This window comes from Gordonia sp. 11cp, assembly GCF_057767225.1.
The window spans coordinates 4,598,721-4,656,391 of record NZ_CM173437.1 but is presented as its reverse complement, the minus strand read 5'-3'; the positions used below and the strand labels follow the sequence as shown (position 1 = coordinate 4,656,391).

The following is a 57,671-nucleotide window of genomic DNA, read 5'->3' as shown; positions in this document are numbered from 1 at the left end:
GTGACTCGGATCGGCGTGCCGTCGGGGGTGACCAGGTCGAACGAGAGCACGTGGTCGGACGCCAGGCCGAAGCGCCGACCGAGCCAGCCGAAGCCGCCGCCCAGGGTGTAGCCGATCGCGCCGACACCACTCGCCGAGCCCATCAGCGGCGCCAGTCCGTATGGCGTGGCGGCGTCGACAACCGTCCGCCAGGTGGCGCCCGCACCCACGCGCGCGGTCCGGGTGACCGGGTCGACGCTGACCGACGCGAGGCGGGAGGTGTTGATCAGCAACCCGCCGTCGGCCGGCCTGCCGGTGCCGTGCCCGGTCGCCTGCACGGCGACGCGCAGGTCCTCCTCGACGGCGAAGCGGACCGCCTCCACGACATCGAAGTGGTTGGCGGGAACGGCGATCACGGCGGGACGATGCACGTCGAGCCGGCTGAAACCCGACCGTGCGTCGACGTAGCCCGCGTCGCCGGGACCGTAGACGTCACCCGCGATCCGGTCGCGGAGTTGCGCGAGCACCGAGGTGCGGGTTCGGACGGTGAGGCGTTCGGTGTTCTCGGGCGGGGAGGAGGCGGGTGTTGCGGTCATCGGCAGGTCCTCGGTTGCGGCCGGAGCGGTCCGGCAGGATTCGTCGGTCTCCGGTCGGCGCCGGATTCCCGACAAGGGTCGCCGAAGGTCCTTGGATGCGACTTGAGACGGACTTGGTGCGCTCAGGCGGGAGAGGTGAGTCCCCAGGTCGTCGCCAGTGCGTCGATCCTCCGGACCAGCCCGTCCGCCTCCTGTGCGAGTGCGGTGTCGCGCGCGGCGGACAGGGTCGCGCCCACCACCGAGGCCGGGCGACCGTTGGCGTATTCGTACCGGGCGCGGACGACCAGACGGTGTGCGTCGGCATAGCGTTCGCCCGTGCGGTCGGCGAAGTCCGCGGCCCGGTCGAGGCGCGTCGCGGCGTCGGTGAGTTTGCCCGCGACCACCAGGACCTCGGCGTGCAGGCCCAGCCAGTAGCCCTCACCCGTGCGCGGGTGGTCCTCCATGCCGATGTCGTCGGCCCCGAGCCGGTCGATGTGCTCGAGTGCTTCGTCGAGGTCGCCGGTCATCGCCCGCGCCCACCAGTACATCCGTTCGCCGCCACGACGGAGGTAGGCGAGCGCGGCGGCGCCGTCGGACATGATGGCCGGACCGGCATCCAGAACCCACTCTGCGTCGCCGAGCATGGACGCCGCGCCGACCGCGAAGATGGCCATGCCGAACTGCGACCGGGGATCGGGATGGGCGTCGGCCATCGTCGCGAACAGCGCCCGGCCGGCATCGGAGCCGAGGTGCACCGTCGCCGCCCAGCCACGGAAACCGCGGGCCATCGCGAGCTGATCGTCGCGCAGGCCTTCGACATCGACGTCGATCGGCGCGTAGGTCTCCAGGATGCGATGCGCCGCACCGAAGTTCCCGCGGTGGAAGTCGTCGATACCGGCGGCGTGCATGCCCAGGTGGGTGACGACCGGGTCGTCGGATCGTTCGGCGCGCCGACGCAGGTCCTGCGCGAGGCGGTGACCGGTCTCGGTGTCCGCGATCTGGATGTGGGCCGCGCAGCGTGCGTAGTCGAGGGTCGCGAGCAGGCGGGTGTCGCCCAGTGTCGATGCCAGCGTCCGGGCGCGCTCCTGCAGGACGGGGTCGGCGGCGAAGTAGCCGTGCGCCGCGACCTCGCCGGCCAGCTGGGTGGTGATCGCGACGAGTTCCGCCTGCTGGTCGCCGGTCGAGCGGGCGAGCGTCGCCGCATCTCCGAGATGTCTGCGTGCGCCGTCGAAGTCGTAGGTGCGCAAGGCGATGTCACCCGCGGTGAGCAGTGCGGTGGTGGTGCGTTCCCGATCGGCCAGCGGTCCGGCGGACCACAGGTGCCGGGCGACTCTCGTCACCGCATGCGGCGAGGAGTTGCCGGCGAGGGCGTCGGCGATCGCGAGGTGCAGCCGTCGCGCGCGCATCGCGGCGATGCCGTCCGCGATCGCCTCCCGGATGATGTCGTGGCTGAACCCGAAACCGAACGGATCATCCGGTCCGAGGTCGATGACCCCCGCACCGCCCGCGGGCTCGAGCAGGTCGAGTGCCTCGTCCACCGGGCGGTTCGCGGCGGTCGCCAGGAGGACGAGGTCCACGCGGGTTCCGATGAGCGACGCCAGCTCGAGGAGTTCGGTCGTCTCCGGCGACAATCCGACCAGTCGCTGGCGGACCACATCGCGGACACCGGACGGGACCGCGGTGCCGGCGATGGACCCGCGATCGGCCAGGATCCGGGCCAGCTCCCTGACGAAGAAGGCGTTGCCGCCGGTTCGTCGCTCGATCGACGACACGGTGGCGACCTCCGGCCACTGCCGGGTCTCGCGCCGGATGAGTTCGGAGATGTCGTCGCCGCTGAGCGGTCCGACGTGCAGGCGCCGGTGTTCCGGGAGACGGGCCAGCGTCGCCAGCGTGGTGGCGACGACGGGTCGTGCCGACGGCGAACGCAGCGAGGCGAAGAACGTCACGCCGGTGGTCCGTCGTGCGGCCATGTGCGCGAACAGTTCCAGCGACGCACCGTCGGCCCACTGGAGGTCGTCGAGCACGATGATCAGCTTCGCCGTCGCGGCCACTCCGTCGAGGAGATCGGCGGCCTGGTCGTAGAACTGGAATCGGGCGGCCGCATCGGGCATCTGCCGGGGCGGCGGGATCACGTTGACGCCCTCTGTCACCATCCGGCCGAGCGAGCTGTCGAGGAGACGTTCCCGATCGGCGGGATCGAGCCGGGGCAGCACCGCACCGAGGATCTGCACCCATGGCCACATCGACGGCGCGGCCGGGTCGTCGACGCAGCGTCCCCACAGGACCAGCAGATCGGCGGCACCCGCGGCTCGGCGGCCGGCTTCGTCGATCAGCGCGGTCTTTCCCGCGCCCGGCTCACCCTCGACCACGACGACGCCCCCGTGCCCCGACATCGAAGCGAGCACTGCGCGATGCAGGGCGGCGAGTTCCTCGGTCCGGCCCACGACCGACGGCGTCTCGTCGGGTTCGAGGGTGTCGACTCCGTGGCCGGGAACGGTGTCCGCCGGGGTCGTCGGGCCGGGGTCGGCGACGGTCGACGCGATGGTCGCGGTGTCCGGGCGGGGCGCCGTCGGCACGTCGAGATGCGGAGCGTGATCGAGGATGTCGCTCTCGAGCGTCCGGAGCCGCGGTCCCGGGTCGACGCCGATCTCGTCGGCCAGGATTCGACGGGCGGTGGCGATCGCACCGAGGGCGTCGGACTGGCGACCGAGACGGTAGAGCGCCGTGGCGAACAGCACCCACAGTCCCTCGTCGAGAGGCGAACGCGCGACCTCGCTCTCCAGTTCGGTGACGAGCAGACGGTGGTCGCCGTCGGCCATCCGGGCCTCGAAGGACATCTCCCGAGCGGCCTGCACCATGCGGTCGAGGTGTCCGGCGGCCTCGTCCCGGAACGCCAGGCCCTCGAACTCCGGCAGCAGGGGGCGATAGTCGTCGAGCACCTGTGCCAGGAGTGGTGCGGCCCCCGCCGCGTCGCCCCGCTGCATCAGGGTGCGTGCGGAGCCGAGCCGCGCGGTCAGCCGACGCGCGTCGACCTGCTCGGCGGTCGTGGGGAGGCTGTATCCGGTTCCGTGGGTGAGCAGGACCGTGGAGGGAGTCCGTGGCTTCCGGTGTGGTTCGAGGGCCTTGCGTAGACCCGAGATGTAGGACTGGAGTGACACTTCCGCCCGCTCGGGGGGTGAATCGCCCCAGATGCCCTCGATCAGACTGTCGGCGCGCACCGGCGCGCCCTCGGCGAGGATCAGCTGGGCGAGCGTCGCCCGCTGCTTGCGCGTGCCGAGTTCGACGGGGTCGGAACCGATCTGAGCCCCGAGGCCGCCCAGGATCGTGTAGGAGAGTTCGGGCATCAGCGTGAGTCTAGGTGGTGACCGCAGCCGTGGGGCGGTAGTGGCGAACGCGCCCGGCGACCCCCAGTGCGACCGAGCCCGGATGTCGGTGACCGGGAGTAGCTTGGCTGCCATGACTCTCGCACTGGGCATGATCACCGTCGACGCGCTCGCGCCGGCACCACTGGCGACGTGGTGGGCCGACCACCTCGGCGGTCGGATCGTCGAGGAGAACGACGGGTACTTCGTCGTCGTCGCAGTCGGGGAGGGCACCCCGCTGTTCGCGTTCCAGCAGGTCGAGGACCCCACACCGGGGAAGAACCGCATCCATCTCGACCTGACGACCGACGATCTCGAGTCGGAGGTCGAGCGACTCGTGGCCGCGGGCGCCACCAAGATCGCCGATCGCGAGATGCCCGGCTTCGCGTGGGTGACCCTGGCCGACCCCGACGGCAATCAGTTCTGTGTGTCGGCCAGGCACGAGGCGGAGGCGACGTCCTGACACGCAGGCATGTCGTCCGGCCGACCGACGGGTGCCCTTGATGGGATTCACTCGTGCCGAACTCCTCGGCTATCAGGACCGCACCGTCGACGATCTGGTCGGCGAAGGGTGCAAGCTGCTGTTCGTCGGGATCAATCCGGGTCTCTGGACGGCGGCCACGGGAGCGCATTTCGCGCGTCCGGGCAATCGGTTCTACCCGGCGCTCGCCAAGGCCGGCATCGTCGACCACGTCATCGACGCCTCACGCGGTATGTCCGACGCCGACCGCGCGCTGCTGCTCGACCGCGGTGTGGGAATCACGAATGTCGTGCCGCGTGCCACCGCGACCGCCGCCGAACTGACCGTCGACGAACTCCGTGAAGGCGGACGCCGGCTGCGCGAGCGGGTTCGGATGATCGGCCCGCGGGTCGTCGCCATCGCCGGTATCACCGCCTACCGCAGCGCGTTCGGGCGCCGCGACGCCGTGCCGGGACGGCAGGACGAGACGTGGGATGTGGGCACAGGGGACGGTGCCGAACTGTGGGTGGTTCCGAACCCCAGCGGGCTGAACGCCCACGAGACCGTGGACTCCCTCGCCGCCGCCTACCGTCGGGCCGCGGTCGCCGCCGGGGTGGTGGAGGACCTCAGAAGTCCTCGGAGCTGACGACGCGGCGCCGCACCGACAACAGCTCGACCTCGGGGTGGCCCGCAGCTGAACGTTCGACGGCGTCGAGCACGTCGACGACGTGCCCGCGATCGGCGGCCACCGCACTGACACCGATGACGGTCCGACGATGCACGTCCAGGTGACCCACCTCGGCCGCCGAGACCGTGTACCGCTTGCGGAGGTCGGCGACGATCGGCCGCACCACCGACCGCTTCTGCTTCAGCGAGTGAACATCACCGAGCAGATAGTCGAACTCGCAGAACCCGATCCACATCAGTGGTCGGTGCGGATCAGCGTCGCCACGTGGTCGGGTACGTACTTGGACAGCGAGCGCGGCGGCCGGTGATAGTTGCCCGACTCGATCGGATGCTTGGGCAGGGACACGCGGGGACGCGGGACCTCTTCATAGTCGATGGTCGACAACAGGTGGGAGATCATGTTGAGCCGCGCGTGCTTCTTCACATCGGACTCGACGACATACCAGGGGCTCAGGGCGGTGTCGGTGTGGACCATCATCTCGTCCTTGGCGCGCGAATAGTCCTCCCACCGATACACCGACTCGAGGTCCATCGGGCTCAGCTTCCACTGCCGGACAGGGTCGTTCATACGTGACCGGAATCGTTTGAGCTGTTCGTCGTCGGACACCGAGAACCAGTACTTGCGCAGCAGGATGCCGTCGTCGATGAGCATCTGCTCGAAGATCGGGGTCTGCCGCAGGAACCGCGAGTGCTCCTCGGGCGTACAGAAACCCATGACCTTCTCGACGCCGGCCCGGTTGTACCAGGACCGGTCGAACAACACGATCTCACCGGGCGCGGGCAGGTGTGCGACGTAGCGCTGGTAATACCACTGGCCGCGTTCACGATCCGTCGGTGCGGGCAACGCGGCGACCCGCGCGATGCGCGGGCTGAGGTACTCGCTGATGCGTTTGATCGTTCCGCCCTTGCCGGCGGCATCGCGTCCCTCGAAGACGACCACCACGCGGGCGCCGGTCTCGCGGACCCACTCCTGGAGTTTGACGAGCTCGGTCTGCAACCGGAACAGTTCCGCCTCGTAGACCTTGTTCGCGATCTTGGCCTGCTTCGGTTTGTCCTTCTTCGACATGAGCAGAAAGACTACGGGGTGCGGACGGCCTCGCGCTCGGATTGCAGTTCGGCGACCGACGCGTCGATGCGCGCCCGGGAGAACTCGTTGATGTCCAGACCCTCCACGATCTGCCACCGCCCGTCGACCGATCGCACCGGGAACGAGCAGACGAGTCCGTCGGGGACGCCGTACACACCCGGCGACGGCAACGCCACCGACGTCCAGTCGTCCGGCCGTGTGCCGAGAACCCAGTCGTGGACGTGGTCGATCGTGGCGTTGGCCGCCGACGCCGCCGACGACGATCCGCGGGCTTCGATGATCGCGGTGCCGCGTCGGGCGACGGTCGGGATGAAGTCGTCGACGAGCCAGTCGCGGTCCGCGGCGATGTCCGCGCCGCTCCGGCGGCCGACCCGCGCATGGAAGATGTCGGGATACTGCGTCGCGGAGTGATTGCCCCACACGGTGACCCGGCTGATCTCGTCGACACTCGCGCCGGTGCGCCGGGCGAGCTGCGCGATCGCGCGATTGTGGTCCAGACGGGTCAGCGCCGTGAACCGTTCGGCCGGCACCTCGGGCGCATGCGCGGCGGCGACCGCGGCGTTCGTGTTGGCGGGGTTGCCGACGACGATCACCCGGATGTCTTCCGCGGCAACGTCGTTGATCACCGAACCCTGTGCCGCGAAGATGTCGGAGTTGGCCGCGAGCAGGTCGGCCCGTTCCATGCCCTTGGTCCGCGGCCGGGCCCCGATGAGCAGACCGAAACTCGCCCCGTCGAACGCCTTGCGCGGATCGTCGAGGACGTCCACCGACGTCAGGAGCGGAAAGGCGCCGTCGTCGAGTTCCATGGCGGTCCCGACCGCGCCGGAGATCGCCTGTGGCAGCTCGAGAAGCCGCAGGGCGACGGGCTGGTCGTGACCGAGCATCGCGCCGGCGGCGATGCGGAACACGCTGGCGTACCCGATGCTGCCCGCCGCTCCGGTCACGGTCACGGTGACGGGCATCCGACGGTTCACGACGCCTTCTCCGTGAGCAGGACCTGAGCCGCCGGTCCGACGAGGACCAGGGCGTGGCCGACGGAATACCAGGTCAGCGGTTCCTTCGTGAACTCGGTGACCCAGGTGTCGGCGCCGGCGCGCGGCCCGGGGCAGGCCATCATCGTCGAGGCGAGGGAGCCCAGGCGCAGCAGTGAGTTGTCGACGCGGAGGTCGCCGATGTGTCGGTTGCATCCGGCCGACAGGGCGATCCGGTTGGCGGCGGGAAAACTGACCTCCAGCGGTCCGCCGCCGGGGATCTGCTCTCCGGTCACCGCAGTCGAGGTGTAGGTCTTGCCGACGAAGCCGGGGGCCGGGGGAGCCGAGGACGCGGAACCGGGTCCGACGATCGTCGTACCGAGCGCTACGATCACCGCGCTGAGCAGCAACGCCATGCGTAAGCTGATGCGGTGTTCGCGGGCTGGGTGACGGTCGTGCGCGGATCGACGTCCCGGTACGGGTTGACGTCTCTGCGCCGGATGACGGCGTTCGCCGGAGCTCACGTGCACAACGGTAGCCGACCGGACAGGGGTATGGATATGACGAATGTGGGCGCTCCATGGTCCCGGTGACGTGTCGGACCGAGTACCTGACCGGTCGCCATCATCGTTCGGCCACAGCCGCCTGGGTCCTCATGGTCGCCGGGATGGTCGCCCTCGTGGCCCTCAACGTCGCCGGGGTCGACGGTCTGGTCACCTCGGCGGTGGTCGGCGCGGCGATCGTGGCCTCCCTGCTCGGGGCGGCATTCGGGCGGCTCGGCGAACGAGGCGCTGTCCTGCTGACCGTCGACGAGGACACGGTCTACTTCGGGAACGAGGACCGCACACTGGTCAGCTATCCGCTCTCCTCACTGGTCACGGTCGCGGTGGGCGGGCCGGCGGACGCCACCTCGGACATGACCGGCGAGCGTGCGCGACATCTCACGGTGATCGGACAGAAGTACCTCAAACTGACCTTCGCGACCCGGGACGGAAAGCCCGTCCCCGCCGACCGGACCCCGCCCGACCGCGACGACGACCCCGACACCGCGCCGGAGACGCACTTCTGGCGGGTCGCCGTCGTGGAAGGGGACCCGGCGGTGGCGGAGGTCCTGGCCCGTCTCCGGCAGCACGCGCCCGAACGCATTGCCACCAGGAAGAAGACCGCGACGTCGGCCGGGCAGCAGCCGCGGGCCGCCGCGGCAAGCGCTCCGCCGGACGAGCCCGTCGATCTGACCCGGCCCCCGACGAGCGGACCGCGGATCGTCGACGCGGGTTCCGACGAAGCGGCGCAACGACTGTGGGAGGAGGCAGCGCGTCGCCACGACGAAGTTCTCGGCGCCTACGGCAGTTACGAACTCGACCCCGCCATGCTGCTCCGGTACCCGGCCGTGACCGACGTGACCGTCGACCAGACGCAGACCTTCCATCTAGCGCTCGACGAGGCGATGGCCCTGCGGACCGACGACTATCCGGGGAACCGCTCGCGCGCCGACGCCTACCAGCAGTCGGTCGCCCGACTGCGGCGGGCCTGGATCGCCTGCGAGAAGAACGGCCGACGGGTGGGGGCGTCCTATCTGGAACAGGGCGATCAGGACGACCTCGACACCGCGCTCAAGCTCTACAACCACGCTGCGGCCAGCACCACGCCCGCCGAGCAGGCCACCTACTACGGCCGGGTCCGCGACATCGTCAGCACCATGACCGACCGCGGTGTGCTCCACCCGCCCGAGGCGGCGGTGGCCGAACTGCAGGCCGTCACCCGGAGAGCGCTCGAGGCGGGTACGCCGAAGGTGTGAGGCGAGGCGGTACAGGCCCCGGTCAGGGGAGCCGTCCGGTTACCGGCCTTCCCTGATGAAACGTCCGTCCAGGGTGTACAAAGCCTCGGCGCCGTCGGTATTGGCGATCTCCATCCGGATCACGAACTCCTGAGTGTCGCTGATGCGGTCGAGCTCGACCTCCACGCCCACTGCGTCACGGTCGTACTCGGGGACCGACGCGCGTCTCATCAGGTCGGCACGCACCCGATCGAAGACCTCCGCGGAGATGCTGTCGAAGCGGAAACCGTCGGCTCGATACCGGCCCGCCGAGATGCTCGATGAAGGGAAATAGCCTGGGGCGACGGCAATCTCGCCGCCACGGTCGGCGATCCGGTAGCGGACCAGAACGCCGCCCGAGTTCTGGATGACGCTCGCCGTCACCGGAGAAACGCCGTCGGCGATGCCCTGGATGATGAACTCCTCGATGACGGGTGCGTTCAGCGGGACGCGTGCCGCGGCCAGTTCACGCCGGGCCAGTTCGAAGGACTTCTGGAAGTCAGCAGGGTCGAAGAACTCGGCGACGGTGCCGTCGGGTGTCGCCTGGACGGAGTAGTCCTCGAAGACGCCCTCGCCGGGTTCGATCGTCCCGGTGATGAGCACCGGCGCGTCCGGTGCGCCGCGCTCGATCGCGATTCGTTCGAGTTCGGGTTCGGTGGAGTACGGACGGACGGCCGCAACCATCGGTTCGGCGACCGAGCCGAGCACGTTCGGGTCGATTGCCGTGGCGTCGAAGGTCTTGTTCGCCCGGTCGGTGTTCGGCACCGCCGAGGAATTCGAGTACCCGTCCCCGACGAGGACGCTCGTCGCGCGTCCGGTTGCCGGGTCGAGGACGATCGCCTGATCCGACGAGGAGTCGATCTGATACCTCAGCGCCAGTACGTTGCGCGTCGCCTCCGGCCCTTCGTATTCGATGATCGCCTCCAGCATCCGACGGTGCCGGTCGGCGAGGCTCGCCGCTTCCTCTTCGGTGGACGAGTCGTCGCCGGAATCGAGGGCGGAGTCGAAACCCGACAGCGAGGGTCCCTCCACGTGCCACCCGCCCGCGACGCCGAACAGCAGTGCGCCGGCCACGAGCAGGGTCACCACCGGGTAGGCGAGAGCCCAGCGCCCGGGCTGGTCGTCGAATTCGGGGGTGTCGGTCTGATCGCGCGGCGGGAGTGAGTCCGGCGGCAGGGTGGTGAACGGGCTTTCGGTCAGGGACTGGAAGTTGCCCTTGGTCATCGAGGTGATCCAGCGGGCACGGTAGGCGGTGTCGTTCGGTGGGTTGATGGTCGCGGTGACCATGGTCGGTTGTAGGTCGTCGGCGGTGAGGCTGCTGCGCGTGAGTGCCTCGACCTCCACCTGCGGCGCGTCGGGCGACGTCGCGCGCCGGAACTCCGGCAGTTCGGACACCCGGGACGCGCGCGGACTGATCGCTATCCCGACGAACACCAGCGGGATCCCGAAGAACAGCGCCACCCACCAGTCGTTGAACGCACCGAGACCCACGCCCACCGCGATCAGCGATCCGGCGATCACCGCCCGCACGAGGCGGAGACGAACCCTGTTCCGGCGAGTCCTGGTCATGGGCCGTCCTTAGTCCTCGAGCCGAATCGGGTGGACTGATCATAATGTCGGCGTCCTCGGTCGACCAGCGGCCGCGTACCGTTGTTGCTGACCTGGCCGCCGGGAGGGGGCGGGTCGCGACGGAAACCGGGAACGATCAGGAGAAATGTTTCGGTGGGAAAGCTGAGCAACAGCATGTGGCGACTTCTGGGCGCCCAATCGACTCGCAACCAGTCGAAGTCGTTGGGAGTGATCAAGGACGCCGAAGCCCACACCGACTGGGCCGCCGAACTCGCCGACGACGCGTTCAGCGCCGAGGCGGAGAAACTCGACATCACGGAGAAGCCCGCCGACCGCGCGAAGTTCCTCGCCCTGGTCCGTGAGGCCGCCGACCGTGCCATCGACCTTCGGCCCTTCGACGTTCAGCTGCAGGGTGCCCTCCGACTCCTGGAGGGCGACATCGTCGAGATGGCCACCGGCGAGGGCAAGACACTCGCCGGGGCGATCGCCGCGATCGGGCATGTGCTGCAAGGGCACCAGGTCCATGTGATCTCGGTCAACGACTACCTGGCGACTCGCGACGCCGAGTGGATGAAACCGCTCTTCGACGTCTTCGGCATCACCGTGCACGCGGTCTCGGAGAACTCCGACCGCGAGGAACGCCGACGCGCATACGCCGCGGACGTCACCTACGGGTCGGTCAACGAGATCGGCTTCGACGTCCTGCGCGACCAGCTCGCGCTGTCCGAATCGGACCTCGTGTCACCCAAACCCGACGTCGCGATCATCGACGAGGCGGACTCGGTTCTCGTCGACGAGGCGCTCGTACCGCTGGTCCTCGCCGGGTCGACCGAGACCGAGGTGCCCGACGCGGCGATCCACGACGTCGTGTCGCGGATGAAGAACAAGCACTACGAGGTCGATGCCGAGGGACGCAACGTCACCCTCACCGACGAGGGTGCGGCGTTCGTGGAGGAAGAGCTCGGCGGGATCAACCTCTACAGCGAGGAACACGTCGGGTCGACCCTCGTGCACGTCAGCATCGCGATGCATGCGCATTATCTCCTGGAACGCGACATCCACTACATCGTGCGCGACGGTGGCGTGCACCTCATCAACGCCTCGCGTGGCCGGGTGGCGCAGCTGCAGCGCTGGCCCGACGGTGTGCAGGCCGCCGTCGAGCTCAAGGAAGGTCTCGCCCAGACCGATTCGGGCGAGGTCATCGACACCATCACCGTGCAGGCGCTTATCGGCCGCTACCCGAAGGTGTGCGGCATGACCGGTACCGCGCTCGCCGCCGGTGAACAGTTCCGCCAGTTCTACGAGCTGCGCGTCTCTCAGATCCCGCCGAACACGCCCAACGTCCGGACCGATCTGCCCGACCGCGTCTACGACACCAAGGCCAACAAGGTCGAGGCGATCGTGGCCTATGTCAAGGAGATCCACGAGACCGGGCAGCCCGTCCTCATCGGCACCCACGACGTCGCCGAGTCCGAGGAGCTCGCGTACTTCCTGGACAAGGCCGGGGTGCCGTCGGTGGTGCTCAACGCGAAGAACGACGCCGAGGAGGCGAAGATCATCGCCGAGGCCGGCGCACGGGGTGCCGTGACCGTGTCGACCCAGATGGCCGGACGGGGCACCGACATCCGCCTCGGCGGTTCCAAGGACGACGCGGACGCCCACGACGAGGTCATCGAACTCGGCGGGCTGTGCGTCGTCGGAACGGGCCGGCACGACACCGAACGTCTCGACAGCCAGCTGCGCGGTCGCGCGGGCCGCCAGGGCGATCCGGGAACGTCGGTGTTCTTCTCGAGTCTCGAGGACCCGGTCGTCACCAAGAACCTCGCGTTCAAACGAGATCCGGTGTCGCCCAATGAGGACGGCTCGATGGGCAGCAAGGGCATCGACCTCATCGAGCAGGCCCAGCGGATTGCCGAGGGCGTGATGCTCGAACTCCACGCGAACACCTGGCGCTACAACAAGCTGGTGAACCAGCAGCGCGACATCATCGTGGAGCGACGGATGCAGATCCTCACCACGGACACCGCGCTCGACGAGCTGGCGGACCTGGAACCGGAACGCTACGCCCAGCTGACCGGCGAGAAGACGCCTGCCGAGTCCGAGACGGACAAGCCAGAGACCGACAAGCCAGAGACCGACAAGCCCGGGACCGACAAGCCCGGGACCGACAAGACCGAGGCGAGTGTGTCGGATGTGGCCGGAACGGACGCGACGGCGACCGATGCCGGCGCCGACGAGGCCCCGGCGGTGTCGCCGGTACCCCGAGAAGTGCTGTCGCAGGCCGCGCGCGAGATCGTGCTGTACCACCTGGACCGCGCGTGGGCCGACCATCTCGCGTTCGTCTCCGACGTGCGCGCGAGCATCCACCTGCGGTCACTGGGCAAGGAGAGTCCGCTCGACGAGTTCCACCGGTTGATCCTCGCCGAGTTCGCCGACCTGCCCGGTACGGCTCTCACAAAGGCGCGTGAGACATTCCGCGAGGCCGACATCACGCCCGAGGGTGTCGACCTGGGATCCGCGGATCTGCACCGCTCGACGACCACGTGGACCTACATGGTCCACGACAATCTGTTCTCCTCAGGCGGGGCGAAAACACTGCAGGGCATCATCGGGATCTTCCGGTGACCGAGCCGGAGGCGGCGACCACGCCGGCTCCGGACCGGATCGTCACGGTCCCGAACGCGCTGAGCGTGCTACGGCTCGCTCTCATCCCGGTGTTCGTGTGGCTGCTCCTCGTCGAGGAGGCGGACGGGTGGGCCTTCGCGGTCCTCATGTTCTCCGGGTTCTCCGACTGGGCCGACGGGAAGATCGCGCGGCTGCTCGATCAGTCGTCGCGGATCGGTGCGCTGCTCGATCCGGCCGCCGACCGGCTCTACATCGTGATCATCCCGATCGCGTTCGGCATCCGGGACTTCTTGCCGTGGTGGCTGATCGGTGTGATCATCGCGCGGGACGTCCTCCTGTTCGCCTCGGCGCCGTTGCTGCGGTCGCGCGGTGTGCTGGCGCTCCCGGTGCTCTACATCGGCAAGGCCGGGACGTTCGCGCTCATGAGTGCTTTCCCGTGGCTCCTTGCCGGACAACTCGATTCGATCGTGGGGACCATCGCATACCCGATCGGTTGGGCCTTCATGATCTGGGGTGTCGGACTGTATGTGTGGTCCTTCGTCCTGTACTGGTATCAGACGATCCTGGTGGTGCGGCACATGCCGCCGCGTCACCGGGCAGGCGCCTCGGCAGACAGTAGGGTCTGACCGAGAACGAAAGGGGTTCGCGTGACCGACAGCAAAGTGCCAGAGACCTTGCGTTACACCGCGGAGCACGAGTGGATCGAGCGACTCGGACCGACCACGGTGCGCGTCGGGATCACCGATTACGCACAGGACGCCCTGGGCGATGTGGTCTTCGTCCAGTTGCCCGAGAGCGGTGCGGAGGTGACGGTCGGGGAGTCGTTCGCCGAGGTGGAGTCGACCAAGAGCGTGTCCGACATCTTCGGTCCGCTCGCGGGGACGGTGTCGGCGGTCAACGACGCCCTCGACGCGTCGCCGGAACTGGTCAACTCCGACCCGTACGGCGAGGGTTGGCTGGTCGAGATCGAAGCGGCCGACGAGGCGATCCTCGACGAGCATCTGGGCGAGATCCTCGACGCCGCGGGCTACCGCGCCGTCATCGAGGGCTGAGTGCCCGGTGGCCGTGAGCGGCCGGTGCCCCGATCGACCCGGCTGATGGCTCCCGGAGCGATATGATCGACGATGCCGGAGTCGACTCGCTCGCCGGTGCGATCGGCATGACCGGTACGGTTACGGCAGTGGGAACGAGGGGCGCGACGTGACACCGATGCTCACGATCTCGCGCCCAGAACTACCCGGCCGCACAAGTCATGTAGATTCGACCGGCCATCGCGGCGAGAGCCGACGGGCATCGTCCCGGACGGTTCCGACTGTTCCGAGGACATGGTTGACGACTATGCGGTTGGCACTGACGATGACGAAGGAGAAGCGGTGAGCGAAAACGACAGGGACTTCGAGGCGCCGGTGGAGACCACATCGGTGTTCCGGGAGGAGTTCATCAACGAACTCGATGCCGGGACCAGCACCTCGAGTGAGCCGGCCGACACGGGGGTCGAGCGACTCGCTCCCGGGACCGCGCTGCTTGTCGTGAAGCGAGGACCCAACGCCGGGTCGCGGTTCCTCCTCGACCAGCCGACGACCTCGGCCGGCCGGCACCCCGACAGCGACATCTTCCTCGACGACGTGACCGTCAGCCGCCGTCACGCCGAGTTCCGCCTCGGCGACAACGAGTTTCAGGTGGTCGATGTGGGCAGCCTGAACGGCACCTACGTTAACCGGGAACCGGTCGACACCGCGTCGCTGAGCAACGGCGACGAGGTCCAGATCGGCAAGTTCCGCCTGGTCTTCCTCAGCGGTCCCCGCGACGAAGCAGACGCCTGACACCCGTGACGGCGTCCACGGCCCCCCGCGGCGAAGGATCGATGTCGATCGGCACGGTCCTCGCCCAATTGCGTGATGACTTTCCCGACATCACGATCTCGAAGATCCGATTCTTGGAGTCGGAGGGTCTGGTGACCCCGGAACGGGCACCGTCGGGATATCGGCGGTTCAGCCAAGCCGACTGCGATCGGCTGCGATTCGTGCTGACCGCCCAGCGGGATCGGTACCTCCCGCTCAAGGTGATCAAAGAGCAGCTGGACGCGATCGACAACGGGAACGGCGGCTTCGGTCCGGGCGGGACGCGGGTGCTGTCCGCGGCCCGCGGGACCGTGGCGCCGGCCACCGACTTCGGTGCCCGGGCCGGGCGCGTCTCCCGTGAGTCGCTGATCGAACGGACCGGAGTCGATTCGGCTTTCGTGACCGAACTCCAGCGCAACGGGCTGCTGATCGCCGGGCCGGCCGGGTTCTTCGACGAGGACGCGGTACGGCTCGTCGAGGCGGCGGCCGCCCTGGCCAGTTACGGCCTGGAAACCCGTCATCTGCGGGCGTTCAAGGTGTCCGCGGACCGCGAGGCGGGCCTGGTCGCCCAGATCGCCAACCCGATCGCCAAGGGCAAGGGCACGGGTGCGCGGGACCGTGCCGAAGAACTCGTGCGTGAGATCGCCGCGTTGTCGGTGACCCTGCACACGCAGTTGGTCAAGGCTGCCGTCAAGAGCGCGCTGGACTGATCTCCGGGCGTGCGCGGGTCGGTGCCCGTCGCGGCCGGCCGCACCGGACTGAACAGCCACGATCGTCCCAAACCGCCGCGAGTCGGCCGCCGCTGTCCACTCAGTCGGTGTAGCGTCGAGATCACTGAAACGAGCGCCGTACAAGGCGTCTGGGAGGTGCGAGATGAGCGAGATGCGTGTGGTGGGCATCAGGGTCGAACCCCCGCAGAGCCAGCCGGTGTTGTTGCTGCGCGAGGTGGAGGGTGAGCGCTATCTGCCGATCTGGATCGGGCAGAGTGAAGCGGCTTCGATCGCCCTGCGGCAGAAGGGGATCGAGCCTCCTCGCCCCTTGACGCATGACTTGATCGTCAATCTGATCAAGGAGTTCGGGCAGACCCTGCTCGAGGTTCGGATCGTCGACATGCAAGAGGGCACCTTCTACGCCGAGATGATCTTCACCGGCGACCTGCGCGTGTCGGCGCGGCCGTCGGATTCGATCGCGGTCGCGATGCGGGCCGAGGTCCCGATCATCGCCGACGAAGAGGTGCTCGCCGAGGCGGGTCTGCTGATCCCGGACGAGGAGTCCGACGAGGCCCCCGAGGCGCAGGCCGACGAGGTCAAAGAGGACGAGGTCGAGAAGTTCAAGGAGTTCCTCGACAACGTGTCCCCGGACGACTTCAAGGCGAGTGGCGCCTGACCGGTCGGCGCATCCCGTGCGACGGACCGCGCTCGTTTCCGACGCCGGGGGCCAGATCACGGAACGGACACCGCCCGGTCACCATTTGTCTCGATCTCAAGTTGAGGTTGAGTGTGCTGGCGAGTCGCGTTGATCCTCCGTCATCCGCCGCATAGCGTCATCAGCGACATCGAGCACCGGACACGGGCCGATGAAGATGAATCGGCCGACCGGAAACAGCCTGGACCGCGTAGTGTGGACGTGGACGTCAGGCACTGTGGTGCGGCGTCCGATCCGAGCTTTGCGAGGGAGTCAGAAGTGGGCGATCGTCCGGTCGACAGCGAAACGACGTCGAGCGACCAGTCACCCGATCGTCCGGTGACCGAGCGTGTCGACGCCGTCCCGACCCAGGGCAGTCTCGGCGACATCGCCCCGGGCCTGTTCCCGGACGACACCGTGCCCGACGAACTCGTCGGCTACCGCGTACCGAGCGCGTGCCAGATCGCCGGTATCACCTATCGCCAGCTCGACTACTGGGCCCGCACCTCGCTGGTCGTCCCGTCGATCCGTGGAGCAGCGGGCTCGGGCAGCCAGCGCCTGTACTCGTTCAAGGACATCCTCGTCCTCAAGATCGTCAAGCGGCTGCTCGACACCGGCATCTCCCTGCAGAACATCCGCGTCGCCGTCGACCACCTGCGCCAGCGCGGTGTCGAGGACCTCGCGAGAATCACACTGTTCTCCGACGGCACGACGGTGTACGAGTGCACGTCGGCCGAAGAGGTCGTCGACCTGCTGCAAGGCGGGCAGGGAGTGTTCGGTATCGCGGTCAGCGGCGCGATGCGTGAGCTGACCGGCACCATCGCCGATTTCCCCGGAGAGCGGGCCGACGGCGGTGTCAGCGAGACCGCGCCCGAGGACGAACTCGCCGCGCGCCGCAAGAACCGCGCCCGTCGCACCGGTTAGTCCGCGTCCCGCGTAGACTGGGCCCGCGTCGCTACGCTGCGGGAGAGCGCCGAAGGCAGAGATGCCGGCGGCCGCCGAAGGAGCAACACCTCCCCGTCAAACTCTCAGGCACCCAGGACCGCGGTGGTGACGACGTCTCTGGAAAGTGACGATCCGTCGTCCGCCCACGGTGAAAGGTCGTCGCGCAACGCTGCGGGGCACCGAATCTCTCAGGCGTCACATCGGCTGCGGCCGACGACATGACAGAGGGGGAGGGTCAGCAAGCCGGTGCGCGCACCGGCGCCTGCGAGAGGTGCCCTCCACCGTGTCCATCACCGATGCGACCCCGTCCGACGCCCCGGACCCCGCCACAGCTGCCGCCGCCCAGGTCTCGGCCGCCTTCGTCGATCGCCATGTCGGTCCGGATGCCGACGAGACCCGGCGCATGCTCGAGGCGATCGGCGCGGCCTCCCTCGACGAGCTGGCCCACCGGGTCATCCCCGCGGTCATCGCCGACGAACTCGACTCCGACGTGCTCGGCGCCTTGCCCGAGCCGCTCAGCGAGAGTGCGGTCCTCGCCCAACTCGGCGACCTCGCCGCACGAAACACCGTTGCCCGCTCGATGATCGGGCTCGGCTACTACGGCACCCACACGCCCGGCGTCATCCTGCGCAACGTGCTGGAGAACCCGGCCTGGTACACCGCGTACACGCCCTACCAGCCGGAGATCAGCCAGGGGCGTCTCGAGGCGCTGCTCAACTTCCAGACCATGGTGGCCGACCTCACCGGGATGGAGGTGGCCAACGCCTCGATGCTCGACGAGGCCACCGCGGCCGCCGAAGCGATGACGCTCATGCGCCGTGCGGGTAAGTCGAAGTCACCGCGCGTGGTCGTCGACACCGACCTGTTCCCGCAGACCCGTGCCGTGATCGACACTCGCGCCGAGCCGCTGGGCATCGAGGTCGTCGAGGCGTCGCTGCATCCCGAGCTGCCCGGGTACGGACTGCCCGACGGGGAGTTCTTCGGGGTGATCCTCCAGGTGCCGGGCGCATCGGGTCGCGTCCTCGACGCCACCGCGATCATCGACGCGGCGCACGACCGCGGAGCGCTCGTCGCCGCCGGTGCCGATCTGCTGGCGATGACCCTCCGCACGCCGCCCGGCGAGCAGGGAGCCGACGTCTGCTTCGGCACGACGCAACGCTTCGGTGTGCCCATGGGCTTCGGTGGGCCGCATGCCGGGTACCTCGCGGTCGGATCGAAGCATGCCCGGCAGCTTCCCGGTCGTCTGGTCGGTATCTCCAAGGACGCCGATGACAATCTGGCCTACCGGCTCGCCTTGCAGACCCGGGAACAGCACATCCGTCGTGAGAAGGCCACGAGCAACATCTGCACCGCGCAGGTGCTCCTGGCCGTGATGGCCGCCATGTACGCCTCCTACCACGGTGCCGACGGCTTGCGCGCCATCGCGCGACGCACCCACGCGACCGCTACCCGGCTCGCCGACTCGGTGGCGGCCGGCGGATTCGCGGTGGCGCACGCGAACTTCTTCGACACCATCGAGGTGCGCGCACCCGGGCAGGCCGATGCCATCGTGGCCCGGGCCCGCCAGGAAGGCATCAACCTGCGCCGGGTCGATTCCGACTCCATCGGCATCGCCTGCGACGAGACGACGACCGACGCAGACGTCGATGCGGTGCTGCGGGCCTTCGAGGTCGCCGGCGTCACGCCGCGGGCGTTCGCGCAGCCGATCGAGAATCGCACCAGCGAGTTCCTCACCCACCCGGCGTTCAACCGGTATCGCACCGAGACCGCGATGCTGCGGTACCTGCGCGCCCTGTCGGACAAGGACATCGCCCTCGACCGCAGCATGATCCCACTCGGGTCCTGCACCATGAAGCTCAATGCCACCACGGAGATGGAACCCATCACCTGGCCCGGCTTCGCACAACTGCACCCGTTCGCGCCGGCCGACGACACCGAGGGAATCCGCGAGCTCATCACGACGCTCGAGGGCTGGCTCGTGGCGGTCACCGGATACGACCGTGTCAGTCTGCAACCCAACGCGGGGTCGCAGGGCGAGTTCGCGGGCCTGCTGGCGATCCGCGGATATCACCTCAGCCGCGGTGACGTCGACCGGGATGTGTGCCTGATCCCGTCGAGCGCCCACGGCACCAATGCCGCGTCGGCGGTCATGGCGGGCATGCGGGTCGTGGTCGTCGGGTGCCGCGACAACGGCGACGTCGACCTCGACGATCTGCGCGCGAAGATCGACGCCAACGACGGTCGGGTCGCGGCGATCATGATCACCTACCCGTCGACGCACGGAGTCTTCGAACACGACGTCCGCGAGGTCTGCGGTGCCGTTCACGACGCGGGCGGACAGGTCTACGTCGACGGCGCCAACCTCAACGCGCTGGTCGGCGTCGCTCGACCGGGCCACTTCGGTGGCGACGTCAGTCACCTGAACCTGCACAAGACCTTCTGCATCCCGCACGGCGGCGGCGGACCGGGCGTCGGGCCGGTCGCGGTCCGGGAGCATCTCGCGCCCTTCCTCCCCGGGCACCCGCTCGCCGACGAATTGCCCGGCTCGGCGACCATCGCCGCCGCCCCGTACGGATCGGCGGCGATCCTGCCGATCACCTACGCCTACATCGCGATGATGGGTGCGGACGGCCTGCGGCGTGCGACGCTGACGGCGATCACCGCCGCCAACTACGTCGCCAAGCGGCTCGGTGAGCACTACCCGGTGCTGTACACCGGCGAGGACGGCTTCGTCGCCCACGAGTGCATCCTCGACCTCCGGGCCATCACGAAGGCCACCGGAGTCACTGTCGACGACGTGGCAAAACGGCTCGCCGACTACGGTTTCCACGCTCCGACCATGAGCTTCCCGGTGGCGGGCACCCTGATGGTCGAGCCCACGGAGAGCGAGAACCTCGACGAGATCGACGCGTTCTGCGACGCGATGATCGCGATCCGGGGCGAGATCGAACTCGTCGGACGAGGGGAGTGGCCCGTCGACGACAACCCGCTCCGCGGCGCGCCGCACACGGCGGAGTCGCTGGTAGGCGAGTGGGATCATCCGTACTCCCGGGAACTCGCCGTCTACCCGCAGGGCCTCCCGTCCGCGGGTGGCCGGGCGAAGGTGTGGCCGGCCGTCCGGCGGATCGACGGGGTCTACGGCGACCGCAACCTGGTGTGCAGCTGCCCGCCCATCGAGGCCTACAGCAACTGACCTGGTCGCTTGCAGCGACGAACGTTCCCTACTGCTCGTTGAGCAGGTGAGGAGCGCAGCGACGAGCCGTGTCGAAGCGACCGGGGCCGGTGCGCTAGCCGCCCGCGGTTCCCGACGGCACCGTCGACGCGGTCGAGCTCGCCGGGACGCTGGCCGGTCCGTAGACCAGCCGGTTGATGGCGACGATTGCGCCGTTCTCGGGCGTGGGCATCGGATCCGGAGTCCGCGGGAACGTCACGGTCGAGGTCGGCGCGGGCATCGGGGCGTCGCCGCGGAAACCGAGCTCGGTGAGCAACCGGAGTTGCTCCGGCTCCGAGGCGAACTCGATGAACTCGGCAACGGCATCGGTCGCCGAGTCGGTCACCGCGGGACCGGACAGCCGGACCACCGGGTAGTCGGCGATCGGCGTCGGACCGGACGGGATCAGTTCCGCCAGCCGCGCGCGGTCGTCGCCGCGGGTCATCTGGAACAGGCGCTGTTCGGTGATGGGAACGACGTGGATGCGGGCCCGCGCCGCGTCCGGCGCGTCGGCGATGACCGTCGCCGCGCCCTGTGGCGTCCCGTCCGGAGAGAGGGGGGCGCCCTCGAGCATGGCGCGCACGCTGGAACTCACCCGCGGCGACTGGGCGTCGGCGGTGGTCAGCGGCCCGGTGGTCCGGGTGACACGCGTCGCGACCGCCTGGGCGGCCAGCGCGCTGGCGTCGGACTGCGCCCCGATCGGCATCGCCATCCGCAGCGACCCCCAGCCCTGGAGGCCGAAGTCGGTGAGCGAGTTGTCCCGCCGCTGCAGGGTGGGGATCTGAGACCAGTCGAGTCGCCCGGCCAGGGCGCCGTTGAGTTCGGGAGACACGGCCAGCACGACCGGTGTCGAGACCAGGGAGCGGGTGTTGCCCTCGATCGCATCCGGCTTCGCCGCCGCCAGATCTGCCGACCACACCGACGACTGCGGCACCCAGGCGGCGGGATAGGCGCCCATCGACTCGGTGTCCCATGACCCCGACAAGCCGTCGAGCGTGATCTTCGCGTCGCCCGGACGGACGTCGACGGTGACGCACTTGTCGCGCACGACCGGATTGGTCTCCCCGAAGTTTTTGGCGACCGCGGCCAGCCCCGGCGCGATGTCGGGATCGGCGATGATCGGGACCGACTCGCGACCCTCGACACATTGGGCGGCGGCTTCGTCGGCCTGCCGATCGATCTGATCGCCGAGGTCCTGCCACGTGACGACGACGGCCGCGACGAGCAGGACCGACAAGAGGGTGGCGACGACACCTCGGCTCACGCCGCGGCTGCGGATGCTCTCCCCGCCGCTACTCCGGTGATGTGCCAACGCCGATGCCCTCCCTGCTCGGTGCGACCCTCGCCCGGTCGGCCGTGGCGACCCGGTGCGCAGTGCAGGGTACGACGATACGCCGTGCCGATCCTCGGTGGATCGGCACGGTCGTATCGCCTATGTCGGAACGCGGTCGCTCAACCCGCCGGGTTGGCCGCCTTGTACTCGCGGCGCCGCCGGTGCAGGATCGGCTCGGTGTAGCCGCTCGGCTGCGTCGTGCCCTCGAGGATCAGTTCCTTGGCCGCCTGGAAGGCGATGTTGGAGTCGAAGTCCGGCGCCAGCGGACGGTAGGTCGGGTCGCCGGCGTTCTGACGGTCGACCACGGGGGCCATCCGCTCGAGCGAGGCCACGATGTCGGACTCGCCGACGATGCCGTGACGCAGCCAGTTCGCCAGCAGCTGGCTCGAGATCCGCAGGGTCGCACGGTCTTCCATGAGCGCGACGTCGTGGATGTCGGGCACCTTGGAACAGCCGACACCCTGGTCGATCCAGCGCACCACGTAGCCGAGGATGGACTGGCAGTTGTTGTCGAGTTCCTGCTGCTTCTCCTCGTCGGACCAGTCGGTCTTCGGCGCGAGCGGGATGGTGAGGACGTCCTCGACCCGGGCGGGATCGCGCTTGGCGATCTCGTCCTGGCGCTCGAAGACGTCGACGAGGTGGTAGTGCAGCGCATGCAGCGTCGCGGCCGTCGGCGACGGCACCCACGCGGTGGTGGCGCCGGCCTTGGGATGCCCGATCTTCTGCTCGAGCATGTCGGCCATCAGGTCGGGCATGGCCCACATGCCCTTGCCGATCTGTGCCTTGTGCTGCAGGCCGGCGTGCAGGCCCGTGTCGACGTTGAAGTTCTCGTACGCACCGATCCAGGTCTGCTGCTTCATCTCGGCCTTGCGGACCATCGGCCCGGCCTCCATGGAGGTGTGGATCTCGTCGCCGGTGCGGTCGAGGAAGCCGGTGTTGATGAACACGACGCGCTCCTGGGCGGCCTTGATGCACGCCTTGAGGTTCACCGTCGTGCGGCGCTCCTCGTCCATGATGCCGACCTTGAGTGTGTTCTCCGGCAGGCCGAGGACCTTCTCCACGCGGCCGAACAGCTCGACGGTGAAGGCGACCTCGTCGGGACCGTGCATCTTCGGCTTCACGATGTAGACCGAGCCGCTCCGCGAGTTCTGCAGTCCCTGGTCGCTCATTCCGTGGATGCCGATCAGCGAGGTGATCAGGCCGTCGAGGATGCCTTCGGGGACCTCGTTGCCGTCGGCGTCGAGGATGGCGTCGTTGGTCATCAGATGTCCGACGTTGCGGACGAAGAGCAGCGACCGACCGTGCAGATCGAACGTGGTGCCGTCCGGGGCGGTGTACTCGCGGTCGCCGTTGAGCACACGGGTGAAGGTCTTGCCGCCCTTGGAGACCTCTTCGGCGAGATCGCCCTTGTTGAGGCCCAGCCAGTTGCGGTAACCGATCACCTTGTCCTCGGCGTCGACCGCGGCGACCGAGTCCTCGAAGTCCATGATCGTGGTGATGGCGGACTCGACGACGACATCCTTGACGCCGGCCGGGTCGGTGGAGCCGATGGGAGAGGACGGATCGATCTCGATGTCGAGGTGTAGTCCGTTGTTGCGCAGCAGGATCGAGGTCGGCGAGTCGGCGTCGCCCCGGTATCCGACGAACGCGGTCGGATCGGCGAGGGTCGAGGTCTTGTCGCCGTCGAGCATCACCTGCAGTGCGCCGTCGACGACCGCGAACGCACGCACGTCGGTGTAGCTGCACTGTTCGAGCGGCACGGCTTTGTCGAGGAAGTCCTTGGCGTAGGCGATGACCTTGTCACCGCGGACCTTGTTGTAGGACGAACCCTTCTCGGCTCCGTCGGACTCGGGGATCGCGTCGGTGCCGTAGAGCGCGTCGTAGAGCGAGCCCCACCGTGCGTTCGAGGCGTTGAGCGCGAAGCGCGCGTTGAGGATCGGGACCACGAGCTGCGGACCTGCGGTGTCGGCGATCTCGCGGTCGACGTTCGACGTGGTGATCTGGAAGTCGGCCGGGACCTCGGCGAGGTAACCGATTTCGGTGAGGTACGAGGTGTACTCGTCGAAGTCGGCGGTGCCGGGGGTGAGATCGGCATCCTTGTGGTCACGGTGCCAGGCGTCGAGCTTGGTCTGCAGTTCGTCGCGGACGGCGAGCAGCTCGCGGTTGCGCGGGGCGAGATCGGCGATCACCGATGCCGCGCCGGCCCAGAAGGCATCCGCATCTACACCGGAACCGGGCAACGCCTCGTTGTTGATGAAGTCGTGCAGGACGGTGGCGACCTGCAACCCGTTGACGGTGATCCGGTCAGACATGGCAGCCTTTCTCGAGCGAATGACGACGCATACATGCTACTCGTCGGTAACGGCGCTCGGCAGGCGCCTCCCGTCACGAGTGGTGTGCGCGCTCCGCGAGCTCCGTACACAGGTCGAACAGCCGGGACCGCAGGGTCGCTCCGCGTTCGGCGATCGCCGATTGCTCGCGGACGTACTCGGCGCGGCCCGCGGGTGTCTCGATTCGGACCGGTGAATACCCGAGATCGCTGAGATCGTAGGGACTCGCGCGCATGTCGAGGTCACGTGCCCTCAGGGCGAGCGCGAAGCAGTCGAGCGTCAGGTCCGACGGCACGAGCGGCGCGAGAGTGAAGCAGTACCGGTAGAGGTCCATGGTCGCGTGCAGGCACCCCGGTTGCTCGTGCTCGATCTGGGACGCCCGGGTCAGCATGGTGTCGTTGTGCGGCCGCGCCGGATCGGTGAAGAACCGGAAGGCGTCGAAATGCGTGCACCGCAACGGCATGGACTCGACGACCGCGTCCGTCCCGGCCGTTCCCAGACGTAACGGCATGTCGTGCCGGGTGTGGTCGGTGCGATAGACCATCGCCCACTCGTGCAGGCCGAAACACCCCAGCCGGGCGGGCCGCCGGGCGGTGGCGCCGAGCATGTCGACGGCCGCTGCGAGTGCGTCGGCCCGGCTCCGGAGGTAGAACTCGCCGACGTGCACGCCGGCCTCGGTCTGCTCGTAACCGCGCAGACCGAGGAATTCCTCACCCTCCTCGAGGGTCACGCCGAAGCCGGGATGCCAGCGCAGTACGTGCGCCGGGCGTGACGAGTAGTAGGTGAAAAGGAAGTCGATCACCGGATGCCGCGCACCGCGCCGCCGAGCGTCGAGGTAGGGGCCGATCAGGTCGTCGACCGCCCGACGATGCGCGTCGCGCCGGGATCGCCAGGCCCCGCCGGTGAGGAGGGTGGCGTCGCGAACCGTGCCCGGGGAGGTCAGTCGCGTGCTCGCCATCGCACTCACACCCGATGGGTCTCGTCGCGGACGTTGCCGACGAATTCCTCCACCAGATCGGCGAGGGGAACGATGCCGATGGTGCGGCCGCTGTCGTCGACCACGGCGCCCAGGTGCGAACTGGAACGACGCAGCACGCCGGTGGCCTCGTCGAGTGGCGTGGTCGAATCGATCACCGGCAGCGGCCGTATCTTGTCGACGCCGATGATGGTGTCCGGTCCGATGTGCTCGTCCAGGATCTCGTCGAGCACGTCCTTGAGGTGCAGGTAACCGGTGAAGGTGCCGTCGGGCCCGCGGACGGGGAACCGGGAGAATCCGGTCTCGGTGACCGCCTTCTCCACGGCGCCCAGCGTGGGCCCGATGCCGCCGGTGCCGGACACCTGCACGCCGACACTGCGCATCTGTTCCAGCGGGATCATCACCTCGGATACCGTGCGGCCGACGGATAGCAGGGCGCGGGTGAGGCGTTCGTGCTCCTCGGCATCGAGGAGGCCCTCCTGCTTGGACTCGCCGACCATCTCGGCCAGCTCGCCCAGCGACACCGTCGACTCCAGTTCGTCCTTCGGCTCCACGCGGAGCAGTCGCAGCGAGATGTTCGCCGTCCAGTTGTAGAAGGCGATCAGCGGCCGGACCAGGCGGATGAACAGCAGGTGCGCCGGTACGAGCAGCATCGCCGACGTCTCCGGACCTGCGAGTGCGATGTTCTTCGGCACCATCTCACCCAGCAGGATGTGCAACACCACGACGAGCGACAGCGCGATGGCGAACGAGATGGGGTGCAGCAGGGCGTCGGGAACGTGCGCGAGATGCAGCGGCGCCTCGATGAGATGCGCGACCGCGGGCTCGCCGACGCGGCCGAGCAGGATGGAGCAGATCGTGATGCCGAGTTGTGCACCCGCCAACATGAGCGACAGCCGCTGGCCGGCGTAGATCACGGTGCGCGCACGGGTCTTACCGCTCTCGGCGAGTGCTTCGAGGCGGTCGCGTCGTGCCGAGATCAGGGAGAACTCGGCACCCACGAAGAACGCGTTGCCGGCGAGGAGGACGACGGTCAGTCCGACCGCCCACAGATCACCCATGTGGGTCCTCCTCCTGAGTTGTCGGCGTGTGGATGTCCTGGCCGGCGGCCCCTTGTACGTCGTCCTGGTCCGCGGGCGCGGGCCGGATGGCGACGACATCGACCCGGCGCCCGTCCATCTGTGTCACGGTCGCACGCCAGGCGACGTCCGGGCCGCGATCAGGCGATTGGCTGCTGTCGTCGTCGGTCTCGCCGCCGGGTGAGCGGCGCGGCAGGTCCACCACGTCGTCGACGGTGGGAATGCGACCCAGGCAGTACATGACGAGCCCGCCCAGCGTGTCGTACGGACCATCGGGTGCGTGGTAGCCGGTGGCGTCGTACAGCTCGTCGATCCGCAACAGCCCGGCGCACAGGAAACCGTTGCCGTCGACGGCCACGTCGGCGCGTTCGTCGTCGTGCTCGTCGGTGACATCGCCGAGGATCTCCTCGATGAGGTCCTCGGTGGTGACGATCCCGGCGGTGCCCCCGTATTCGTCGATCACCACGCACAGTTCCATGCCGTCGGCGCGGATCCGCTCCATCAGCGCGTCGCCGTCCAGGCTGGCCGGCACGCGAGGGACCGGCCGGGCGATCGAGGTGACCGACGTGGTGGCCTGCCGTTCCGGCGGAACGGTGAACGCCTGCTTGATGTGCACGACCCCGACGAGGTCGTCGAGGTCGCCGTCGATCACGACGGGGAAACGCGAGTGACCGGTCCGCGACGATGCCATGACCAGGTCGCGGACGGTGTCGGCGCGGTCGAGACAATCGATCGTGACGCGGGGGGTCATCAGGTCTTCCGCGGTGAGCTCGCCGAAGCGCAGTGACCGGTCGACGAGGGTTGCGGTCTGCTCGTCCAGAGCGCCGCGACGTGCCGAGTTCCGCACGAGCGACACGAGTTCCTGAGGCGACCGCGCCGAGGCCAGCTCGTCGGTCGGTTCGATGCCCAGCCGGCGCACGATCCAGTTCGCCGCGCCGTTGAGTCCGTCGATCGCCCAGCGGAACACCGCGGAGAACACCGTCATCGGGCCCGCGGTGGCTCGTGCCACCGCCAGCGGCTTCGAGATCGCCAGGTTCTTCGGGATCAGCTCGCCGAGCACCATCGACAGTGACGTCGCGATGACCAGCGCGAGGATCAGCGACGTCGCCGAGGCAACCGCCTCGCCGACCCCCAGTGCGTTCAGCGGCGGCCGGAGGATCCGGGCGAGGACCGGTTCGGCGATGTAGCCGGTGATCAGCGTCGTGATGGTGATACCGAGCTGGGCGCCGGAGAGCTGGAACGAGAGGGTGGAGTGCGCGCGCTGCACCATCCGCGCACGCCGGTCCCCGCGATCGGCGACGTCGGCGGTGATGGTCGAACGCTCCAGCGCGGTCAGCGAGAACTCGGCCGCCACGAACAGGGCCGTTCCCAGGGTCAGCGCGATGAACCCGACGAGACTCGCGATCAGGAGCAGGATCTCCACGTCACCACCCGCCCGGCAGGGGCCGTCCTTCGGCGAAACCGGCGGGCGACTGGATCCCCAGCACCACCTTGTCGTGCAGCTCGCGCAGATTTCGGGCGCCCGTGTAGGTCGCCGTGCTGCGGACACCGGCGCAGATGTGATCGATGAGGTCCTCGACGCCGGGACGCTCCGGGTCGAGGCGGATCCGCGAACTCGAGATGCCCTCCTCGAACAGGCTCTTGCGTGCGCGGTCGTAGGTGCTGTCGCCGCTGGACCGCGCGGCGACGGCCCGCTTCGAGGCCATCCCGAAGCTGACCTTGTAGGGGCCCCGCGCGTCCTCGAGAAGGTCGCCCGGCGACTCGTGCGTACCGGCGAACCAGGAGCCGACCATGACGTTCGACGCGCCGGCCGCCAAGGCCAGCGCCACATCGCGCGGGTGTCGAACGCCGCCGTCGGCCCACACGGCCGCACCGTGCCCCGCGGCGACCGAGGCGCATTCGGCGACGGCCGAGAACTGCGGGCGCCCGACGCCGGTCATCATCCGCGTCGTGCACATCGCCCCCGGGCCGACTCCGACCTTGATGATCGATGCCCCCGCGCTGATGAGATCGAGGGTGCCCTCGGCGGACACGACGTTTCCGGCGGCGATCGGGACGCCGAGGTCGGCGTCGGCGACCGCGGAGAGCGCGGTGAGCATCTTCTCCTGGTGACCGTGCGCGGTGTCGATGACCAGCAGGTCGGCACCCGCCGCGACCAGCGCACGAGCCTTGCCCACGACATCGCCGTTGATGCCGACGGCCGCTGCGATGCGCAGCGCGCCGGCGGAGTCGACGTTCGGCGAGTAGATCGCGTGCCGCAGGGCCCCCACGCGGTTGAGGACCCCGGCGAGCCGGCCGTCGGGTTCGACGAGCACGGCCAGGCCGAGGTGCAGATCACCGAGTGCGTCGAAGACCTCGCGGGGCGGGGTGTCGACGGGCAGCGTCACGATGTCGGGGTCGGCGACCTCGCGCACCCGTGCGAACCGGTCGACGTCGCGGCACCGCTTCTCGGTTACGACACCCACCGGTCGGCCGTCCTCGACCACGACGGCCACCCCGTGCGCACGCTTCGGGATCAACGCGACCGCGTCGGTCACCGACGCCCCCGGGTCGAGGATGACCGGGGTGTCGGCGACCAGATGCCGCGACTTCACGTACTGGATGGACGCGGACACCGCCTCGATGGGCAGGTCCTGGGGGAGCACCACGAGCCCACCGCGGCGGGCCACCGTCTCGGCCATCCGCTTGCCCGCGACCGCCGTCATGTTCGCCACGACCAGCGGAATCGTGGTCCCGCTGCCGTCCGAGGTCGACAAGTCGACGTCGAAGCGCGAACTGACGTCCGACCTGCCCGGGACGATGAACAGATCGTCGTACGTCAGATCGTGTGTCGGCCGGTGGCCTTCGATGAATCGCACTGAGTTCGCAGGCTCCTATTCGGTCACTTCCGAGCGGTCCCCGCTCCACAGGGTGTGGAACGTGCCTTCTTTGTCGATGCGCTGGTAGGTGTGCGCGCCGAAGTAGTCGCGCAGGCCCTGGGTCAGTGCGGCGGGCAGGCGTTCGGCGCGCAGACCGTCGTAGTACGACAGCGACGACGCGAAGGCCGGCACCGGGATACCGAGGAGGGTCGCGGTCGAAACCACCCGGCGCCAGCTGTCGATGCCGACCTCGACGGCCTCGCGGAAGTACGGCGCGAGCAGCAGGCTCGGGAGTGCCGGATCGTCGTGGTAGGCCTCGCGGATGCGGTTGAGGAACTGCGCCCGGATGATGCAGCCGCCGCGCCAGATGGTGGCAAGTGCCCCGCGGTCGACGTCCCAGCCGTATTCGGCGCTGCCGGCGGCGATCTGATCGAAGCCCTGGGCGTAGGCGACGACCTTCGAGGCGTACAGGGCGGTCTTGATGTCGTTGACGAAGGTCTCGCGGTCGGTGGGGGCCGAGCCGAGATTCCCCGCCGACAGACCGCGAGCGGCGACGCGCTGGTCGGTGGCGCTCGACAGGGCGCGGGCGAACACGGCTTCGGCGATGCCGGTCGTCGGGATGCCCAGATCGAGCGCGGACTTCACGGTCCAGCGGCCGGTGCCCTTCTGGCCCGCGGCGTCGACGATGACATCCACGAGCGGCTTGCCGGTCTCGTCGTCGACCTGGCTGAGGACCTCCGCGGTGATCTCGATCAGGTAGCTCTCGAGTTCGGTGGTGTTCCAGTCGCGGAAGACGTCGGCGATCTCCGAGACAGGCATGTCCAGGGCTTTGCGCATGAGGTCGTAGGCCTCGCCGATCAGCTGCATGTCGGCGTACTCGATGCCGTTGTGCACCATCTTGACGAAGTGGCCGCTGCCGTCGGGGCCGATGTGGGTACAGCACGGCTCGCCGTCGACCTGGGCGGCGATCGACTCGAGGAGCGGCCCGAGGGACTCGTAGGACTCGACGGGACCGCCCGGCATGATCGACGGGCCGTTGAGCGCACCCTCTTCGCCACCGGAGATCCCGGCGCCGACGAAGTTGAGTCCGCGGGCCGACATCGCGGCCTCGCGCCGGATGGTGTCGGTGTAGAGGGCGTTGCCGCCGTCGATGATGATGTCGCCGGGCTCCATCGCGTCGGCGAGCTCTTCGATCACCGCGTCGGTGGCGTCGCCCGCCTTCACCATGATCAGCACCCGGCGCGGACGCTCGAGGGCGGCCACGAACTCGGCGACTGTCTCGGTGCGGATGAAATCACCGTCACCGCCGTGGTTCTCGAGCAGCGCGTCGGTCTTGGCGATGCTGCGGTTGTGCAGCGCGACGGTGTACCCGTGCCGGGCGAAGTTGCGTGCGATGTTCGAACCCATGACGGCCAGGCCGGTGACACCGATCTGGGCCTTCGCGGAGGGAGACGATGAGTCGACGTTGTTCATGCCGACAGCCTATTGCCTCCGTGTCCGAACCGGCGATCTGCCTCCACGTGTGACCGCGGTCCGATTGCTGTCGGGAGTCGGCTGTCGGGGAGTCGGGTCGTCAGAATGCCGACATGAGGCGGTTGAGCTCGGTCAGCCACGGGATCGCGACCGCAAGGGTCGGGAGGACCAGGATCGCGGCCGCCGCGACATAGGCGCCGGCGGCGAGGGCCCGGGCGGGACGGTCATCGCGGAGACGATGGACACGCGTCAGGGTGGTCGGCCCGCCGACCGCCATCGCACCGCGCGGCGCCACCGCGTCGGCACAGGCGACCAGGGCACGACCGAGCGTGGTCGGGGCGGTCGCCCGGACGGCCTGGTCGTCGGCCAGTGCCTCGACGAGCAACTCGGCCGCGCCGAGCGCGGAACTGCTCCGCACGAATCGGGGGAACGCCTCGTGCAAGGCGATGAAGGCCTCGAGCACGAGGTCGTGCCGAGCGCGCAGGTGGGCGCGCTCGTGGGCGATGACCGCGACCAGTTCGTCACGGGTGAGGCGGTGCACCACGCCCTCGCTGACCACGACGCGCTGTCGGAGTCCGGGCAGGCAGTAGGCGAGTGGTTGCTCGACGTCGATCATCCGGACGTCGCGGGCATAGAGGGGGTCGTCGGCGTCGTCGATCCGGTCGCAGCGGTCGAGGATGTCGATGAGCTGGCGGTGCGCCTTCCGGCGGGCGCGGGTGCGTACACCGACTCGGATCACCGTGTAGAACAGGCGCGCGCCGACGAGGAGGGTCAGGACGAAGACGCCGACGCAGAGGAGCCACAGCGGCAGGCCGAGCCGTTCGATCTCGCGGACCGGGTGAGTGGTCGGGGTGCCATCCGGTCCGATCACGAGGATGTTCGCCGCGATCGCCAGGCCACAGCTGAACGCCGACAGCACGGCGGCGAGGGCAATGGCCTGCCACAGCGTCATCGCCGCGCGTGGGGCTCGGATCGGCCAGCGTGCCCGGGACAGTGCCTCGGGGACGGGTCCGGCGAGCACCAGGCTGACGATGCCGAAGAGCAAGGCGGTCATCTGGTGATTCCTAAATGTGGGCTGCGAGTGGTGGTGCCGCGAATCTAACCGGTGTCGCTTGTTCCTCGTGCGGCTTCGAGCTCATCGAGTGCGGAACGGAGGGCAGCCGCCTCGTCGGCGCCGACGCGTCCGACGAACGACACCAGTGCCGCGTGTCGGGAGCCAGGGGCGTCGGCCTCGCTGAGGGCGTCGACCATGAGGCTGGCGACCAGGTCCTCCCGTGGATGGGTGGGGACGTACTTGTGTGCCCGGTCGTCCCGGATCTGGGTCACCAGATTCTTCTTCGCCAGTCGCTGCAGGACCGTCATGACGGTCGTGTAGGCCAGGGAGCGGTCCCGCGACAGCGCGGCATGAACCTGCCGCACGGTCTGCGGGGTCGAACTCTCCCACAACGTGTCCATCACAGCGCGCTCGAGGTCGCCCAGGCCATTCATCTTTCGCATTTTACTGCTGTGCCTCCGTTTGTGGGTCCGCTGGATACCCAGTTGTTGCGTGCCGGTGTGCCGAGCGGCGCCCTTGCGGAGCGGCACGCCGTTGACGTGGCCTTTTCCCCGGCGCTTGACACGTTGGTAAGGCTAGCCTACATTAAGTGTCACGTCGGACCGCGCGAGAGTCCTGAGGGCTGCAGAGACCCCCGGTCCACGGCACGGAAGGCCCCGCATCTCCCAGAGGTGCGGGGCCTTCCGGTATCTACGGGGACAACGTCGGAGGGTGTGTCCCGTGTTCCCGGCGGCCTCTCCGGGCGCGAGCCGACCGCTGTCGCGACGCACGGAGCCGCATGCGACTGTTGACGGCATGACTGCGAACAGTGCGGACGGTGTTCTCCGGGATTCATTCGGCAAGGGCCTCGACGGCGTCCTGGGCCTCGAAGTCGTCGAGGCGGGTCCTGACCGGATCGTGGCCACGATGGAGATCACCGAGAGTCACCATCAACCGTTCGGGATCGTGCACGGCGGGGTCTACTGCGCGGTCGGCGAGAGCGTCGCGAGCATGAGTGGCTTCCTGTGGCTGCAGGACTCCGGGATCGGTGGGACCGCCGTCGGGGTGAACAACAACACCGACTTCCTCCGGTCCGTCCGCGCGGGCACCGTCACCGCGACGTCGACTCCGATCCACCGGGGCCGACGTCAGCAGTTGTGGGCCGTCGACATGGTCGACCAGGACGGCGCGCTGCTGGCCAAGTCTCAGGTGCGACTGCAGAACATCGAGGTCAAGTAGGCCGCTGAGGCCCGCGTCACCCCCGGGCGGCTCGGCGCGCCGACCCCGCCCCGGCATGGCAGGATGACTCGTACTGCCCGGCCGGACCCATTCGAGACGACCGTCCGGCCGAACACTTTCGAGGAGCGCTCCCGGTGCGATTGTCGCCGCATGAACAAGAACGGCTGTTGATCTCTTACGCGGCCGAACTGGCCCGCCGGCGACAGGCACGGGGTCTGAAGCTCAATCACCCGGAATCGGTGGCTCTGATCACCGACCACGTCCTCGAAGGCGCGCGCGACGGCCGTTCGGTGGCCGAGTTGATGACCTCGGGACGCGAGGTGCTCCGGCGCGACGACGTGATGGACGGTGTGCCGGAGATGCTGCACGACGTCCAGGTGGAGGCGACCTTTCCCGACGGCACCAAGCTGGTGACCGTGCACGACCCGATCGCCTGAGAGTCGTCGATCGAGACCAGTGGCGGGTCGGTCCTTGCCGGACCCCGTCCCGTTCACCGAACCGCAGCATTCCAGAGAGGACCGAGATGCCGGGTACTCATTCCACCGGCCCGCGATCGACGATCGTGCCGGGCGAGGTCATCGCCGTCGAGGGGACCATCGAACTCAACGCGGGTGTCGACGCCGTGGAGCTCCGTGTCGTCAATTCCGGTGACCGCCCCGTGCAGGTCGGCAGTCACGTGCACTTCCCGCAGTCGAACGACGCACTCGTCTTCGACCGTGTCCGCGCACATGGCCGTCGGCTCGACATCCCGGCCGGCACGGCCGTGCGGTTCGAGCCGGGTATCGAGATGACCGTCGGTCTCGTCCCGCTCGGCGGCACCCGGGAGGTGTACGGGATCACCCTCGATCCCCCCGGTGCCTGCGGCCCGGTCGACGCCGTCCGCAGCGACGAGAGTGAGTGACGCATGGCCATCCTGGGACGCGACCGCTACGCGCAACTGTTCGGCCCGACCACGGGCGATCTGATCCGGCTCGCCGACACCGACCTGCTCATCGAGGTCACCGACGACCTCTCGGGTGGGCCCGGGCGCGCCGGGGACGAGGCGGTCTTCGGCGGCGGCAAAGTGATCCGCGAGTCGATGGGACAGAGCCGGGCGACTCGCGCCGACGGTGCCCCCGACACGATCATCACCGGTGTCGTCGTGCTCGACCACTGGGGAATCATCAAGGCCGACCTCGGGATCCGGGACGGCCGCATCGTCGCGATGGGTAAGGCGGGCAACCCCGACACCATGGACGGGGTGCATCCGGACCTGGTCATCGGACCATCGACAGAGATCATCGCCGGCAACGGCAAGATCGTCACCGCCGGCGCCATCGACTGCCACGTGCACTTCATCTGTCCCCAGATCATGGACGAGGCGCTGGGCAACGGGATCACGACCGTGGTCGGTGGCGGGACGGGACCGGCCGAGGGCAGCAAGGCGACCACCGTGACGCCCGGCGCCTGGCACCTGGCATCGATCCTCGCCGCGACCGATCACTGGCCGATGAACATCGCGCTCCTCGGCAAGGGCAACACCGTCAGCGCCGAGTCGATGCACGAGCAGATCCGGGCGGGCGCATCGGGTTTCAAGCTTCACGAGGACTGGGGCAGTACGCCCGCGGCCATCGACGCCTGCTTGCGGGTGGCCGACGAGACCGGCGTCCAGGTCGCGTTGCACTCCGACACCCTGAACGAGGCGGGATTCGTGGAGACCACGCTCGGGGCGATCGCGGGCCGGGGCATCCACGCCTACCACACCGAGGGAGCGGGCGGTGGTCACGCGCCGGACATCATCACGGTCGCGGCCTATCCGAATGTGCTTCCGTCCTCGACGAATCCGACTCGCCCGCACACGGTGAACACGCTCGACGAGCATCTCGACATGCTGATGGTGTGCCATCATCTCAACCCGACCGTGCCGGAAGATCTCGCCTTCGCCGAGAGCCGGATCCGTCCGTCCACGATCGCCGCCGAGGACCTCCTGCACGACCTGGGTGCCATCTCGATGATCGGGTCGGATTCGCAGGCGATGGGCCGCATCGGCGAAGTCGTGCTGCGAACCTGGCAGACCGCGCATGTCATGAAACGCAAACGCGGGTCACTCCCCGGCGACGGGCGGGCCGACAACAATCGTGCACGGCGTTACGTCGCGAAGTACACGATCTGCCCGGCGCGGGCGCACGGCTTCGACGACGAGATCGGTTCGGTCGAGGTCGGCAAGCTCGCCGACCTGGTGCTGTGGGATCCCGCGTTCTTCGGGGTCCGGCCGGATCTGGTCATCAAGGGCGGCGCCATCGCCTGGGCGGCGATGGGCGACGCCAACGCGTCGATCCCCACGCCGCAGCCGGTCTTCCCGCGGCCGATGTTCGGCGCCGCACCGAAACTCGCGGCCGCGACGTCGGTGAGCTTCGTGGCCCCGGGGGCCGACGCAGACCTCGCGGGCCGGATCGGGGTCGACCGCAGGCTGGTCCCGGTCAAGAACACCCGGGGTGTCGGCAAGGCAGACATGATCAACAACGACGCGTGCCCGACGATCGAGGTCGATCCCGACACGTTCACCGTGACGGTCGACGGTGAGGTGTGGGAGTCCGAACCAGTCGCCGAACTCCCCATGGCGCAACGGTATTTCCTGTTCTGATGCGTTCCGACGACACGACCACGGTCACCTCCGCGCCGCTGGCGATGATGCTCGCGCTGGCGGATTCCCGGCTGCCGGTGGGCGGGCACGTGCACTCCGGCGGTGTCGAACAGGCGATCGCCGACGGATTCATCCGCACCGCAAGCGATCTCGCGGCCTTTCTGTACCGCCGGGTGACCACGAGCGGTCTGGTCGCGGCCTCGGTGTCGGCCGCGGTGGCCGACGGCGTACTCGAGGTGCCCCGCGCGCAACGTGAGACCGACGCGCGCACACCGTCATCCGCCGCTCGGAAGGCCTCGCTGGCGCAAGGGCGCGGCATGGTGCGGCTGGCACGCCGGATGTGGCCGGACACCGATTGGTCGGCCCACCGGCCGTCGACGCACCTTCCGGTCATCAGCGGGTCCATCGGCGCGGTGTCCTCCCTGTCGGGATTCCACACCGCGCTGATCCTCGTCTACACCACGATGAGCGGGTCGGCGACCGCCGGTCAGCGGTTGCTCGCACTCGACCCCGCCGACGTGTCGATCATGATCGCCGAGCTCGGCGCCGAATGCGAACGAGTCGCCGCCGAGGCCGCGGTCGGTCTGGCGGACCTGTCCGACCCGGTCCTCGACATATTCGCCGAACGTCATGAGCGGCAACCGATGCCGCTCTTCATGTCCTGATCCCGCGACCTCGCGCAGCCGTACGTCGCGAACCGAGAGGAGTCCTCATGCCCCCGCATCTCATCGACGGGCAGCCGCACACCCACGACCACGACCGGCCGCGCCGCAAGCGCGAACCCGGTGAGGCCCTGCGCATCGGCATCGGCGGCCCGGTCGGGTCCGGCAAGACCGCGCTGGTGGCCGCGTTGTGCCGACAGCTCCGGGACGAGCTGTCGGTGGCCGTGCTGACCAACGACATCTACACGACCGAGGATGCCGACTTCCTGCGCCGCAACGCCGTTCTGCCCGACGAGCGGATCACCGCCGTCCAGACCGGCGGATGCCCCCACACCGCCATCCGTGACGACATCACCGCCAACCTCGACGCCATCGACGATCTCGTCGAGGCCAACCCGCCGCTGGACCTGATCCTCGTGGAGTCCGGCGGCGACAACCTCACCGCCACCTTCTCGACCGGGCTCATCGACGTGCAGATCTTCGTCATCGACGTCGCCGGCGGCGACAAGGTCCCGCGCAAGGGCGGCCCCGGCGTCACGTTCTCGGACCTGTTGGTGATCAACAAGATCGATCTGGCCGAACGCGTCAACGCCGACCTCGAGGTCATGCGCCGCGACGCGGCGAAGGTCCGTGACGGCCGCCAGACCGCGATGATCTCGCTGACCGAGGATCCCGCGGCAACAGATGTGCTGGCGTGGGTCCGGACTCAGCTGGCGGCCCCGGTCGTCGCCGGGTGACCATGCGCACCGAGGTCGACATCGTCGCCACGGTCGACCGCGGCGTGCGTCACCGGGCGGTCGGGGGGCTGGGCGTGCGGGTCACCGCTCCCGGCCACGTGCAGCTCATCGGTACGGCCGCGACGCCGCTGGGCGGCGACGAGATCGTGGTCCGCATCGAGGTCGAACCCGGTGCGCACCTGCGGGTGGGCAGCGTCGCGGCGACCATCGCACTACCGGCCCGCGACCGTGTGGACTCGTCGGCCAGGTGGGAGATCCTGGTCGGCGACGGCGGCCGTCTGCGCGTCGATCCGCAGCCGACCGTGGTCGCCGGCGGCGCGGTCCACCACTCCGACATCGCGGTCGGTCTCGCGTCCGGCGCCACCCTCGATCTGCACGAACACGTGCAGATCGGCCGGGCGGCCACGATGACGGACACGACGCTGGCCGACCGTGATCGGGCGGGCACCTGGACAGGGGGACTGCGCGTGGACACCGACGGCGAGGTGGTGCTGGCGCATCGGCTGCGGCTGGGTCACGGCACACCGGCCGCAGCTGCCGGCCACCGCGCGGCGAGCAGCGTCTTCCGCTACCCGGACAATCGGCCGGGGGTGGTGCACGCGACCGAGTTCGCCGCGCGCCTGCAGCTGGTCGGTGGTGCCAGCCTCACCAGTGCGCTCGGGGCGTCGGTCAGCGCTGCGCGCCGGCTGGCCGACGACCTCGAGCTCGACGCACTGGCCGTGGTGCCGTAGCCCTCCGCGGTCAGCAGGCCGCGGCGGGTCAGCTGGCCTCGGCCTCGGATTCGTTGCCGTCGGCGTCTTTGCCCTCGGTGGGTACCGACCCGGTGGTCCCGGGGCCGGTCGAACCCGAGTCCACGGTCCCGGCGTCGGTCTTCGCGGGTTCTGACTCCGAGGTCGTGCCGGCTTTCTCCAGGGCGGACAGCTGGCCGATCGCGGTTCGCGCATACACCTGCTGCTCGGTCACCGCGAGCTGCGATCGACCGCGCGTGGTGAACGCGAAGAACCAGTTGATCAGCGTGTTCAACCGGTTGCGGAACCCGACCAGATACACGAGGTGCAGCGCGAGCCAGCCGAGCCAGGCGAAGTAGCCCTCGGTCTCGAACGTCTTCTTGATACCCGGGATCGGGACCTGCATCACCGCGGAGTACCGCGAGATGGTCGCCATCGAACCCTTGTCGTAGTAGCTGAACGGCTTGCGCTGGTCCGGGGTCTGGCCCTTCAGCTCGGCCTTGATGGCGTCGGCCGCGTAGCGACCGCCCTGGATCGCGCCCTGCGCGACGCCCGGCACGCCGTCGACCGCCATCATGTCGCCGACCACGAACACCTCGGGATGGCCGGGGATCGTGAGATCCGGCAGGACCTTCACCCGTCCGGCGCGGTCGAGTTCGACGCCGGACTGTTCGGCGAGCTGCTGTCCGAGCGGGCTGGCCTGCACGCCGGCCGACCAGACCTTGCACTGGGATTCGATGCGGCGGGTGGTGCCGTCCTTCTCCTTGACGACCAGACCGTCGTAGTCGACGTCGACGACCATCGCGTTGAGCTGGATCTCGACGCCCATCCGCTCGAGCCGCTCCGCGGCCTTGCCGCCGAGCTTCGGACCGAACGGCGGCAGGACGGCCGGTGCGGCGTCGAGCAGGATCACCCGGGCCTCGGTCGGGTCGATGTTGCGGAACGCGCCCTTGAGCGTCTTGTCGCTCATCTCGGCGATCTGCCCGGCCAGCTCGACCCCGGTGGGGCCGGCGCCGACGACCACGAAGGTCAGCAGCTTGGCGCGCTCGGCGGGGTCGTGGGACAACTCGGCCTGCTCGAAGGCGCCGAGGATGCGGCCGCGCAGCTCGAGGGCGTGGTCGATGGTCTTCATGCCGGGTGCGAACTCGGCGAAGTGGTCGTTGCCGAAGTAGGACTGGTCGGCGCCGGCGGCCACGATCAGGTCGTCGTACGGGGTGACCGTGATCCGTTCGAGCAACCGGGAGGTGACGGTCTTGGCGTCCAGGTCGATGTCGTACACGTCGCCCATGAGCACGGCGGTGTTCTTCTGCTTGCGCAGGACGACGCGGGTGGCCGGCGCGATCTCGCCCTCGGCGACGATGCCGGTCGCCACCTGGTAGAGCATCGGCTGGAACAGGTGATGCGTGGTCTTGGCGATCAGCGTCACGTCGACATCGGCCTTGGCCAGTCGCTGGGCGGCGAACAATCCGCCGAAGCCGGACCCGATGATGACGACTTTCCGGCGGGTCGTGGCTGCTCCAGTGGGGGCCTGGACGGCGGGGCTGCTCATCTCCAGACATCTCCTTCTACGTCGTTGGGCGACGGTCGTGCGGGACTTCGGCGGACCGGGTGGGGGCGCTACCCGAGGTGACGGTGCAGCGCCGGGGCCGGAGTACGACCGTGCATGTTCTCAACGGTAGTCAATGATGATCCGATGGGCGCGGCCAGAGGGGTGTTGTGCTCACGCGGTGAGACCGCCGGCCGACGACCAGCGCTGCGATCGCTGCTGCCAGTCGGCGCGCAGGATCTCGTACTCGACCTCGGAGCGGTCCCGGTCCGGGTGGATGGTCAGCAGGTCGGCCGAGTCGGCGGCATCGTCGCAGAGGTGGATCGCGCAGAGCGTCATGCCCAGTTTCTCCATCACCCGCCGCGACGACGCGTTGCGGGCGACGGTGCTGGCGAAGACCCGTTCGGTCCCGAGGTGGTCGAAGGCGAAGGCGACGAGGGCGAACGCCGCCTCGGTCGCCAGCCCGCGACCCCACACCGTGCGGCGGAGGCGGTAGCTCAGTTCGAGTTCGGCCCGGCAGCTGTGCCGTGGGGTGCGCAGCGAGATCCAGCCGAGGAAAGCGGTCGTGGCGGGGTCGCAGAGAATCCAGGTGCCGGTGCCGTACTTGCGACGCTCGGTCTCGGCACGGGGGAGCATCCAGTCCTCGATCACGGCGCGCGGGGTGGCCGCACCGCCGCTCACATAGCGCATGACCTCGGGATCACTGTCGAGGTGCACGAGCTCGTCGACATCGACGGCGGACACCGGGCGCAGCCGAGCCCGTACCGTGTCGATGTTCACCCGAGCCCCTCACCGCGCGCCGGGGGTGCGCGCACCGATTCGCCTGTGGTTCTGACCCCCGGCGAGTGAGTCTACGGTCTGGCCGTCGGTGACTCCGGCAGTTCGCCGCACGCGTGTCCCGCACTAAGATCTGCGCCGTGGCCCTCGACCCAGACGCCCTCGATCCCGACGCCCTCGATCCCCACGGGCACGCAGCCGGTTCTGCCGGGCCCGACTATCACCTCGACGTCCCGGTTGCGCTGCGGTGGGGTGACATGGACATCAACAACCACATCAACAACGTGCAGATCTCCCGGATCTTCGAGGAGAGCCGCGTGCGTTCGTTCATCGAATGGATGCCCGACCGCCCGCGGCGGTTCTCGTTCCTCGTCGTCCGCCACGACATCGAGTTCTCCGCTCCCGTCCACTACTCGCCCGACCCCGTGCACGTCCGCACGTGCATCGGACGCGTCGGCCGGTCGTCGTTCGTCATGGCCCTGCGCCTGTTCGACCAGTCCGGGACGTTGTGCGCCACCGCCGAGACCACGATGGTCGTCGTCGACCCGGACACCGGCCGACCGACCCCGATTCCCGACGACGCCCGGGGACTTCTGTCGGCACGGCTCGGGGAACCGGTGCGGTTCCACACACCCCGGTCGGACGTCGCGGGTTGACCGGCCCGCGCCCGACGGGCACACCCTTCCGATGCTGATCCTCCACCGCGCCGAACGCACCGACACGCTGGCCGACGCCCTGGCCGACGTCCTGACGCATCCGCTGGACGATCCGATGCGTCCGGAGATCGTGTCGGTCCCCGCCGCCGGGGTCGAGCGGTGGCTCGCCCAGCATCTGGCACGGCGGTTGGGGACCGGTGCCGGCGGCGACGGTATCGCCGCCAACATCGACTTCACCGGGCCGTCCCGTCTGGCGGACGCGATCGGCGCCGCGGTGCTCGGCGGAACCCGTCTGCACACCGCCGCCTCGCTCACGGCGCCGGACGACCCGTGGCGCGCGACCGAGCTGACGTGGCCGGTGCTGCGCGTCCTCGACAACCGGATCGACGATCCCGCTCTGGACGTCATCGCGCGGCACATCGGGGCCGGCGATGCCTCCTCGCCCCGGATCGGACGCCGCTACGCCACCGCGCGGCATCTGGCCGAACTGTTCGACCGGTACGGGCGGTCGCGGCCGTCCCTGATCGCCGACTGGGCCGCCGGTGACGACCTCGACGGCGCCGGTCGACCACTGCGGGATGACCTCGCCTGGCAGCCCGCGTTCTGGCGTGCGGTCCGCGAGGAGATCGGCCGACCGCATCCCGCCGAGGATCTCGCCGCCGTCTGCGATCGCCTCCGCGCCGACCCCGCGGCCGGCGGGTTGCCGGAACGACTGTCGGTGTTCGGGCCGACGCGGATCACCGAGTCGTTCCGTCAGATCGCCGCCGCCGCGGCCGTCCACCATGATGTCCACCTGTTCGTTCCGCATCCGAGTCCGCGCCTGTGGAACGAACTCGGAGCACTCGTCGACCGCGATGCCCACGAGGGGGTTCCGCCGAGGCGCGGGGAACGCGAGCTCCCCGAACTGCGAAACCCGTTGCTGGCCGGCCTCTCCCGGGATCTGCAGGAACTGCAGTTGCGGCTTGCCCCGATCGTGGATCGGGACGTCCACCATCCGCCGCGGCAGCCGGTGGTCGCGGATTCGGCGCTACACGCGGTCCAGTCGGGGATCCGCGATGACCTCGACCCTGCGCCCGACGTCACCGACTCCTCAGGTGATTCCGGCCCCGTCGGCATCGCGCACGGTGGCCTCGCATCGTCGTCGGCAGTCGCGGACCGGTCGGTCGAGGTGCACGCCTGCCACGGACCCGAGCGCCAGATCGAGGTGCTGCGGGATCGGTTGTTGCATCTGTTCGCCGACGATCCCGAGCTGCAGCCGCGCGACGTCCTCATCATGTGTCCCGATGTCGAGACCTACGCGCCCCTGATCCGTGGTGCGTTCGGTCAGGCGGGATTGCCACATCCGGCCTTCGACCTCCGAGTTCGGCTGGCCGACCGCGGAATCCGTCACGTCAACCCGATCCTCGACGTGATCGTCGGGGTCGTCGAGCTGGCCGCGGGACGCGTGACCGCCGGTGATGTCGTCGACCTCCTCGGGGCCCCGCCGGTACGAACACGATTCGCGATGACCGACGACGACCTCGACCTCATCCGGGAATGGTTGGCGCACAGCAATGTCCGCTGGGGTCTGGGCGTCGCCGAACGGGCCCGGTACGGTCTCGAACGCTTCCGGCAGGGCACCTTCGATGCCGGCCTGGATCGCATCTCCCTCGGCGTCGTCGCCGAGGAGTCCGACGATGAATGGCTCGGCACCGCACTCCCGCTGGCCGGCGTCGAGAGCACCGGGATCGACCTCGTCGGCCGGTTCGACGAGTTCCTGTCCCGCCTCGGACGGGTGCTGGCCGAACTGCGGGAAGCCGCGCCCGCGCACCGCTGGGCGGAGACGCTCATCGATGCCGTCTCGTCTCTCACGGCGACCGAGCCCGTCGACGATTGGCAACGCGCGCAGGCCATCCGGATGCTGAGTGAGGCCTTCGGCGACACCCGGCCGGTCGAGCCGGAGGAGGTACTGCGCCTGGCAGACGTGCGGGACCTGTTGGCGGCTCTGGTCGCGGGCCGGCCGACGCGCTCGAACTTCCGCACCGGAGAACTCACCGTCTGCACGATGGTGCCCATGCGCTCGGTGCCGCATCGGGTGATCGTGCTCCTCGGTGTGGACGCGGAGGTCTTCCCGCGTGTGCAGCGCATCGACGGAGACGACGTCCTCGGCGTCGATCCGCTGGTGGGGGAGCGTAACCCGCGGGACGAGGACCGGCAGTGTTTCCTCGACGCGATCTGCGCGGCGCAGGACGCACTCCTGGTTTTCTACAGCGGTGCCGATCCGGTGTCGGGCCGGCGGATCCCGCCCGCCGTGGTCGTCAGCGAACTCACGGACACCCTCACCGGCCTGACCGGCACCAGCGTTCTCCGCCGGCACTCTCTGCACGGGTTCGATGCGCGGAACTTCACTCCCGGTGGGGTGCCGGGCATTCCGGGGCCGTTCAGCCACGATGCGTCGATGCTCGCCGGCGCCGAGGCGTTGCGCGAGCCGTCGCAGCGTCCGGTGGTTGCCGCGCACGAGGTACTGCCCGCGCCGGAACGCACCTTCGACACCGAGGACATCGACCTCGCGACGCTCATCGATTTCCACGTGGATCCGATCGTCGCGTTCGTCCGGCAACGACTCGGTGCCCGCATTCCCGACGATGACCGGCCGCACGACGACCAGATCGACGTCGAACTGGAACCGTTGGACAAGTGGGGAATCGGCGATCGGTTCCTGTCCCGGATGCTGACCGGGGTGTCGATCGCGGACTGCGAAGCGGCCGAACTCCGGCGGGGCACCCTGCCGCCGTTCGCGTTCGGTACCCGCGAGCTCCGCGCGATCTCGCGGGCGGTGACCCGCTTGCACGGCGTCGTCGAGCCGTTGCGGTCGGGGACTCCCAGAACCCTCGACGTCCTGGTCCGCCTGCCCGACGGACGCCGGGTGCATGGCACGGTCGGCGACGTGTTCGGCGACACCGGACCGGCCGCGGTGGTACGGGCGACCTATTCCAAACTCAAGGCCAAACAGCAACTCAGTGGCTGGATCACGCTCCTCGCGGTCGCCGCCGCGGCGACTCAGGGCAACCCCGAAGCCCGACCGGTCGAGTCGGCGGTCCTGGTCGGGCGTGCCGCACGGGGCGGTGGGACCAGCACCGTCAGGCTCCGGCGCCCAGAGGATCCGGTCTCGCTGCTCCACGACCTCGTCCGACTGCGCGACGAGGGTCTGCGTCGCCCGCTGCCGCTGCCGTTGGAGCCGGCGTGCACTTTCGTCGAGAACGACGGTCCCGGCCGGCGGAGCACCTTCTCGCTGGCCAATGCCCGCAGGACCTTCGACGACAAGTTCGGTCCCGCCAACGACCCCTACGTGAAGCTGGCCTTCGGTGGAGACGTACTGGCCGATGTCGAGTTCGACGACCTCCTCGACGACCCGGCAGCCGAGCAACGAACCATCGGCGGTGTCGAGTTGGCCATGACCGAGGGAGAACCGCTGTTCGCCGGACTGGCTCGAACCGTGTGGGTGCCGCTCAATCAGCACCGGGAGGGCACATGAGACGCCCGGCCACCTTCGACATCACCGCCGACCTGCCGGACCACACCACGGTTCTGGAGGCGAGCGCGGGCACCGGGAAGACCTACGCGATCGTCGGTCTCGCTGCCCAGCACATCGCCGAGGGGGTTCCCATCTCGGAGATGCTGCTCGTGACGTTCAGTCGGGCCGCGACCGCCGAACTGCGCGAACGGATGCGAGACCGCGTGCGGGAGTTGCTCGACGGGCTGGACCGGGCCGGTCCGGTGCCCGACGACGACGCGTTGTTGCAGATGCTGGCGCAGGGATCTCCGGCCGAGGTGGCCGCGCGCCGCCACAATCTGGCCCGCGCTCTGAGCGACTTCGACGCGTCGACGATCGCGACCACCCACACGTTCTGCAACCGCATGCTGGAAGCGCTCGGCTTTCTCGGTGAGCGTGAACTGGTCTACTCGATCGTCGAAGAGGTCGACGAGCTCACCGAAGAGGTGGCTCTGGACCTGTATCTGCGAGGATTCTGGGCCAGTGACACACCGGAGTTCGACTTCGCCGAGGCACGCGCCATCGCCCGCGACGCGGTGCGTCAGGCGTCGGTTGCCCTGGCGCCGGACGAGTCCGAGTCGACCGATGGGCCCGGGGGTGACGCCGTCGCCGCCCGCCGGGTGAGTTTCGCGTCCGCGGTCCGCCGCATCGTCGAGACCCGGAAACGCGATGCGCGCGTACGCACCTACGACGACCTGCAGGCCATCCTGCACCGGATCGTGACCGACCCGGTGGTCGGCGAGCGTGCGTGCCGCCGAATCCGCGACACCTTCACCGTCGTCCTGGTCGACGAGTTCCAGGACACCGATCCGCTGCAATGGGAGATCGTGCGCCGCTGTTTCCACGGCCACCGCCGCCTCATCCTCGTCGGCGATCCCAAACAGTCGATCTACGGATTCCGCGGTGCCGAGGTCCTCAGCTACCTCGCCGCGGTGTCCTCCGCCGACACCCTCCAGGCGCTCGACGTGAACCGCCGATCCGACGGGGCCCTGGTCGACGCCCTCGGTCATCTGTATGGCCAAGCCGCGCTGGGACATCCGGGCATCGTCGTGCATCCCGTCTCCGCTGCGCACGCGGGGAGCCGTCTGGACGACCGGCCACCGTTGCGGATACGTGCGTTCCTGCGCAACGACTTCTCCACCCGCAATTCCTACAACCTGCCCTCGGTGAAGGACGTCCGCGCCCGGATCGCGGTCGACGTCGCCGACGACATCGCGCACACCTTGGCCCAGAGGGCTCGGCTCGAGGTCGACGGAGTCTCTCGCCTGGTCGACCCGGGCGACATCGCGATCCTCGTGCGGCTCAACAGCACCATCGAGCCGTTGCAGCGCGAACTGGCCGCGCGCGGCATCAACTCGGTCATCGGCTCGGGGGTCAACGTGTTCTCGACGACCGCGGCCCAGCACTGGTTGTGGGTGATGCGCGCCATCGAACAGCCCTCCCGCGCCGACCGGGTGCGGCTGGCCGCACTCACGACACTCCTCGGTTGGTCGACCGAGCAGGTGGCGACCGCGGGCGAACCCGCGATCGCCGAGCTCGGTGCCGAGATGTCTTCGCTTGCACGAGTGTTCGTCCAAGGCGGGTTTGCCGCGATGGCGCAGCGGCTCCTCGACGCGCATGGGGTCGCGGCTCGGGTGCTGGCCACCGAGAACGGGGAACGCATCCTCACCGATCTCCTGCAGGTGTCCGCGCTGTGCAACAAGCACGTCGTGGAGACCTCGGCGGGACTCAGCGCCCTCGTGGAGTGGCTGGCCGAGCGGATCGCGGACACGTCCGCGCGGCAACGGTACGAGGATCAGAGCCGCCGTCTCGACCGTGACACCCAGGCAGTCCAGATCATGACCGTGCACGCCAGCAAGGGGCTGCAGTTCCCGATCGTCTACGTTCCCTACGGCTGGGACGGGACGTGGATCGGCGACCGCGGCAACATCACCTACCACGACGAATCGGGTACGCGGCGTCTCGATGTCGGCGGTGGGCAGGCCCCCGGACGTGCGGCCCGGCGCAAACGCTATGCGGAAGAGACCGCCGGTGAGGATCTCCGATTGCTCTACGTGGCCCTGACGCGGGCGCAGTCGCAGGTCGTCGCGTGGTGGGCGCCGTCGATGAACACCACGAGCGGGCCGCTGCACCGCCTGATCTTCGGCCGCGGCACCGCGACGCGGATCCCCTCCGAGACCGGCGAATCGGTGTGGTCCGTCGCCTCCGATGTGCCCATTCCGGACGACGACCCCACCTGCGTGAGCGAGCTTCGCGCCCTGGCCGAACGCGACGCGGCGATCTCTATCGAGCCCGCCGGCCGGATCGAGGCAGCCGCGGTGGCGGTTCCGCCGCGGTCCGAGGGGGAGGCCGCAACCCTCGGGGTGGCACGGTTTCGGCGTGGCATCGATCAGGAATGGCGTCGGACGTCGTACTCGGCCATCGTCGCCGACGTCGCGCACAGCGCACCCGGTGCGCCCGCCGGCCCGGTCGTCACCACCGGCAGCGAACCGACCGAGGACATCCTGACCGACGAGCCGATCGCCGATCCGACCGAGGTCGACGGGACGAAGCCGGACGCCGACCGGGCCGGAACGCCCTCGCTGATGAACGGGCTGCCCTACGGTGCGGCGTTCGGAACCCTGGTGCACGAGGTCCTCGAGTACGTCGACACCTCGGCGCCCGACATCAACGCCCATGTGCGCGAGCTCTGTTCACGCGCCCTGGGGGTCCTGCCGGCCGACATCGACGCCGATGTGCTGGTCACCGCACTGGTGGGCGTTCTCACCACCCCACTCGGATTCGGCGACCTCTGGGGTGTCGAACCGGGCGATCGGCTCGCCGAGCTCGACTTCGAGCTCCCGCTGGGACCGGCCGACCGCACATCCGGCGGCGGTGGGGCGACCCCCGGGCGGTTCGCCGAGCTCCTGGACCGGTATCTGCCCGGCGGGGACCCGCTGCGGGACTACGCCGACCATCTCCGCGAACTCCCCGCCCGAGAACTCCGCGGGTTCCTGACGGGCAGCATCGACTCGGTGCTGCGCACCCCGGACGGGCGTTACGTCGTCGTCGACTACAAGACCAACCGAATCCGTCCGGGCGACCTCCTCGTCGAGGATTTCGACACCGAGGCGATGGCGGGCGAGATGATCGCGGCCCACTACCCACTGCAGGCGATGCTGTATTCCGTTGCGCTGCACAGATATCTGCGATGGCGCGTACAGGATTACGATCCGGTCCGGCATCTCGGTCCGGTGCAGTACCACTTCGTACGCGGAATGGCCGGTCCGGACACTCCGCCCGGTTGCGGCGTGTTCGAGTGGGACCTGCCCGCAGAGCTGATCATCGCGCTGTCCGACGCGCTGGCGGGAGCATCCTGATGTCCACTTCCGATGTGCAGGTGGCTGAGTGGGCCACCGGTGTGCTCGCCGAGTGGAACGAGGCCGGTGTGCTGGCCGCGGCAGACGTGCACATCACCGATCGGCTCGTGGCGATGTGCGCCGAACCGGTCTCCGAGACCGCGCGCCTCGGCGCCGCGCTCGCGGTACGTGCGGTGCGGCTGGGTTCGACGTGCCTGGCGCTGGACCGGTTGGGTGACCTGGCCGGCGAGACCAGCCCGGATCTCACGGTCCCGTCGTCGGATGCGATGCTCCACGCGTTGCTGGAGAGTCCGCTCGTGGCCGGCAGCGAGGCGGGTCCGTTGCGTCCGTTGGTCGTACGGCGGTCCGTCGACGGGCCGCTGGTCTATCTCCAGAAGTACTTCCGGCAGGAGCAGACGATCCGGGACACGCTGGCCCGCCGCGCACAGACGTCACCGGCCGTCGACGCCGACGCCCTGCGCGCCGCGATCGCCGCCGTGTACACCTCGCCGGAGGACGGCCGGCTGCAGAAGCTCGCCGCCGCGGTCGCCGCGACCCGATGGACGACCGTCCTGGCGGGCGGTCCGGGCACCGGCAAGACCTACACCGTCGCACGCATTCTCGCCGTACTCGACGCGCTGCAGGGCCCCGGCCTCCGGATCGGACTGTGTGCGCCCACCGGCCGGGCGGCCGCCCAGCTGCAGGCCTCGGTGGAGGCGGAGTCGACGGTGCCGGTCACGGCGCACGCCATCACCCTGCACTCGCTGCTCGGCTGGCGCCCGGGAGCCAACCCGAGGTATGGCCGCGGGCGTACATTGCCGCACGATGTGATCGTCGTCGACGAGACATCCATGCTGTCGATGACCGCGATGAGCCGGCTGCTCGACGCGGTCCGGCCCGACGCGCGCGTGATCTTCGTCGGTGACCCGCATCAGCTCGCGTCGGTCGAGGCGGGTGCGGTGCTGGCCGATCTCGTCGAACGGACCGATGTCATCGGGGTGCAGGCGGACTCGGACGCTGCGGTGAGGGCGTCGCAGGCCGCGCTGGAAGCGGTGGGTCCGGCCGGCGAAGACCTGGACCCGGCCGACACGGATCGCCTCGCCGACGGCGTCATCACCCTGCGGCGGCAGTTCCGGTTCGGCGGTGGCATCTCTCGGGTCGCCGCCGCCGTGAATTCCGGCGACGCCGACGAGGTGGTGAGACTCGTGACCGCGGATGACGTTCCGAACGTCGAGCTCGTGTCAGCCGATGACCTCGACGACGTGCGTGCTGATGTCGTCGAGTGGGGTAGGGCCCTTCGAACGGCTGCCCGCGACGCCGATGCCGAAGCCGCCCTCGATGCCCTCGACACCCACCGTGTGTTGTGCGCGCACCGTGAAGGGTCGTCGGGCGTCCGCGGATGGTCGGCCAGGATCACCGAGTGGCTCGGTACCGCAGGCGCGGAGCACACCGGATGGTATCCGGGCCAGCCGATCCTGGTCACCGCCAATGATCGTCAGACGTCGACGTTCAACGGTGACACCGGTGTCGTGATCGCCGACCCCGACGGCCGAATGCAGGGAGCCGACGCCGTCCGGGTCGCCTTCCGGCGGGGCGGATCTGCCCGACTGCTGCACCCGACGCAACTCGCCGACGTGGAGTCGGTCCACGCGATGACGATCCACCGTAGCCAGGGGAGTCAGTTCCGGCAGGTCACGGTGATCCTCCCACCTCCCGGTTCGGAGCTGCTCACCCGGGAGCTGCTCTACACCGCCATCACCCGAGCCCGCGAGCGCGTGCGGATCGTCGGGACGCCAGAGGTCCTCGCCGCGGCGGTCGATCGACGCGTGCAGCGGGCCAGCGGTCTGCGATCAGCGGTGACACCGTTCGGGGATACGGAGTGATTCCGGCAAACCCACCCCTTTTCCGTAAACCCACCCGGTCCGAGCGCGGTGAGAATCTGGAAAAGGGGTGGGTTTGCGGGCGTGGGGTAACTCGTCGACCGTCCTAGATCAGGTCGCACCCACCGGGGACGAGGTCTCGCCGCTGGTAACACTCGACGCCGAGCAGCTTCTCCTGGACGTCGTCGGGCAACGTCATGAAGCCCGAGATGGCCCGGCTGCGAGGGATCTCCGAACGGTGGGCGGTGACCGCGGCCCGCTTCCGGGCCGCGAGATCCGACACGTCGACGACCACGTCGATCTCGGACTCGGGCGTCCCGGGCAACTGAGCCCGCGGGATGTCCGCGAAGAGGCTCTCCGCGAGGATGTCCATCATCCATTCCGGGATCGTGGCGAAGTACAACGAACGGACCCGCCAGGCCGGCCCGGCGCGGTGATAGAGCTTCGTCGACGCCGCGGCATCCGCGGCCGCGCACGCGAGCCGATGGGCATGGACGTGGTCGGGGTGACCGTAGATGCCCAGCGAGTCGTAGGTGATCACGATGTCGGGTTGCAGGGCACGGATGTGGTGGGTCAGTGCGCGGACCTGTTCGTCGAACGACGCGTCGCACAACCGCTCCGCATCGGGGGCCGACTCCGGTCGCCGGTCGTCGGCATAGCCGAGCATGATCGGCGGTCGTGGCATCCCGAGGATGTTCACCGCGTCGGCGAGTTCGCGGTGCCTGATCGTGCCGTCGGTCCAGGTGCACATGACGAGGTCCGCCTCGCCGCCGGCGTCGGTGTGACGCGCGATCAGGCCGCCGGTCCACAGGGATTCGTCATCAGGGTGCGCGTGCACCAACAGCAGTCGCGGTGTGCCCATCCACCTGGCTTCCTGATCGTTCCCGGCCGGCACGGATGCCGCCCGGGGTAGTCGGTCCCCGACCCAGGGTAGCCACACCACCGCTCGGTAAAGTCGGTGTCCGTCCCCACGTGTCGCACCGGTGCGACAGATCCCCGCCGCCCGGTGCACGAGAACAGAACATGGAGGTCTGCGATGAGCGCTCAGCCCGAAGTCCACGAGTTCCAGGCCGAGACCCGGCAGCTGCTGGATCTCATGGTGCACTCGATCTACTCGAACAAGGACAGCTTCCTGCGCGAGTTGATCTCGAATGCGTCCGACGCGCTGGACAAGCTGCGGCTCGAGTCCCTGCTCGACAAGGACCTCGACGTCGACACCTCCGATCTCCACATCACCCTGGACCCGGACGCGGAGGCGCGGACGCTGGTCGTCGCCGACAACGGGATCGGCATGACCCGTGACGAGGTCGTCGGATTGATCGGCACGCTGGCCCGTTCGGGCACGGCCGAGCTACGCCGGTCGCTCGCGGAGGCACGTGCGAACGGGGTGTCCGACGCGGCTGCCGAGGAACTGATCGGCCAGTTCGGTATCGGCTTCTACTCGACGTTCATGGTCGCCGACAAGGTCACCCTGGTGACCCGCAAGGCGGGGGAGACCACCGGTACCCGCTGGGAGTCGACCGGTGACGGCACGTACACGATCGACGATGTCCCCGACGCGCCGCAGGGCACCTCGGTCACGTTGGCGCTCAAGCCCGTCGACACCGAGGACCACCTCTACGACTATTCGGATCAGACCAAGCTCCGTCAGCTCGTGAAGCGGTACTCGGACTTCATCGCGTGGCCGATCCGGATGGACGTCGAGAAGACGGTCCCGGTGGAGACCCCCGACGCCGACAACGAGGACGCGGGCGAGGCGAAGACGCCGGAGACGACGACGATCGTCGAGCCGGAGACGATCAACTCGATGAAGGCGCTCTGGGCCAAGTCGCGCTCGGAAGTGACCGACGAGGAGTACCAGGAGTTCTACCGGCACGTCTCCCATGCCTGGGATTCGCCGCTGGAGACCATCACGCTGCAGGCCGAGGGCACCTTCGAGTACCAGGCCCTGCTGTTCATCCCGACGCAGCCGCCGTTCGACCTGTTCATGCGGGACAGCAAGGTCGGCATCCATCTCTACGTCAAGCGCGTCTTCATCATGGACGACTGCGCCGAACTGATGCCGGAGTATCTGCGCTTCGTGAAGGGTGTCGTCGACGCGGCCGACCTCTCGCTGAACGTGTCCCGGGAGATCCTGCAGCAGGATCGTCAGATCCGTGCCATCCGTCGCCGTCTGACGAAGAAGGTCATCTCGACGGTCACCGAGATGCGCGCCGGTCGTCCCGAGGACTACCGCACCTTCTGGGATGCCTTCGGCCGGGTGTTCAAGGAAGGGCTCGTCAACGACCCGGACAACCGCGATGCGCTCCTGAAGGCGTCGTCGTTCGCCACCACCCACTCCGAGGACGAGCTGACCACACTCGCCGACTACATCGGCCGGATGAAGAGCGGTCAGGACACGATCTACTACATGACGGGCGAATCGCGTCAGCAGATCGTGAACTCGCCGCACATGGAAGCGTTCCGCGCCAAGGGGATCGAGGTCCTCGTCCTGTCCGATCCCGTCGACGAGATGTGGGTTTCGGCGGGCGCGGAGTTCGACGGCAAGACGTTCCAGTCGATCGCCAAGGGTGCTGTCGACCTCGAGGGTGACGACGAGGACACCGACGACTCCGCCAAGGAAGAGCAGAACAAGACCTACGCGGATCTGTTGGAGTGGCTCACGAGCACCCTCTCCGACGATGTCAGCGAGACGCGGCTCTCCTCGCGCCTGACCGAATCGCCGGCATGCCTCGTCGGTGACACGTTCTCGATGTCACCGCAGCTGGAGAAGCTGTACCGGGCGTCGGGGCAGGAGTTCCCCAAGTCCAAGCGGGCCCTCGAACTCAACCCCGATCACCCACTCGTCGCCGCTCTGAACAAGGCCTACGGAGCGGGTGATCACGAGCAGCTCGTGCCCACCGCGAAGCTGCTGTACGGCATGGCCGTCATTGCCGAGGGCGGCGAGCTCGACGACCCGGCCGAGTTCGCGAAGATCCTCGCCGGCCGCCTCACCGAGGCGTTCACCGGGAACGGTGCGGCGGCCGGTTCGGAGTCCTGATCGCTCCAGCCGGACCACGGACAGGCCGCCGGTGAGCCGCCGGAGACGGATCATCGTCTTCGGCGGCGTGGCGGTTGTCCTGACGATGGTGCTGGTAGCCGCGCTCGTCGTCGGTCTGGCCCGCGAAGACGAGCGGGCGGCCACCCCGGCCGACGCCGTCCGCACCTATCTCGATGCACTTGCCGACGCCGACGCCGACGCCGCTCTGGGCGTGATCGACCCGCGTCCCGATGCACGGTTCCTGACCGACAACGTCCTGCGCGCACAACGCGCTGCCGCACCTCTCGGCGACATCGAGGTGCAGCCTGCGGCCGACGGCGAACCGGAGGCAAAGGTCCGGGCGCGGTACCGAATGGGGACGCGGGTGGTCGACACCGAGATCCGGACCACGCGGGTCGCCGACGGGTGGGCGGTCGTCGACGGCGCGGTCGCGGTTCGGATCGTCTCGTTGGCGGTCGTGCAACCGACGCTCTTCGGTGCGGAGGTCGAGGAGGGCGACACGGTCCATCTGTTCCCCGGACCGCAGCGCTGGGGCTCCCGCGACACCGATTTCGTCGCGCGCGCGTCGGATGACGATCACCCGACCACGCCGCGAGCACCCATGACGGTGCGGGTCGTCGGCGAGCTGAGTGCCGCCGGCACCGGGGCCGTCAGCGACGCGGTGTCGGCCCACCTGACCGCGTGTGCGGCGTCGAGCGGCGCCGATGCGGGCCGGCAGGTCGAGGGCTGCACCCAACGGCTCTATCGCTCCGCGGTCGACGGCAGTGTGCGGTGGACCGCGCCGAGGGACTTGTCCGGTCTGCGATATCTGCTCCGCGATCCGGGTTCGGATGTGCCGGGGGACAGGGGCACTCGGAGCGGATCCGGTCTGGGGGTCGTCGATGTGGTCGGACCCGTGCGCTGGCGGGTGTCCTACACCCCCGACTACGACGCCGACGGGCCGCGGGTCGAGACGGTCGACGAGCAGTATCTCGTGGGCCATGTCGATCTCACCGACAGCCGACCGGAGTTCGTCACCGACGGCTGACCGGCATCAGGTCAGTGGCCGCAGCCGGAACACCGGGATACGGCGGTCTGTGCGTTGCTCGTACAGATCGAAGTTGGGCCAGACCGAGCGCAGTGTCTGCCAGGCCGCGTCCCGGTCGGCGTCGAACAGTTCGGTGGGCACGGCTGCGGACACCTCGCCGTGGACGACGATCTCGATCTCGTCGGCAGCTCGGAGATTGAACACCCACGCCGGCATCTTCGGGCCGCCGAAGTACGACCCCGCGATCAGCCAGTCCGACCCGTCCGGGGCGGCGAGGAGCTGCGTCGTCCGGATCGCGCCGCTCTTGCGTCCCGGAACCCGGATCGTGATGTTCGGCAGGTCACCGATGTCGAGCAAGCTGAGCCGGTTGCCCGACACCGATTGGATCACGCTGTCGCACTTGACGATCTGCGGGAGAAACCGAGGCATCCAGGAGATCGAACCGATCTTCACCGCGAGTCCGCGCCGCACACTCATGCGCCCAGTGTGTCATGTGCGTCCCGGCCTCGGCGTCGACTCCCCGCACATCCCGCCGACGCCGTCGAGGTGCTTCCGGCGGTCGACGATGCCGTCGATATGCGCGACGCCCTCGGGGCCGGCGACCACCCGGGTAGCGTGCGATCCATGCCCACCGGTGACAGCGCGACGCGCATCCTGATCGACGGCGGCCAGACCGGTACCCGCGTCCGCATCGAGACGGCCGGCGGTGCCGCCGACCACGAGGCACCGCCGATCCGTACCGACCGGCCGGTCGTGGAGCAGATCGCCACGACGGTGCGGGACATCCTCGACGCGGGGGCCGGCCGGCCGGCGGCCGATGAGTCGGTCGGCCGGTCGGTGATCGCGGCCGGCGTGTCCGGCCTGACCCCCGACGCCTCTCGCCCGGTCGACCTGCTCGAGGCACTTGCCGGCGTCGGCGTCGTTTCCGTTGCGCTCGCCCATGATTCGGTGACCGCCTATCTGGCCGCCAATCGCGACGAGTTCGGTGCGGTCACCGCGGTGGGGACGGGCGTGGTCACACTCGGCGTCGGCCGCGGCGGGGTGTGCCGCGTCGACGGCTGGGGTCACCTGTTCGGTGACGCAGGCAGTGCGTACTGGATCGGGCGCTCGGGGATCGCGGCAGCCCTCCGCGCCTTCGACGGCCGGGGACCCGACACTACGCTGCGCATGGCCGCGGAGGCGGAGTTCGGTCCGCTGCCGGAGTTGTACATGGTGGTGCAGGCCGATCCCGACCGGGTCGCGCGCGTCGCCGGCTTCGCGAGGACGGTCGACGCCGCGTCGGAGGACCGGGATGCGGTGGCACAGCGGATCATCGACGATGCGGCCGACGAACTGGCCACCGCGGCGGTCACCGCCCTGGACCGCAGCGGCCACGGCACCGACGACCCCGCACGCGTGAGTTGGGTGGGAGGCGTGATGTCGGCGAGTGACCGACTCCGAAACCGATTCGTGGACAGCGTGTCTCGCCGAGCCCCAGGCGTGACGGTCGCACCGCCGCACGGCAGGCCGTTCGACGGCGTGCGACTCCTGGCCGATCTCGACAACGCGCACCCGCTGTCCGGGGAGGTGTACCGCGCGTGGTGAACCGCCGGCTCAGCGCCCCTTGAACTCGGGTTTGCGCTTCTCGAAGACGGCGGTGATGGCCTCGGAGAGGTCCTCACTGGGCAGGAATGCCGAGTTCCATGCCGCGACGTAGCGGAGGCTGTCGTGGACGGCGGCGCTGCGCGAATGGTCGAGCACGGACTTGATGCCGTGGACGACCAGCGGCGGGTTGTCCGCGATCTCGCGAGCGGTTGTCCGGGCGAGTTCGAGGACGGCGTCCTGATCGTCGGCGACGTCGTTGACGAGACCGATCTTCTCCGCACGAGCGGCGTCGATGTCCTTGCCGGTCAGCGCCAGCTCGCGCAGGTGGCCGTCGCCGATGATGAACGGCAGCCGTGCGAGCGTGCCCACGTCGGCGACCATGCCGACCTTGACCTCGCGCACACTGAACTTGGCGCCGGTGCTCGCGTAGCGCACGTCTGCTGCGCAGATCAGGTCGACCCCGCCGCCGATGCACCAGCCGGACACTGCCGCGACCACGGGCTTGCGACAGTCGGCGACCGCGGTGATCCCGGCCTGCAGTGTGCGCAGCGAGTCGAGGAACTCGGTCCGTGGCGCCGCCTTGGCGTCCCCGGCGAGAACACCGGACAGTGTCCCGCCCATCGCGACGAGGTCGAGACCGTAGGAGAAGTTCTTCCCCGACCCCGTCAGCACCACCGCGCGCACTGCGGGATCGGTGTCGAGGTGTCCGAACAACTCGGGGAGTTCCCGCCAGAAGTCCGGTCCCATGGCGTTGCCCTTGCCCGGGCCGGTGAGGGTGACCTCGGCGATGTGGTCGGCGACGGTGACGTCGAACGCGGTCCAGGCGCGGTCGTTCCAGGCGTGGTCTGTCATGCGAGGGAGCCTACTCGGCGGTCAGGACTGTCCGAGATCGGATCCGCCGACGATGCGTCGGTTCCGACGGCCGGCCCGGGTTGCGACGACCATCACACATCGAGCCCTGTTAGATGAGTCCATGAGCGGATACATCCAGGAGGACATCGATCCGGAGGAGCTCGCGCACCGGGCCGAACTCGCGTCTGCGATCGCGGGCAGCGTCCGGGACCTGATCGACGCGACCGTACGCACCGAGGTCGGCGATTCCGACATCGAGGAGGCGAGGCGACTCATCGCGGCGGCCGCCGAGATCCTCCGGAAGGATCAGCTGCCGGGTTCGTTCGGCATCCGGTTCAACGCGGATGGCACGAAGCGCTCCTGGGGCAACGCCGTGCTGGGCCGTCGCAACCCGATCGCACCGCCGGTCGAGGTCCGTCACGAAACCGACCACAGCTGGTTCGAGGTCGAACTCGGACCCCAATACGAGGGCCCGGCGGGACTCGTCCACGGCGGCGTGCTCGCGCTCGTCTTCGACCAACTGCTGGGCTCGACCGCAGTGTTCCAGCGTGTGCCCGGTATGACCGGCACCCTCACCGTGCGGTATCGGCGCGGGACGCCGCTCGGACCGATCCGGGGTGAGGCGCGAGTCGATCGGGTGGAGGGGGTGAAGACCTTCGTCACCGGAACGATCTCGGTCGGCGGAGAGGTGACCGCCGAGTCGGAGGGGATCTTCATCCTGCCGCGGTGGGCTCGCGGCGAGGTGCCCGACGTCATGCGGAAGTCGGTCGGCGAGGGCTGAGTTCACGCCCGAGAGTCGGAAACCGGTCAGACCCTGACCGATCAGACCGGGGCAGAGACCGACCGCGGTCCGACGGGCGAGTAGCGCGCGCACAGGAATGCGCCGTTGCGTGCGAAGTCCTGCAGCTCGAAGTCATAGGGGCGAGGGAAGAGTGGACGTCCCGACCCGAGGGTGACCGGCGCGAACGTGACGATGACGTCGTCGAGCATGCCGGCCTCGGCGAACTGCGCAGCCAGGTCTCCGCCGCCCACAATCCAGATGTCCCGCCCGTCGGCTGCCTCGACGAGACGATCGCGAAAGTCTGCGGGGTTCCCGGCCACCACCGTGATGGTGTCCGACACCGGCGTGAGCGCACGGTGGGTGAAGATGAACGTCGGGATCTCGTACGGCCAGGGTTTTCCGTCGGAGACCTCGTGATCGAGAAGCCACTTGTAGGTCGTGGCACCCATGACGGCGCAACCGACCCGGGAGAAGAAGTCGTCGTAGTTCATCGGCCCGCCCTTCTCCAGCGGCTGGCTGAGCAGCCAGTCGAGATTGTCCCGGTCGTCGGCGAGGAAGCCGTCGAGGGTGGTTGCCGTGTAGTAGCGAAAGGTCATCAGAATCCTCCGGAGTGTTTGCGGTGCCACATGATCGGGTCGGGATCGAGTGCGGGGGCCGTCATGTCGATGCCGGCGTCCTGCAACATCCACCGGGCGACGAGTCGACGGTGTGCGGAGAACGTCAGGACGTGCGCGACGATCTGCGAGAGCAGGAACGACTCGGGTGGATCGCACAGTGCATCGATGACGCGGTCCTGCCATGCGCCCCGGCGATCGATGTCGCGGATCAGGGCCAGCCAGCGCGGTGCGATATCGCGGTGGAGCTCGATGAGGTCGGCCGGTTCGGTCGGCGCCGCGGGTGGCAGGTCGGCCCCTTCGATCGTCGCCAGCCAGGGGAGCTTGTCGGCGACCAGATGCGAGAGCACCTGAGCGAGATTCTCCTCCGGCCCGCTCCAGGACAGCGGTTGGTTCCCGGCCAGGCGCGGAGCCGTCCACGACGCGGCGTCGACACCCTTC

49 protein-coding genes and 1 riboswitch (2 of these 50 cut by a window edge) are annotated in these 57,671 nt (G+C 69.0%); of the genes, 26 read left to right on the top strand and 23 right to left on the bottom strand.

Features of this window, described 5'->3' with window-relative positions; genetic code table 11:
* On the bottom strand, positions 1-575 hold the start of the coding sequence (locus tag AC3B6C_RS20925; RefSeq protein ID WP_035717889.1) for an FAD-binding oxidoreductase. The gene continues 853 nt to the left of window position 1, outside the view; only the first 575 of its 1,428 coding nucleotides appear in the window; its start codon is at positions 573-575; its stop codon lies off the left edge, out of view.
* A gap of 122 nt (positions 576-697) precedes the next feature.
* On the bottom strand, positions 698-3,898 hold the full coding sequence (locus AC3B6C_RS20920; protein WP_488373996.1) for an ATP-binding protein: 3,201 nt from the start codon (positions 3,896-3,898) through the stop codon (positions 698-700).
* Positions 3,899-4,010: 112 nt separating this feature from the next.
* On the opposite strand from AC3B6C_RS20920, the gene AC3B6C_RS20915 reads away from it, so the two are divergent.
* Together AC3B6C_RS20915 and AC3B6C_RS20910 are read left to right on the top strand one after the other, a co-directional pair.
* Complete coding sequence (locus AC3B6C_RS20915; RefSeq protein ID WP_488373995.1) at positions 4,011-4,379, top strand: VOC family protein; 369 nt, start codon at positions 4,011-4,013, stop codon at positions 4,377-4,379.
* Between the two features lie 40 nt (positions 4,380-4,419).
* A complete protein-coding gene (locus AC3B6C_RS20910) occupies positions 4,420-5,022 on the top strand; it encodes a mismatch-specific DNA-glycosylase (RefSeq protein ID WP_010843797.1) in 603 nt (200 codons plus the stop codon).
* On the opposite strand, the gene AC3B6C_RS20905 is transcribed toward AC3B6C_RS20910, so the two are convergent.
* The 4 genes from AC3B6C_RS20905 to AC3B6C_RS20890 are packed head-to-tail and all read right to left on the bottom strand — an operon-like array spanning position 5,003 to position 7,537.
* A complete protein-coding gene (locus AC3B6C_RS20905; RefSeq protein ID WP_004022174.1) occupies positions 5,003-5,299 on the bottom strand; it encodes a DUF503 domain-containing protein in 297 nt (98 codons plus the stop codon). The two genes, AC3B6C_RS20910 and AC3B6C_RS20905, sit on opposite strands and share 20 nt — an antisense overlap.
* On the bottom strand, positions 5,299-6,129 hold the full coding sequence (gene ppk2, locus AC3B6C_RS20900) for a polyphosphate kinase 2 (RefSeq protein ID WP_010843798.1): 831 nt from the start codon (positions 6,127-6,129) through the stop codon (positions 5,299-5,301). Before ppk2 ends, AC3B6C_RS20905 begins: the two co-directional genes overlap by 1 nt.
* Positions 6,130-6,140: 11 nt before the next feature.
* Complete coding sequence (locus AC3B6C_RS20895) at positions 6,141-7,112, bottom strand: malate dehydrogenase (RefSeq protein ID WP_488376333.1); 972 nt, start codon at positions 7,110-7,112, stop codon at positions 6,141-6,143.
* A gap of 8 nt (positions 7,113-7,120) precedes the next feature.
* Positions 7,121-7,537, bottom strand: coding sequence for an META domain-containing protein (locus AC3B6C_RS20890; RefSeq protein WP_488376330.1), 417 nt, complete (start codon positions 7,535-7,537; stop codon positions 7,121-7,123).
* A gap of 164 nt (positions 7,538-7,701) precedes the next feature.
* Between AC3B6C_RS20890 and AC3B6C_RS20885 the strand changes: the two genes are divergently transcribed.
* Positions 7,702-8,919 (top strand): hypothetical protein, encoded by a 1,218-nt coding sequence (locus AC3B6C_RS20885; RefSeq protein ID WP_488373993.1) that lies wholly within the window; start codon positions 7,702-7,704, stop codon positions 8,917-8,919.
* Between the two features lie 39 nt (positions 8,920-8,958).
* Here the strand turns inward: AC3B6C_RS20885 and AC3B6C_RS20880 are convergent, their stop codons facing one another.
* A complete protein-coding gene (locus AC3B6C_RS20880) occupies positions 8,959-10,506 on the bottom strand; it encodes a hypothetical protein (RefSeq protein WP_488373991.1) in 1,548 nt (515 codons plus the stop codon).
* A 153-nt stretch (positions 10,507-10,659) separates the two neighbouring features.
* On the opposite strand from AC3B6C_RS20880, the gene secA2 reads away from it, so the two are divergent.
* The 8 genes from secA2 to gcvP all read left to right on the top strand — a co-directional run bounded on the left by secA2 (position 10,660) and on the right by gcvP (position 20,514).
* Complete coding sequence (gene secA2, locus AC3B6C_RS20875; RefSeq protein WP_488373990.1) at positions 10,660-13,131, top strand: accessory Sec system translocase SecA2; 2,472 nt, start codon at positions 10,660-10,662, stop codon at positions 13,129-13,131.
* On the top strand, positions 13,128-13,757 hold the full coding sequence (locus tag AC3B6C_RS20870) for a CDP-alcohol phosphatidyltransferase family protein (protein ID WP_010843804.1): 630 nt from the start codon (positions 13,128-13,130) through the stop codon (positions 13,755-13,757). Before secA2 ends, AC3B6C_RS20870 begins: the two co-directional genes overlap by 4 nt.
* A 21-nt stretch (positions 13,758-13,778) precedes the next feature.
* Positions 13,779-14,183 carry a glycine cleavage system protein GcvH gene (gcvH, locus tag AC3B6C_RS20865; protein ID WP_010843805.1) on the top strand — a complete coding sequence of 135 codons (405 nt, stop codon included), beginning with the start codon at positions 13,779-13,781 and terminating at the stop codon, positions 14,181-14,183.
* Positions 14,184-14,456: 273 nt separating this feature from the next.
* A complete protein-coding gene (garA, locus tag AC3B6C_RS20860) occupies positions 14,457-14,954 on the top strand; it encodes a glycogen accumulation regulator GarA (protein WP_010843806.1) in 498 nt (165 codons plus the stop codon).
* Between the two features lie 5 nt (positions 14,955-14,959).
* Positions 14,960-15,682 carry a transcriptional regulator FtsR gene (gene ftsR, locus AC3B6C_RS20855; protein ID WP_010843807.1) on the top strand — a complete coding sequence of 241 codons (723 nt, stop codon included), beginning with the start codon at positions 14,960-14,962 and terminating at the stop codon, positions 15,680-15,682.
* Between the two features lie 163 nt (positions 15,683-15,845).
* Positions 15,846-16,358, top strand: coding sequence for a bifunctional nuclease family protein (locus tag AC3B6C_RS20850; protein ID WP_010843808.1), 513 nt, complete (start codon positions 15,846-15,848; stop codon positions 16,356-16,358).
* Between the two features lie 297 nt (positions 16,359-16,655).
* Complete coding sequence (locus AC3B6C_RS20845; RefSeq protein ID WP_010843809.1) at positions 16,656-17,300, top strand: MerR family transcriptional regulator; 645 nt, start codon at positions 16,656-16,658, stop codon at positions 17,298-17,300.
* A 29-nt stretch (positions 17,301-17,329) separates the two neighbouring features.
* A riboswitch (glycine riboswitch) is annotated at positions 17,330-17,431 on the top strand.
* Between the two features lie 173 nt (positions 17,432-17,604).
* On the top strand, positions 17,605-20,514 hold the full coding sequence (gene gcvP, locus AC3B6C_RS20840) for an aminomethyl-transferring glycine dehydrogenase (protein ID WP_488373989.1): 2,910 nt from the start codon (positions 17,605-17,607) through the stop codon (positions 20,512-20,514).
* Positions 20,515-20,608: 94 nt separating this feature from the next.
* On the opposite strand, the gene AC3B6C_RS20835 is transcribed toward gcvP, so the two are convergent.
* The 9 genes from AC3B6C_RS20835 to AC3B6C_RS20795 form a co-directional block, all read right to left on the bottom strand.
* On the bottom strand, positions 20,609-21,844 hold the full coding sequence (locus AC3B6C_RS20835; RefSeq protein WP_488373988.1) for a hypothetical protein: 1,236 nt from the start codon (positions 21,842-21,844) through the stop codon (positions 20,609-20,611).
* A gap of 140 nt (positions 21,845-21,984) precedes the next feature.
* Positions 21,985-24,177 (bottom strand): malate synthase G, encoded by a 2,193-nt coding sequence (locus AC3B6C_RS20830; protein WP_488373987.1) that lies wholly within the window; start codon positions 24,175-24,177, stop codon positions 21,985-21,987.
* A 73-nt stretch (positions 24,178-24,250) separates the two neighbouring features.
* Positions 24,251-25,153, bottom strand: a complete 903-nt coding sequence (locus AC3B6C_RS20825) for a 3-methyladenine DNA glycosylase (RefSeq protein ID WP_488373986.1) — start codon at positions 25,151-25,153, stop codon at positions 24,251-24,253.
* Between the two features lie 5 nt (positions 25,154-25,158).
* Complete coding sequence (locus tag AC3B6C_RS20820) at positions 25,159-26,232, bottom strand: hemolysin family protein (protein ID WP_488373984.1); 1,074 nt, start codon at positions 26,230-26,232, stop codon at positions 25,159-25,161.
* Complete coding sequence (locus AC3B6C_RS20815) at positions 26,225-27,673, bottom strand: hemolysin family protein (RefSeq protein WP_488373983.1); 1,449 nt, start codon at positions 27,671-27,673, stop codon at positions 26,225-26,227. The genes AC3B6C_RS20820 and AC3B6C_RS20815 overlap by 8 nt, the downstream gene beginning before the upstream one ends.
* A 1-nt stretch (position 27,674) precedes the next feature.
* Entirely contained in the window at positions 27,675-29,108 is a 1,434-nt protein-coding gene (guaB1, locus tag AC3B6C_RS20810) for a GMP reductase (protein ID WP_488373982.1), read from the bottom strand.
* 15 nt (positions 29,109-29,123) lie between these two features.
* Positions 29,124-30,581, bottom strand: a complete 1,458-nt coding sequence (gene gndA / locus AC3B6C_RS20805; RefSeq protein WP_488373981.1) for an NADP-dependent phosphogluconate dehydrogenase — start codon at positions 30,579-30,581, stop codon at positions 29,124-29,126.
* A gap of 100 nt (positions 30,582-30,681) precedes the next feature.
* Positions 30,682-31,635, bottom strand: a complete 954-nt coding sequence (locus tag AC3B6C_RS20800) for a M56 family metallopeptidase (RefSeq protein WP_055475400.1) — start codon at positions 31,633-31,635, stop codon at positions 30,682-30,684.
* Between the two features lie 44 nt (positions 31,636-31,679).
* The gene (locus AC3B6C_RS20795) at positions 31,680-32,078 is read right to left on the bottom strand and encodes a BlaI/MecI/CopY family transcriptional regulator (protein WP_010843819.1); all 399 of its coding nucleotides are present in this window, start codon (positions 32,076-32,078) and stop codon (positions 31,680-31,682) included.
* Positions 32,079-32,430: 352 nt separating this feature from the next.
* Between AC3B6C_RS20795 and AC3B6C_RS20790 the strand changes: the two genes are divergently transcribed.
* The 7 genes from AC3B6C_RS20790 (at position 32,431) to AC3B6C_RS20760 (ending at position 37,606) form a co-directional block, all read left to right on the top strand.
* Positions 32,431-32,853 carry a PaaI family thioesterase gene (locus tag AC3B6C_RS20790; protein WP_010843820.1) on the top strand — a complete coding sequence of 141 codons (423 nt, stop codon included), beginning with the start codon at positions 32,431-32,433 and terminating at the stop codon, positions 32,851-32,853.
* Between the two features lie 134 nt (positions 32,854-32,987).
* Entirely contained in the window at positions 32,988-33,290 is a 303-nt protein-coding gene (locus AC3B6C_RS20785; RefSeq protein WP_004022149.1) for an urease subunit gamma, read from the top strand.
* Positions 33,291-33,376: 86 nt separating this feature from the next.
* Positions 33,377-33,754 (top strand): urease subunit beta, encoded by a 378-nt coding sequence (locus tag AC3B6C_RS20780; RefSeq protein WP_488373980.1) that lies wholly within the window; start codon positions 33,377-33,379, stop codon positions 33,752-33,754.
* A 3-nt stretch (positions 33,755-33,757) separates the two neighbouring features.
* The gene (locus AC3B6C_RS20775) at positions 33,758-35,476 is read left to right on the top strand and encodes an urease subunit alpha (protein WP_488373979.1); all 1,719 of its coding nucleotides are present in this window, start codon (positions 33,758-33,760) and stop codon (positions 35,474-35,476) included.
* On the top strand, positions 35,476-36,141 hold the full coding sequence (locus AC3B6C_RS20770; protein WP_488373978.1) for an urease accessory protein UreF: 666 nt from the start codon (positions 35,476-35,478) through the stop codon (positions 36,139-36,141). The genes AC3B6C_RS20775 and AC3B6C_RS20770 overlap by 1 nt, the downstream gene beginning before the upstream one ends.
* Positions 36,142-36,188: 47 nt before the next feature.
* Positions 36,189-36,875 (top strand): urease accessory protein UreG, encoded by a 687-nt coding sequence (ureG, locus tag AC3B6C_RS20765; protein WP_010843824.1) that lies wholly within the window; start codon positions 36,189-36,191, stop codon positions 36,873-36,875.
* Between the two features lie 2 nt (positions 36,876-36,877).
* Positions 36,878-37,606, top strand: coding sequence for an urease accessory protein UreD (locus tag AC3B6C_RS20760; RefSeq protein ID WP_488373977.1), 729 nt, complete (start codon positions 36,878-36,880; stop codon positions 37,604-37,606).
* Between the two features lie 28 nt (positions 37,607-37,634).
* Here AC3B6C_RS20760 and AC3B6C_RS20755 read toward each other — a convergent pair whose 3' ends face one another.
* Together AC3B6C_RS20755 and AC3B6C_RS20750 are read right to left on the bottom strand one after the other, a co-directional pair.
* Positions 37,635-39,152 carry an NAD(P)/FAD-dependent oxidoreductase gene (locus tag AC3B6C_RS20755; RefSeq protein WP_014926973.1) on the bottom strand — a complete coding sequence of 506 codons (1,518 nt, stop codon included), beginning with the start codon at positions 39,150-39,152 and terminating at the stop codon, positions 37,635-37,637.
* A 171-nt stretch (positions 39,153-39,323) separates the two neighbouring features.
* On the bottom strand, positions 39,324-39,929 hold the full coding sequence (locus tag AC3B6C_RS20750) for a GNAT family N-acetyltransferase (RefSeq protein ID WP_010843827.1): 606 nt from the start codon (positions 39,927-39,929) through the stop codon (positions 39,324-39,326).
* A 137-nt stretch (positions 39,930-40,066) separates the two neighbouring features.
* On the opposite strand from AC3B6C_RS20750, the gene AC3B6C_RS20745 reads away from it, so the two are divergent.
* Genes AC3B6C_RS20745 through recD form a run of 4 tightly spaced genes read left to right on the top strand, consistent with a single transcriptional unit; the run spans position 40,067 to position 49,335 of the window.
* A complete protein-coding gene (locus tag AC3B6C_RS20745; RefSeq protein WP_488373976.1) occupies positions 40,067-40,582 on the top strand; it encodes an acyl-CoA thioesterase in 516 nt (171 codons plus the stop codon).
* 31 nt (positions 40,583-40,613) lie between these two features.
* Positions 40,614-44,096: an exodeoxyribonuclease V subunit gamma gene (recC, locus tag AC3B6C_RS20740; RefSeq protein ID WP_488373974.1), complete on the top strand. Its 3,483-nt coding sequence runs from the start codon at positions 40,614-40,616 to the stop codon at positions 44,094-44,096.
* Positions 44,093-47,473, top strand: a complete 3,381-nt coding sequence (locus AC3B6C_RS20735) for a UvrD-helicase domain-containing protein (RefSeq protein ID WP_488373973.1) — start codon at positions 44,093-44,095, stop codon at positions 47,471-47,473. Before recC ends, AC3B6C_RS20735 begins: the two co-directional genes overlap by 4 nt.
* Complete coding sequence (gene recD, locus AC3B6C_RS20730; protein WP_488373972.1) at positions 47,473-49,335, top strand: exodeoxyribonuclease V subunit alpha; 1,863 nt, start codon at positions 47,473-47,475, stop codon at positions 49,333-49,335. The genes AC3B6C_RS20735 and recD overlap by 1 nt, the downstream gene beginning before the upstream one ends.
* A 103-nt stretch (positions 49,336-49,438) precedes the next feature.
* Here recD and AC3B6C_RS20725 read toward each other — a convergent pair whose 3' ends face one another.
* Complete coding sequence (locus tag AC3B6C_RS20725; RefSeq protein WP_010842454.1) at positions 49,439-50,194, bottom strand: PIG-L family deacetylase; 756 nt, start codon at positions 50,192-50,194, stop codon at positions 49,439-49,441.
* 174 nt (positions 50,195-50,368) lie between these two features.
* Here AC3B6C_RS20725 and htpG point away from each other — a divergent pair, with 174 nt between their 5' ends.
* Together htpG and AC3B6C_RS20715 are read left to right on the top strand one after the other, a co-directional pair.
* Positions 50,369-52,372 (top strand): molecular chaperone HtpG, encoded by a 2,004-nt coding sequence (gene htpG, locus AC3B6C_RS20720; RefSeq protein ID WP_488373971.1) that lies wholly within the window; start codon positions 50,369-50,371, stop codon positions 52,370-52,372.
* 31 nt (positions 52,373-52,403) lie between these two features.
* Positions 52,404-53,399, top strand: coding sequence for a hypothetical protein (locus AC3B6C_RS20715; protein WP_488373970.1), 996 nt, complete (start codon positions 52,404-52,406; stop codon positions 53,397-53,399).
* A gap of 6 nt (positions 53,400-53,405) precedes the next feature.
* Here AC3B6C_RS20715 and AC3B6C_RS20710 read toward each other — a convergent pair whose 3' ends face one another.
* Positions 53,406-53,876 carry a nitroreductase family deazaflavin-dependent oxidoreductase gene (locus AC3B6C_RS20710; RefSeq protein WP_488373969.1) on the bottom strand — a complete coding sequence of 157 codons (471 nt, stop codon included), beginning with the start codon at positions 53,874-53,876 and terminating at the stop codon, positions 53,406-53,408.
* A 147-nt stretch (positions 53,877-54,023) separates the two neighbouring features.
* Between AC3B6C_RS20710 and AC3B6C_RS20705 the strand changes: the two genes are divergently transcribed.
* Positions 54,024-54,983, top strand: a complete 960-nt coding sequence (locus AC3B6C_RS20705) for an N-acetylglucosamine kinase (protein WP_488373968.1) — start codon at positions 54,024-54,026, stop codon at positions 54,981-54,983.
* Positions 54,984-54,992: 9 nt separating this feature from the next.
* Here the strand turns inward: AC3B6C_RS20705 and AC3B6C_RS20700 are convergent, their stop codons facing one another.
* Positions 54,993-55,835: a crotonase/enoyl-CoA hydratase family protein gene (locus AC3B6C_RS20700; protein ID WP_488373967.1), complete on the bottom strand. Its 843-nt coding sequence runs from the start codon at positions 55,833-55,835 to the stop codon at positions 54,993-54,995.
* Positions 55,836-55,956: 121 nt separating this feature from the next.
* Between AC3B6C_RS20700 and AC3B6C_RS20695 the strand changes: the two genes are divergently transcribed.
* Positions 55,957-56,616 carry a PaaI family thioesterase gene (locus AC3B6C_RS20695; RefSeq protein ID WP_488373966.1) on the top strand — a complete coding sequence of 220 codons (660 nt, stop codon included), beginning with the start codon at positions 55,957-55,959 and terminating at the stop codon, positions 56,614-56,616.
* Between the two features lie 41 nt (positions 56,617-56,657).
* Here AC3B6C_RS20695 and AC3B6C_RS20690 read toward each other — a convergent pair whose 3' ends face one another.
* Both AC3B6C_RS20690 and AC3B6C_RS20685 read right to left on the bottom strand, forming a co-directional pair.
* On the bottom strand, positions 56,658-57,212 hold the full coding sequence (locus tag AC3B6C_RS20690) for a dihydrofolate reductase family protein (RefSeq protein WP_488373965.1): 555 nt from the start codon (positions 57,210-57,212) through the stop codon (positions 56,658-56,660).
* Positions 57,212-57,671 carry the 3' portion of a helix-turn-helix domain-containing protein gene (locus AC3B6C_RS20685; RefSeq protein WP_488373964.1) on the bottom strand. Its footprint extends 485 nt past the window's final position, so 460 of the gene's 945 nt are visible here — the last part of the coding sequence; the start codon falls outside the window, past its right edge; the stop codon is at positions 57,212-57,214. The genes AC3B6C_RS20690 and AC3B6C_RS20685 overlap by 1 nt, the downstream gene beginning before the upstream one ends.

Bases quoted from the DNA above. Each gene is read 5' to 3' on its own strand.
- AC3B6C_RS20920 (WP_488373996.1), bottom strand. From the start codon at position 3,898: ATGCCCGAACTCTCCTACACGATCCTGGGCGGCCTCGGGGCTCAGATC.
- AC3B6C_RS20915 (WP_488373995.1), top strand. From the start codon at position 4,011: ATGACTCTCGCACTGGGCATGATCACCGTCGACGCGCTCGCGCCGGCA.
- AC3B6C_RS20910 (WP_010843797.1), top strand. From the start codon at position 4,420: ATGGGATTCACTCGTGCCGAACTCCTCGGCTATCAGGACCGCACCGTC.
- AC3B6C_RS20905 (WP_004022174.1), bottom strand. From the start codon at position 5,299: ATGTGGATCGGGTTCTGCGAGTTCGACTATCTGCTCGGTGATGTTCAC.
- ppk2 (WP_010843798.1), bottom strand. From the start codon at position 6,129: ATGTCGAAGAAGGACAAACCGAAGCAGGCCAAGATCGCGAACAAGGTC.
- AC3B6C_RS20895 (WP_488376333.1), bottom strand. From the start codon at position 7,112: ATGCCCGTCACCGTGACCGTGACCGGAGCGGCGGGCAGCATCGGGTAC.
- AC3B6C_RS20890 (WP_488376330.1), bottom strand. From the start codon at position 7,537: ATGGCGTTGCTGCTCAGCGCGGTGATCGTAGCGCTCGGTACGACGATC.
- AC3B6C_RS20885 (WP_488373993.1), top strand. From the start codon at position 7,702: ATGGTCCCGGTGACGTGTCGGACCGAGTACCTGACCGGTCGCCATCAT.
- AC3B6C_RS20880 (WP_488373991.1), bottom strand. From the start codon at position 10,506: ATGACCAGGACTCGCCGGAACAGGGTTCGTCTCCGCCTCGTGCGGGCG.
- garA (WP_010843806.1), top strand. From the start codon at position 14,457: ATGGTTGACGACTATGCGGTTGGCACTGACGATGACGAAGGAGAAGCG.
- AC3B6C_RS20850 (WP_010843808.1), top strand. From the start codon at position 15,846: ATGAGCGAGATGCGTGTGGTGGGCATCAGGGTCGAACCCCCGCAGAGC.
- AC3B6C_RS20830 (WP_488373987.1), bottom strand. From the start codon at position 24,177: ATGTCTGACCGGATCACCGTCAACGGGTTGCAGGTCGCCACCGTCCTG.
- AC3B6C_RS20825 (WP_488373986.1), bottom strand. From the start codon at position 25,153: ATGGCGAGCACGCGACTGACCTCCCCGGGCACGGTTCGCGACGCCACC.
- AC3B6C_RS20820 (WP_488373984.1), bottom strand. From the start codon at position 26,232: ATGGGTGATCTGTGGGCGGTCGGACTGACCGTCGTCCTCCTCGCCGGC.
- gndA (WP_488373981.1), bottom strand. From the start codon at position 30,581: ATGAACAACGTCGACTCATCGTCTCCCTCCGCGAAGGCCCAGATCGGT.
- AC3B6C_RS20800 (WP_055475400.1), bottom strand. From the start codon at position 31,635: ATGACCGCCTTGCTCTTCGGCATCGTCAGCCTGGTGCTCGCCGGACCC.
- AC3B6C_RS20795 (WP_010843819.1), bottom strand. From the start codon at position 32,078: ATGCGAAAGATGAATGGCCTGGGCGACCTCGAGCGCGCTGTGATGGAC.
- AC3B6C_RS20790 (WP_010843820.1), top strand. From the start codon at position 32,431: ATGACTGCGAACAGTGCGGACGGTGTTCTCCGGGATTCATTCGGCAAG.
- AC3B6C_RS20780 (WP_488373980.1), top strand. From the start codon at position 33,377: ATGCCGGGTACTCATTCCACCGGCCCGCGATCGACGATCGTGCCGGGC.
- AC3B6C_RS20775 (WP_488373979.1), top strand. From the start codon at position 33,758: ATGGCCATCCTGGGACGCGACCGCTACGCGCAACTGTTCGGCCCGACC.
- AC3B6C_RS20770 (WP_488373978.1), top strand. From the start codon at position 35,476: ATGCGTTCCGACGACACGACCACGGTCACCTCCGCGCCGCTGGCGATG.
- ureG (WP_010843824.1), top strand. From the start codon at position 36,189: ATGCCCCCGCATCTCATCGACGGGCAGCCGCACACCCACGACCACGAC.
- AC3B6C_RS20760 (WP_488373977.1), top strand. From the start codon at position 36,878: ATGCGCACCGAGGTCGACATCGTCGCCACGGTCGACCGCGGCGTGCGT.
- AC3B6C_RS20755 (WP_014926973.1), bottom strand. From the start codon at position 39,152: ATGAGCAGCCCCGCCGTCCAGGCCCCCACTGGAGCAGCCACGACCCGC.
- recC (WP_488373974.1), top strand. From the start codon at position 40,614: ATGCTGATCCTCCACCGCGCCGAACGCACCGACACGCTGGCCGACGCC.
- AC3B6C_RS20735 (WP_488373973.1), top strand. From the start codon at position 44,093: ATGAGACGCCCGGCCACCTTCGACATCACCGCCGACCTGCCGGACCAC.
- recD (WP_488373972.1), top strand. From the start codon at position 47,473: ATGTCCACTTCCGATGTGCAGGTGGCTGAGTGGGCCACCGGTGTGCTC.
- AC3B6C_RS20725 (WP_010842454.1), bottom strand. From the start codon at position 50,194: ATGGGCACACCGCGACTGCTGTTGGTGCACGCGCACCCTGATGACGAA.
- htpG (WP_488373971.1), top strand. From the start codon at position 50,369: ATGAGCGCTCAGCCCGAAGTCCACGAGTTCCAGGCCGAGACCCGGCAG.
- AC3B6C_RS20710 (WP_488373969.1), bottom strand. From the start codon at position 53,876: ATGAGTGTGCGGCGCGGACTCGCGGTGAAGATCGGTTCGATCTCCTGG.
- AC3B6C_RS20705 (WP_488373968.1), top strand. From the start codon at position 54,024: ATGCCCACCGGTGACAGCGCGACGCGCATCCTGATCGACGGCGGCCAG.
- AC3B6C_RS20700 (WP_488373967.1), bottom strand. From the start codon at position 55,835: ATGACAGACCACGCCTGGAACGACCGCGCCTGGACCGCGTTCGACGTC.
- AC3B6C_RS20695 (WP_488373966.1), top strand. From the start codon at position 55,957: ATGAGCGGATACATCCAGGAGGACATCGATCCGGAGGAGCTCGCGCAC.
- AC3B6C_RS20690 (WP_488373965.1), bottom strand. From the start codon at position 57,212: ATGACCTTTCGCTACTACACGGCAACCACCCTCGACGGCTTCCTCGCC.